This is a genomic window from Nocardia spongicola, assembly GCF_047200775.1.
In the GTDB taxonomy this organism is placed as follows: Bacteria; Actinomycetota; Actinomycetes; order Mycobacteriales; family Mycobacteriaceae; genus Nocardia.
The window spans coordinates 1-57,671 of record NZ_JBJZOO010000001.1 but is presented as its reverse complement, the minus strand read 5'-3'; the positions used below and the strand labels follow the sequence as shown (position 1 = coordinate 57,671).

Here is a 57,671-nt window from a genome sequence, read left to right as displayed (position 1 = left end):
TCACCTCGGCCGATGTGCTGATCACCGGATATCGCCCGGGTGCACTGGCACGTATGGGAGTGCGAACCGATTGCCGTCCTGGTCTCATCCATGGACAGGTGTCCGCCTGGGGCCCGCAGGGGCCATGGGGGGAGCGCCGTGGCTTCGACAGCATCGTGCAAGCCGCCTCGGGTATCGCGATCCTCGAGGGCACCCCCGTGACACCGGGTGCGCTGCCCGCGCAGGCACTCGATCATGCCTCGGGCTACCTGCTCGCCGCGGGGGTGATCGACGCCTTGGCCGCTCGAAGCGAGGACGGTATCGGCCGGAATGTGCGGGTCTCGCTGGCGCGCACCGCGTCCTGGCTGCTCGACGCACCCGACCGCACTCCACGTCACCCCAGGGCCACGGCGCCGAGCCCGGCGGAGACGAACAGGCACGGGCAGGTCGTCACCGCGAAGCCCGCTCTCGCCGAGTATCCGGACTACGCCTGGCCCGCACCCACCTACGGCGCGGAGCAGCCTGCCTGGTTATCGCTTGCGCGCTGACCATCCGGTCCGACACCACGGGCCCGGTGCGCAGTAGCGGCGATACTCTCCGAACTACCCGATATGTCCGTCCTGAGATACCGATCGAGAAGCCGGATACAGCTACTCCACCGTCCGCGCGGTATCGATACCTCGGCGCGGCGACAGTACTGCGACTGACTAGTCTCGTACTATGCGGCAGCAGATCATCGTGGACGTCGATACCGGCATCGATGATTCCCTCGCCTTGCTGTATCTGCTCAGCTCCCGCGAGGCCGAGATCGTGGGGATCGCCGCCACCGCGGGTAATGTGCCCGCGGCCCAGGTGGCGGCGAACAACCTCGCCTGGCTCGAGATCTGCCGCGCACCGGATATCGAGGTCGCGCTCGGCGCCGCCACACCGCTCGCGATCCCGCTGCGCACCACCGAGGACACACACGGACCGCAAGGTATCGGATACGCCGAGCTGCCTCGCTCCGGTCGCGGCCTCTCTCCGCGATCGGCCGCGCAGATGTGGGCCGAGCTGGCCCGCGCCAAGCCGGGCGAGATCATCGGGCTCTGCACCGGTCCATTGACCAACCTCGCTCTCGCCCTGCGGATCGAGCCCGATCTACCGGTCCTGTTGCGCCGCTTGGTGATCATGGGCGGTACGTTCAACCATCCCGGCAACACCACGCCGACCACCGAGTGGAACGTGCACGTCGATCCGGAGGCCGCCAAGGAGGTCTTCGACGCATTCGCCGCCGCACCCGCACAGCGTAGGCCGATCGTATGCGCGCTCGACGTCACCGAGACCATCGAAATGCATCCCGAGCATCTGGTCCGTCTCGCCGAGCGCGCGCAGAGCTTTCCGGTAGAACATGTCTCGGCGGATCAACCGTCAACGGATCGCTCGGTCGCGAGCAATCCGATCATCCGGCACCTCACCGATGCCGTCCGGTTCTACTTCGATTTTCACCACAGCTATGACCAGGGCTATCTCGCCCATATGCACGATCCGTTCGCGGCCGCGGTGGCACTGGATCCGGCACTGGCCCGCCTTCGCCCCGCAACAGTCGATGTGGAATTGACCGGCGCGCTCACCCGCGCCACCACGGTCGCCGACTGGGTGGGCATGTGGGGCAGACCACCCAATGCCGATATCGTGGTGGGCACCGACCCTGAACTGTTCTTCGACCAGCTGATCACCCGGGTCGGCGATTTCGCCCTCACGGTCCACCCGCCGGTCCCACAGGAGGTACCGTGACCGACGATACCGGCTACCTATCCGGTTTCCGCACCAGACTCGGCTTGCCCGGAATCATCGATGTGCACACGCATTTCATGCCCGACCAGGTATTACGCAAAGTGTGGGCGTATTTCGACTCGGCCGGTCCGCTGCTCGGGCGCAGCATACCGGTCACCTACCGAGACGACGAGCAGGTCCGGCTGAAAACCTTGCGCAGCTTCGGCGTCCGCGCATTCACCGCACTGGTATATCCGCACAAGCCGGATATGGCCGCGTGGCTCAACGAATGGACCGCCGATTTCGCCGAACATACCCCGGATTGCCTGCATACCGCGACGTTCTTTCCCGAGCCTGCCGCTGCGGACTACATCGCGACAGCCATCGAGCGCGGAGCCCGCGTCTGCAAAGCACATGTCCAAGTAGGCGGTTACCATCCAGCCGACCCGCTGCTGGATCCGGTATGGGGCCTGCTGGAGGACGCGCAGATCCCGATTGTGATCCACTGCGGCTCCGGTCCCGCGAGCGGGGTGCACACCGGTCCGGAACCGGTAGCCGCTGTGCTACGACGTTTTCCACGATTGCCACTGATCATCGCGCATATGGGAACACCGGAGTACACCGAATTCCTCGACCTGGCAGAGGATTATCCCGAGGTCCGGTTCGACACCACCATGGTGTGGACAGATTTCACCGAGGCGGACGCCCCCTTCCCGAGCCACGAACGGGAAAGACTGCACCGCTTCGCCGATCGCATCCTCTTCGGCAGCGACTTCCCGAATATGCCGCACAGCTACGACCATTCGATCCAAGTACTCGAACGCCTCGCACTCGGTGACCGATGGCTACGCCAGGTCTGCTATCAGAACGCGGCGACCCTCTTCGGCATCGAATAGCCACAGAGACCCCTCGATGGTCCGAATCGGATGGCCGAAGCGATCGGCTACCAGATCTCCGTATGAGCTCCGCCCTCGCCGGCACCGGTGGTGGCCGGTTGGTGTCGCGGGGAGTCCGCCGTCTGTCCCGCTGCTGGTGTTCCCCGGCACTGATTCACCCCACCCGCCCAGCGGATCGCGGCCACTACCATCGCGGACAGCTGGCCACGCACGATCTCCGGTCGACTGCACAGCGCAAAAGACCCGCCCTTCGTCGCCGCCCCGCGCCGTGGCTGAGCACTGGATGCCCACTCGCTGATCCATGGTGTCGGGGATCACATAATACCGGGACCGGTGTCGAACCGGCACTACAGTGGGGGCGAACCACTCCGGGCGACGACTCAGTGGTGCATCCGGGTACAGGAACACAGCAAGGGAGGTGACGGGTGAGCGCAGTCGGCTCCGCGTCCGCACCCGCACTGCTGTGGCGTCCAGGGCCAGCGCGGCGCCAGGCCGGATGGGTGGTGGCGGTGCTGGCCGTGGCCGCGCTGCTGGGACCGCTGCTGCACTGCGGCCTGCTCACCTCCAGCAGCATCCACACTCACGCCGATACTCATGGTCATGCCGATATGACGGTGGTCGAAGCGCTGAGCAGCCATGCCCATGCCAGCGACTCTGCCGATATGTGGTGTGCCCCGCACACCACACAGTGTGTGCCCCAGATGGTGCTGTCGGCGCGGATCGGTGACCCGCTCACGCTCACCTGGTCGGCCGCGCTCGCGGCGACGGCCGTTCTCGCGATGTCTCTGCTGTCGGCAGGTGGCCGCTGGACCCGCGGCCCCCCTGTGCTCGTTACCGTCGCAGCCGGTGGCCGGGAAATCCTGACCCGTTTCTGTATCGCCCGACGCTGATCGGTCAGCGCCAGGCCCGCCTTCATTCGTGCTTGTGGGCCGGTGTCTGCTGCCCGTTCACGTCCCCTTCGGGCCTCTCACCTGTGCGGTGGGCACAGCCCGGATACAGGAAGCAACCTTCGCGAAATGAACAATATGACGCTGCCCGGACTCGTACAGACGTCCGCGAGTTCGGCTGTGGTGCGGGGCCCGCACGCCTTGGTCGGTAATACCCCCGTACTGTGGATCGGTGAGCCGCTGACCCCTCCCGGGCGCGGGTTCTGGGCCAAGCTGGAAGGGTTCAACCCCGGCGGGATGAAGGACCGTCCCGCCCTGCACATGGTCGCGAGCGCCCTCGAACGGGGCGAACTCGCCCCAGGGGCGCGGATCGTGGAATCGACCTCGGGCACCCTCGGCCTGGGGTTGGCGCTGGCCGGTATGGTTCACGGACATCCGGTCACCCTGGTCACCGACCCAGGGCTGGAACCGATCGTGGCCCAGATGTTGTCCGCCTATGGCGCCACCGTCGAGGTCGTGACACAACCGCACCCGGACGGAGGCTGGCAGCAGGCCCGCCGCGATCGTGTGGCCGAGCTACTGTACGCCGAGCCGGGGGCGTGGTGCCCGGATCAGTACTCCAACCCCGACAACGTCGCCGGCTACGAGCCCCTTGCCATCGAGTTACTGGAGCAGCTGGGCGGGATCGATGTGCTGGTGTGCGCGGTCGGTACCGGCGGGCACTCGGCCGGGGTGGCGCGAGTGCTGCGCCGCAGCAACCCCGACCTGATATTGATCGGGGTCGACACCGTCGCCTCCACCATCTTCGGCCAGCCGGTGGGGCCGCGGCTGATGCGCGGACTCGGCTCGTCGATCTATCCGGCCAACGTCGATTACAACGCCTTCGACGAAGTGCACTGGGTCGCCCCCGCCGAAGCGGTATGGGCCGCACGCACCTTGGCCGCCACCCACCACGCCAGCGGCGGCTGGAGCGTGGGCGCGGTCGGGCTTGTGGCCGGCTGGGCCGCCGGCATTCACCCAGACGGGACCCGGATCGCGGCGGTGTTCCCCGATGGGCCGCAACGCTACTTCGACACCGTCTACAACGACACCTACTGCCGAGCCCATGACCTGCTGCTCGATACGCCACCAGCCGGACCTGCCACCGTGAACGATCCCGCCGAGGTGGTGATCGGGTCCTGGACACGCAGCACCCGAGTGCACGACCCGCGCATCCCGGCCACCATCACGACGAGGGGAGATCACACCTGATGGGCCCGATCCGCAGTTTCGGCAGCTTCGATACCCCGGCACGGCTGCTGATGATCAACCAGTTCGGCATCAACCTCGGTTTCTACATGCTCATGCCGTATCTGGCCGGCTACCTCGCAGGCCCGCTCGGGCTGGCAGCGTGGGCGGTCGGGCTGGTACTCGGGGTGCGCAACTTCTCCCAGCAGGGCATGTTCCTGCTCGGCGGCACCTTGGCCGACCGGCTGGGCTACAAACCGCTCATCGTGGCCGGGTGTCTGTTGCGCACCGGTGGGTTCGCGCTGCTGGCCTTCGCCACGAACCTTCCCGCCCTACTGATCGCTTCAGCAGCCACCGGGTTCGCCGGCGCGTTGTTCAACCCCGCGGTGCGCGCCTACCTCGCCGCAGACACCGGGCATCGTCGAGTTGAGGCGTTCGCGCTGTTCAACATCTTCTATCAAGCCGGGATCCTGGCCGGGCCCCTGGCCGGGCTGGCGTTGATGGCGCTGGATTTCCGTGTCACCGCCGCCGTGGCCGCCGCGGTATTCGCCGTGCTCACCGCCGCTCAGCTGGCCGCGCTACCACCCCGGCACGCGGTCACCGACGGGCCAAGGGCCTCGGTGCTCACCGACTGGAGTCTCGTGGTCCGCAACCGCCGGTTCCTGGCCTTCGCCTCTGCGATGATCGGCTCCTACGTCCTGTCTTTCCAGGTGTATCTGGCCTTGCCCCTGCACGCGGGAAACCTCACCACCGCCCACGCCCAAGTGCTTATCTCGGTACTGTTCGTGGTCTCCGGGGTCATCGCGATCGCCGGGCAGCTACGCATCACCGCATGGTTCCGCGCCCGCTGGGGCTCCGGACGCGCCCTTGTGGTCGGCATGGCCATCCTCACCATCGCGTTCGTACCCCTGGTCTCGATCCCGGATACCGAGACGCTGGGCGCACCGATAGCGATCGCCGCGCTGCTGGCCTGCGCCGCGCTGCTGGCGGCGGGCACCGCGGCGGTGTTCCCGTTCGAGATGGACACCATAGTCACCCTCGCTCACGACCGGCTGGTCGCCACCCACTACGGGTTCTACAACACCATCGTCGGGGTCGGAATCCTGGCTGGAAACCTGGCCACCGGTACCCTGCTCGGCGCCGCCCGCCGAGCAGGAGTCGACTGGGCGGTGTGGGCCGGTCTCATTGCTATCGGCGCCGTCTCCACCGCCGCCTTGGCCTGGCTCGACCGCCACCCCCCTCCCGCTGACGACGACCCAGGTAGCGCGCACGCCGATCCCAGTGACCCACTGACCGTCGAGCTGCCCGTGACTACTGCCATACGGTCCGGCTGGGGTCACGGCCACGACGACGATCCGCCCACCGTCGAGCTACCTGTCCCGGGCTTGTCTACCCATGCCCGCTACCGCTCGGATTCGGTCCCGCCGTGGAAGCGGACCGGCCAGTTGCGGTAGGACAGCATGCTGCTCATCCCGCACTGCCCGTGATAAGCATTGTGGCAGCGCCACATCCACTGTCCCGGGTCGGCCGCACCGGAGCCCGCGGCGACGGTGCCACCGGCGGTGGCGATCACGGTGTCCCGGTGTATCGGGCGAACTCCCAGGGTGATCGGGCCGGGATACGACTATAGATCAGACACAACGGATAAGTCACCTCTGCGCTGTAATCACCTGGAGACGCGGGCCTTGGTGCCGCGATGGCCGCTTACACCGCCGCTGAATCCACCGCCACGGCGGCGCCGAGGCCCGCAACCGGGAAATCTCGCCGCGATCGTCCTGCGTCACTCGAACCGAATATGATCGGATCATATCTACCCCCACCCCGTACTTGGATCAGATAGCACATCCCAACAGCAAAAACTTTCTCCAGTTCGAGCATATCTTTACATGTACCCCATAGGGGTATACGATCCGGGCATGTCCAGCGACCACACCACCGTCGGCAGCCACAACCGCTATCACGCCGGTCACCACGACAATTCCCACCCCAGCTCCGGCGACACCCCCGAACCCGACCATCACGGACATGAGGGCCACCAGACACACGCCGGTGATGACCAGGCAGACCACGCCGGGCATGCTGGGCACGACGTGGCCGTGTTCCGGCGCCTGTTCTCAGTGATGCTCGTCCTGGCGATCCCCGTCGTCGCCGCATCGCCGATGTTCGCCGACCTGCTCGGCTACACCGTGCCCGACACCCTGTCATGGGTATCCCCACTCGGCGGCACAATCATGTTCTTCTGGGGTGGGCGCCCATTCCTCACCGGCGCTGTGGCCGAGATCCGTTCCCGTCAACCGGGGATGATGCTGCTGATCGCACTCGCGATCAGCGTCGCTTTCACCGCATCCTGGGGTACGACCCTCGGCATCCTCGCCCACGACCTGGACTTCTGGTGGGAACTGGCACTGCTGATCGTGATCATGTTGCTCGGGCACTGGATCGAGATGCGCTCACTCGGTCAAGCCTCCAATGCCCTGGAATCCCTGGCCGCCCTGCTCCCCGACGAAGCCGAACGTCTCGATAGCACCGGCGCGGTGACCACCGTAGCCACCAGTGAGCTGCAGGCCGGAGACCTGGTCGTGGTCCGGCCCGGCGCCCGTGTGCCTGCCGACGGCACCATCGAGACCGGCACCGCCGATGTCGACGAATCCATGATCACCGGCGAATCCAAACCCGTACGCCGCGCGCCAGGAGACATGGTTGTCGCCGGTACTGTCACCACTGACTCCGCCCTGCGGGTGCGCATTACCGCCGTCGGCGCCGACACCGCCCTGGCCGGCATCCAACGCTTGGTCGCCGAAGCCCAGAACTCCACCTCCCGTGCCCAAGTCCTCGCCGACCGCGCCGCCGCCCTGCTGTTCTGGTTCGCCTCGATCACTGCCGTCATCACCGGTACGGCCTGGCTGATCCTCGGCGAACCCGAGTCCGCGATCACCCGCACCATCACCGTGCTCGTCATCGCCTGCCCCCACGCCCTCGGCCTAGCCATCCCCCTGGTCATCGCCATCGCCACCGAGCGCGCCGCCAAAGCCGGCGTTCTCATCACCGATCGCCGCGCCTTGGAAGCCATGCGCACAATCGACGCAGTCCTGTTCGACAAAACCGGCACCCTCACCCGCGGCGAACCTGCCCTGCTCGACGCCACCGCCACCACCGACATCAGCAACGAGGAAGTGATCGCCCTGGCCGCGGCCGTAGAAGCCGACAGCGAACACCCCCTCGGCCGCGCTATCGTCACCGCCGCCACCGACCGCGCTCTGACCATCCCCGCCGCCACCGGCTTCGCCGCCCGCAACGGCATCGGCGTCACCGCCACCATCGACGGCGCCACCGTCTCGGTCGGCGGCCCCGGACTGCTCGCCGAACACCACCTCGACCCCCTGCCCGGCACCCACACCTGGGCCGAACAAGGCTCCACTGTCCTACACGTACTGCGCGACGGGCAGATCGTCGGCGCGGTCGCTCTCGCCGATGAGATCCGCCCCGAATCCGCCCAAGCCATCCGCGCCCTGCACGCTCAGGGCATCCACGTCGCCATGATCACCGGCGACGCCGAACCCGTCGCCCGCACCGTCGCCGCCCGCCTCGGCATCGACGAAGTCTTCGCCGGCGTCCTACCTCAGGACAAAGGCGTCAAGGTCCAATCGCTCCAAGACGCCGGGCATAAAGTCGCCATGGTCGGTGACGGGGTCAACGACGCACCCGCCCTGGCTCGCGCCGATGTCGGCATCGCCATCGGCGCGGGTACCGACGTCGCCATCGCTTCGGCTGGGGTCATCCTGGCCAGCGATGATCCCCGCTCCGTCCTATCTGTCATCGCCCTGTCCAAGGCCACTTATCGGAAGATGGTCCAGAACCTCACCTGGGCCGCCGGCTACAACATCATCGCTGTCCCCCTCGCCGCCGGAATCCTCACCCGCTGGAACATCACCCTGCCGATGGAAATCGGCGCCCTGCTCATGTCCGCCTCCACTATCGTTGTCGCGGTCAACGCCCAGCTCCTGCGGCGACTCGACCTGCACCCCGACAAAATCCTGCCTGCGGATCCGGCCGGAGATGCGGGGAAAATGCCTCGCACTCAGTGACGAATGGCTACATCGGGTCCGCTGTCAGGACACAGCGCGGCTCTTCGGCATCGAATGACTACGGGGACCACCGCGCCGGTCCGATTCACACGACGCCGCTCCGTCGCCGGTGAGGCCGGATCACCGGCCGTCGAAAGCGCGGAGCAGTTCCTCGGCGGCGAGCGCGGCGGTCAGGGTGCCGTCGCGGACCTGCTTTTCCACCTGCCCTCGAATCGCTTTGACCTCCGGATTGTCAACGAGCCTTCGCAGCAGCTGATCATGAACCATGGTCCAGGTCCAGTCGACCTGCTGGCGGCGGCGCTTCTCCTCGAACTCCCCGGCTTCGGTGAGCACGCGGCGATGCTCCAACACGGTGTCCCAGAACCGATCAAGGCCCTTGCCGGTCAATCCGCTCATGGTCAGCACCGGCGGCTGCCAGAGCGCGTCGTGCGGGTGGATCAGGCGCAGCGCCCCGGCGAGTTCCCGCGCGGCGGCCGCGGCCTCGGTCTCGTGCTTACCGTCGGCCTTGTTCACCGCGACCAAGTCGGCGAGTTCGAGGACCCCCTTCTTGATGCCTTGGAGCTGATCGCCGGTCCTGGCGAGGGTGAGGAAACAGAACACATCGACCATATTCGCGACGGTGACCTCGGACTGCCCCACACCGACGGTCTCCACCAAGATCACGTCGTATCCCGCCGCTTCCAGCAAGACGATGGTTTCGCGGGTCGCCCTGGCGACACCACCGAGCGTGCCCGCAGTGGGGGAAGGCCGGATATAGGCACTGTGTTCCACCGCCAGCCGCGCCATCCTGGTCTTGTCACCGAGGATGGAGCCACCGGTCCTGGTCGAGGACGGATCGACCGCGAGCACAGCGACCCGGTGTCCCTTACCGATCAGATACATGCCGAGCGCGTCGATGAAGGTGGACTTGCCTACGCCGGGCACGCCGGTGATACCGACTCGATGCGAGAGCGGTGCCGCAGTCTTCTCCCCCGGCTCCGGTGTCAGCTTCAGCAGCAGTCGCTGTGCCAGCGCCCTGTGATCGGCTCTGGTCGACTCCACCAGGGTGATCGACCGCGCCAGGGCGGCCCGTTCATTCGCACGGACCGCCGTAGCGAGCTCGTCGACATCGATCGGCCGACGCACCGACACCGGCGCGGTGACCGGCGCCGTCGAATCCGCTTCACTCATTCCGTCACGGCGGGATCCGCGGCGCCGCTGCCGAGCTCGTGTCCCAATACCGCGCCGAGCTCGGTCAGCAGGCCGATCGCCGCCTCCGCGATCACTGTGCCCGGTGGGAAGATCGCCGCTGCGCCTGCCCGGTAGAGCTCGTCGAAATCACCGGGCGGGATCACGCCGCCAACGATGACCATGATGTCGGGCCGCCCGACATCGGCCAACGCCTGCCGCAGGGCGGGCACCAAGGTGAGATGACCCGCCGCCAGCGAGGACACCCCGACGACGTGCACGTCGTTGTCGGCTGCCTGCTGTGCCACCTCTTCCGGAGTCTGGAACAACGGGCCCACATCGACATCGAAGCCGAGGTCGGCGAAGGCCGTGGCGATCACCTTCTGGCCGCGATCATGACCGTCCTGCCCCATCTTCGCGATCAGGATGCGTGGCCTGCGCCCTTCGGCCTCGGCGAACTCTTCGACCAGTTCACTCGCCTCGGTGATGGTGGTGGCCTTTCCTGCCTCATCGCGGTACACACCGGAAAGAGTACGGATCTCGGCCTGGTGGCGGCCATACACTTTCTCCAGTGCATCGGAGATCTCACCGACGGTGGCCTTGGCCCGCGCCGCGTCGATGGCCAGTGCGAGCAGATTGTCGGCCATAGTGCCCCCGGCGGCCGCGGCCGCCCTGGTCAATTCGTTCAGTGCGCGTTCCACCGCGTCCTGGTCTCGGTCGGCCCGGATCTGCCGCAGCTTTTCGATCTGCTCCGCGCGCACCCTGGAGTTGTCGACCTTGAGCACCTCGATCTGCTGGTCCTCGTCGACCTGATACTTATTGACACCGATCACCGGCTGCTGACCGGTGTCGATCCGCGCCTGAGTACGCGCGGCGGCTTCCTCGATACGCAGCTTCGGGATACCGGCACCGATCGCCTGCGCCATACCGCCGTGCGCTTCGACCTCGGCGATATGCGCACGGGCACGGTTGGCCAGCTGATGGGTGAGCCACTCGACGTAGTACGACCCGCCCCAAGGATCGATCGGCCGGGTTGTGCCGGACTCCTGCTGGATCAGCAGCTGGGTATTGCGCGCGATCCGGGCGGAGAAATCCGTCGGCAGCGCCAGCGCCTCGTCGAGCGCGTTGGTGTGCAACGACTGGGTGTGGCCCTGCGTGGCGGCCATCGCCTCCAGGCAGGTGCGGGCGACATTGTTGTAGGCGTCCTGCGCGGTGAGCGACCAGCCCGAGGTCTGCGAATGAGTGCGCAGCGACAGCGATTTCGCGCTCTTCGGGTTGAATGTCGCGACCAGCTCGCTCCACAGCAGACGACCTGCCCGCAGTTTGGCGACCTCCATGAAGAAATTCATGCCGATGCCCCAGAAGAACGACAACCGGGGCGCGAACTCATCGACCGCCATACCCGCGTCGAGACCCGCGCGGATGTACTCGACACCGTCGGCGAGGGTGTAGGCCAGCTCCAGGTCGGCGGTCGCGCCCGCTTCTTGGATGTGATAACCGGAGATGGAGATCGAATTGAACTTCGGCATCTTCGCGCTGGTGTAGGCGAAGATATCGGAGATGATCCGCATCGAGGGTTTCGGCGGATAGATGTAGGTATTACGGACCATGAACTCTTTCAGAATGTCGTTCTGAATGGTTCCGGCCAGCTGCTCGGGTGCGACGCCCTGCTCCTCGGCGGCCACGACATACAGTGCGAGGATCGGCAATACCGCACCGTTCATCGTCATCGAGACGCTGACCTGGTCCAGCGGGATATGGTCGAACAGCTGACGCATGTCCAGGATCGAGTCGATGGCGACACCCGCCATGCCGACGTCCCCCTGTACCCGCGGATGGTCGGAGTCGTAACCGCGGTGTGTCGCCAGGTCGAACGCGACCGAAAGTCCCTTCTGGCCCGCCTGCAGATTGCGCCGGTAGAACGCGTTCGAGTCCGCGGCGGTGGAGAAGCCCGCGTACTGGCGGATGGTCCACGGCTGGTTGACGTACATCGTGGGATACGGCCCGCGGACGAACGGCGCGGTGCCGGGCACGCTGTCGAGCGGATATCCTTCGGCCACAATGGCATCCCGGTCGGCCTTGGTGAACACCGGCGGCACATCGATGCCCTCCGGTGTCGACCACACCAGTTGCTCGGGAGTGTACTGGTTGGCCGCCGCGACCTCCCGCGCATAGGCCGCCGCATCGGCCGCCGCGGGCCGCGGCGTGTGCTCGGCCAGTGGTACCCCGGCGAAACTGCCGATCACGTGTTTGATTTCCCGAGTGGTCATCAGGCTCCCACTTTCTCCAGCAAGCCGGACAGCACAGCAACCGCATCGATATGCGCGTTGAGAATCCCGTCCGGACGCTCCGAGTCGTCCAACTCGGCGACAGACTTCCCCGTGCCGACCAAGAGCACGGTGGTGACCCCTGCCGCGCGTAACCGCTGCATCACCACGCGGGCTTCGTCGACGTAGCGCTTATAGGCCCCGCACAGGACCGCGATCGGTGTGCCTGTTTCGGTCGCCGCTGCGGCGATCCCCTCCGTATCCAACGGGCCGGGATTGACGGCTTCGATCCCCCCGGAGGCCAGCAGGTTCGCGGCATAGCTGACTCGCACGTTGTGTTCGGCGACCGAACCGAGCGGCACCAGCAATGCTTTGGGGCGTTCGCCGTGTTCGGCGAGATAGGCATCGGAGCGGTTGCGCAGATGCTCGAATGCCGCGCCATAGCGACGGGCACCATCCGGCTGCCGCGCTGCCTCGGACAGTGGCCGTTCGGCCAGATTCGGGAATTCGTTCACGCCGGTGACGGCGGTCCTACGATGCGCGATATCGGTATCGCGCGCGGTCTTGGTCGTGGTGATTCGCGCACCGAGCAGGCCGGACTCCAGTGCGGCCGGATAGCCACCGGCCACCTCGATCTCCTGCAGGAACTCCCACGCCTTCGCCGCCAACGCGGCGGTAAGATTCTCGACATACCACGAACCCGCGGCGGGGTCCCGCACATGACCTACATGCGACTCTTCCAGCAGCAACAGCTGGGTGTTACGTGCCATGCGATCGGCGAACGACTGCGAGACGCCGAGCTCACCGGATGGCAAGGCGTCATCGAATGGCAAGACGGTCACGGTGTCGGCGCCACCCACGCCTGCGCCGAACGCGGCGAGGGTGCTGCGCAGCATGTTCACCCAGGGGTCACGCTGGCTCATCATGGGGGCCGAGGTAACCGCGTGCTGCGGCGCACCGCCGAAATCCGACGCTCCGCATACCTGCGCGACCCGCGCCCACAGCTGTCTGGCGGCACGGAACTTCGCGATAGTGGCGAATTGGTCGTCGGTGGCGGCGAACCGGAATTCCACCTGCTCCAGCGCGTCCACGATATCCAGGCCCGCCTCGGTCAGTGAACGGAGATAGGCCAGTCCGGCCGCGACGGCCGCGCCGAGTTCCTGGGCATCCGAGGAACCCGCGTCGTGGAAAACTGTGCCGTCCACGGTGATCGCGCGCACCGTCTCCGGTCTGTCCGCCGCCCGACAGGCAAGGGCAAGGGCCTCGGTGGGACCCACATCGCCGAGAGCGGCGAAACTACTGGTCAACGGTGCCGCACCGAGGGAGACCCTGATGTCCGCACGCGCGGGGACCGAGTAGGCGTCGAGTACGGCGAACACTTGCTCCGCCGCCTCGGTGACGGCGTCGCCCGCGTCCAGGGTGAGCGGAGCCAGTTCGAACAACAGCCCCGCCAGCGCTGCCGGTAACTCCGCCACCGGCACCCCGCGGTCGCCGACACCGAGCCAGAGCGCACTGACCCCGTTCACCAAACCGTCCAGAATCCGGCGGTTGGCCGCCTCGGCATCGCGTTCGCCGATCCGAGCGCCGACGAACCAGCCTCGGTGCACATCTCTGGTGGCGTCGTGCCCGCGGACGAACGGGAACCTTCCCGGAAGCGGCTGCTCGGGCAGCTCGTCATGACGGGTATAGAGTGGCGCGATGGTCAACCCATCGTAGGTGACCTGGTCGAGTAGTCGCTCGGGTTCCGCAGGAGGCGCGGCGGCATCGACGCGATGCGCCTTCGCCAGCACCCCGAGGACGCCCTTACGCCACGCGGCGAACTCGGGCACCGGATCCACTCCGGAATCTGAAGCAATCGGCATAGCTCGCTGTTCCTCTTCCTCGACACGGGCACGCCGCATCTTATGCGCCCGATACCTCACATGCGCCCAGCTCAGCAACTGCTTCGGTTAACGGGCGTTCGTCCCGCTTGCCCCGATGCTAGCGGGCGGCGACCGTCCAGCCGATCCGGACCATCACTACCAACCGGTAACCTATGCGGGTGACCAGGCTGATCCGCAACTGGCGTGTCGTCGCATTCCTCGCCGCCGCGACCGCGGTACTCGGCGCCGCGCTGCTGGTTCCGCTGCCGGACCCGCACCGGATCCAGGAGTGGGCAATCGCGGCGGGCCCGGCCCTTCCCCTACTGTTCCTCCTGGTCTACGCGCTGGTGACGGTCGCACCGATCCCACGCACGGTGTTCACCGTGAGCGCGGGCCTGCTGTTCGGTCCCCTCTTGGGCATCGTACTCGCGGTGATCGCGACAACTATCAGCGCGACGCTGGCGATTCTGCTCGTCCGCGCGCTGGACCGGAACCGGATCGCGGCCCGGCTCACCCATCCCTCGGTGCGCGCTATCGATGAACATCTGGCCCGACGCGGCTGGCTGGCGGTCGGATCGCTGCGGCTCATCGCCGCGGCGCCGTTCTCGGTGGTCAACTATTGCTGCGGGTTGTCGTCGATCCGATTCTGGCCCTATCTGAGCGCCACCATGATCGGCGTACTCCCCGGCACGATCGGCACAGTCATCCTCGGTGACGCGCTCACCGGTACGGCGCATCCGGCGATGCTGGCGGTCTCCGGCTGCTGTTTCGCGATCGGCCTCACCGGGCTGGTCCTCGACACACGATGGAAGATCACCCCAACGGCAACCGCCGAGCCCGCCCCGACAACCAGCTGAGCAGGCTTTTCTCCGACACGGTATCGGAATGGTCGCGGAAGACACACATGCCAGGAATCTTCCGATGCGCCGTGATTCGAACTGCTAGGCTTCGCCTCGATGAAGTTCCGCTGCCGAGAACATGGGTGCCGGGCGATACTGACACAGCCGCGGCGGGCATTGATCGCCACCTCCGGCGCCGTACCCTGCTCAGCACGACCGACCAGCTGAGCACGGGTCGTGAACGGATCGTCGAGCACGCCGAACCGGTTATCGACGATCCGAACTGGATACAGCCGCTAGAACCGGAGTTCGGCGTTCGTGCGGACAGTCGCGGGGTGGGCGAGCAACACTGTCGGCGACCTCGGCGCACGCACCACGGATCCCATCGAGGACAGCCGGACCGATCGTCTTCGGTGCGCAAGCTGAATACGACTACCCAGCGCCTTCGATGAACCTGGTCCGCGGTGCCTGCCGTGGTCGGTGACCACCCTCCACAACACCCGGCGTCACGATCGACACGGCGCACGTCCTTACCCGGTGCCGAGCTCGGGTGCAGACACTCTTCGGTATCCGATCTAGATGCCATGGGTATTCCAAATCGCAGGGAGGATCGAATCGTGAGGAGCCGGATACTCAGCGCGGCAGCAGCTTTAGCCGGAAGTCTTGTGATAGTCGCCGGTGGGGCACTTTCCGCACCGCATGCCTGGACGCAGCCGCCCGCGGAAGACGCGGCCGTCGACGCCGCCTTCTATATACCTCCCGCACCGCTGCCCGCGGGAGCGCCGGGCACCATCCTCCGTGCCGAGCCGGCGCGGCTGGCACTGTCGGCCCCAGGACAACCCGGCGCGATCCCCTCGTCCGCGACGCGCATGATGTACCTCAGCAGTGATACGCACGGCGCGCGGACCGCGGTAGTCGGCATGTACCTGGAGCCGCAGCGCCCCTGGAACGGTCCGGGAGAGCGCCCACTGATCGCTTATGGTGTCGGCACCAAGGGCCAAGGCGACAACTGCGCGCCCTCGAAACTGTTGTCCGAACTCGTCGATTACCGGCCCCCGTTCGACGTGATCGTCGAATACGACGTGCTGGCGATCTATTCTCTACTCGCCCGCGGCATGGCAGTAGCGGTAACCGACTACAACGGTCTCGGCACCCCCATGATCCACGACTATCTCAACCGGAAAGCGCAAGCGTATGCGCTGATGGATGCCGCGAGGGCCGCACTGCAGTTGCCCGGCGCAGGCAATCCCGGCACCCCGGTCATCTTCTACGGATACTCCCAGGGTGGTATGGCCTCCGCCGGCGCGGCCGAACTGCAACCGAGCTATGCACCGGAACTGAATGTGCGCGGTGCCTACATCGGCGGCCCAGTGGTGGACGACGAGTACTTCATCGGCTTCAATGACGGCCGAGCCGATATCGCACCCGCCTTCGCCTGGATTCTCAACGGTATCGCCGCCGACTATCCGGAAACCCGCCCGGCACTCGATGCCGAACTCAACGATATCGGCAAGGCGATCCTGGAAGAATCACGGAACAAATGCGCCGTCCCGGCCGGGTTGGCTCAGCAATATCCGCATACCTCGCAGTGGACTACCAGCGGGCAACCGATCACCGAGGTGATCGATCGGACCCCGGTATTGCGGGACGCGTTCGCAGCGCAGCGGGTCGGCACGATCACCCCGGCGATGCCCGTATTCATCTCTTCCGCCATGAATGACCAGGGAGCACCGTATGTGCCCATCCGGGGCATGGCCGCCAATTGGTGCGGTGGCGGCGCGACCGTACAGCTGGACGCGAACGCGGTGATCCCTCCGCTTTCCGGTCTCACGGGTACTCATGTGCTGGCTTTCTTCCCGGCACTGGCGGCCTCGCAACAGTGGGTGACCGATCGGCTTGCCGACCGGCCTGCCCCGAGCAACTGCACGGCTCTGCCCTGATCGTGGGCGAGTGGCCGATTCCGATACCGGTGGTATCGGAATCGGCCGCATATCGTGGGGCGGAGTAGCAGTGAAGTAATAGCCGTCACGCGGGCGTGATTCCACGTTTTCCTGGCACGATACTCGCGGCGCGGGCCGGTCACGATGGCCCGCGCCGGCCGCTGCGCCTACCGAGCCGATCGCGGAGACCCGGCCCGCCGGAGTGAGCTTCGGCAGCGAACACAGCCGAGATATCCAGCCATTAGCGATGGCTACACCATGGCAACTTCAAATAAACCAAGCTCATAGCCATATTTATAGGTAAATAGGAACCCATGAACGAGATCAGCTATCCTAGAGCTACAACATTCGGTGCAACTGTTTCGGCAGCACTCTCGCTCGATCAGGTGCTTCTACCAGTCGACCAGTGAGACGGACCGCTATGACGATCTTCAAAGATTCGCAAGCGCGCGATCCCAAACGCTATCTGTGGATTCTCAGCTTGATCGCCCCCGCCTGTGCGCTACTACCTTCACAACTGGTCGCGCACACCGGCCTGGAACTGTTCTGGTGGATCGGTCCGATCATTGTGCTCGGGGTGATCCCCCTCCTGGACTGGTTCATCGGAGACGACGGGAGCAATCCACGGGACGAGGACTATGAGGCACTGGCCAACGATCATTATTACCGTTGGTGCACTTACCTTTTCCTGCCGATGCAGTTCATCGGCCTGCTCATCGCCGGCTATCTCTGGGCCGACGACGCCTTGAGCCTGGTCGACAAACTAGGGTTGGCGGTAACACTGGGGTTCGTATCCGGTATCGGTATCAACGCCGCTCACGAACTGGGGCATCGAGCCGAGCATCTGGAACGCTGGCTGGCGAAAATCGCGCTGGCGCAGTCCGCTTACGGGCATTTCTTCGTCGAACACAACCGCGGACACCACGTCCGTGTCGCTACTCCCGAAGACCCGGCAAGCGCCCGGTTCGGTGAATCGCTGTGGGAATTCTTTCCACGCACCATGATCGGCGGGTTCCGCTCGGCCCTGATCCTGGAACGCGAACGCCTGGCCAACAAAGGAAAGCGCTGGTTCTGCCGAGATAATCATCTCCTACAGGCATGGGCGATGAGTGCGGCCTTGTTCGGCACCATGATCCTGGCCTTCGGACCCATGGTGATCCCGTTTCTCGCGCTCCAGGCATTGATCGGCGCCGGGCTGCTGGAAACGGTGAACTACGTCGAACACTACGGACTACTGCGCCCGCGCCGCCCGGACGGCCACTACCTGCGGTGCACACCGCGCGACAGCTGGAACAGCGACCGTCTGGTCACCAATATCTTTCTCTTCCATCTACAACGCCACAGTGACCACCACGCGAACCCCGGTCGCCGATACCAGACCCTCCGTAGCTCGGATAAAGCACCCCAACTGCCCGCAGGCTACGCCACCATGGTGGTGCTGGCAGCCATCCCGCCACTATGGCGCGCGGTCATGGACCACCGGGTGCTGGCCCACTACGGCGGCAACGTCATGCTCCTCAACTTGAAGCCGAGGACCAAACGGCCTCGCGCCTACATCGAAGAACCCACCGGGTACGTTCCTGCCGAATGAGCACGGGTATCGGCCCGTGGCCGATACCAGGCCCGCTCCCAACGCGACGCTAGCGATCTTTCTTCTTGGCGCAGGTCAGCAGGATTACCGCGGCGACAAGCGGAATCACGACGGCGACCAGAAAACGATGCTGCCACGGCAATTCCGGTACCGAAACGACGACCAGTGCGGGCGGCAACAGAACCGCCCCGCAAAGGGTGAGCATCCGGATACTCTGGCGCTGGGTGGTATCCAGCAGGGCCGTCACAGATCGCTGCAGATAGCGGACTTTATCGTGCATAAGGCTCGCATACTGTCCTACCCCATCGATATCGGTGAGCAGGAGGTCGATCGGACCATCCAGCTCCCCCTGCCCGGCCGGCGTCCCTGCCCTCAGGTGACGAGTGGCGCGAGCCAGTTGCCACTGAGTCTTTCGAGTGCGTGAGATGACCTGCTCGACGGCGTTCATCCGCAGGAGCGTGACACCAAGACCCCCTTCGCCCATCTCGTGATCCCGCCGATCGGCAGCGCAGGCCGCCGCATCGATCTCACTGTTCATCGTCTCCAGCGCGTCACCGGCATGCTGGATCACCCGCTCCGATGCCTCGTTCAGCGCCCAGAGCAGCGCGTACATCACACCGTAGGTGGAACCGGCGAGCGCGGGCCTGCGGCACATCATAGTGATCGCCTTATCGAACGGGAGGAAATGCTCGGATGGCTGGAGCGTCACAAGGAACTCGCTGCCGAGGGCGAAGACGATCGTTTCGTGCTCGACGGTCTCGCCGCGCTCGTAACAGGCGACCACCGGCAGATAGCGGAAGTTACCTGCCGCCCCGCCCTCCTCGCGTATGGCGGTGAAGTCGACGCCGAGCCGTTCCCTGAGCACAGCCGCGGTATCGATGTCCTTCCTGGCCAGAGGAATCCAGTGTTGCTGCAGCACTTCGGTGTCGAAACGATCGGCAGCCGCGGTGTCGAGGAACGTTGTCATCAGCTACCTCCGGGAACAACGGAGCGGGCAGCCGGCACGGAAGCGATCAGCTGCGGCACGGGATGCACTGCAGTATAAGGATTTTCAACTTGCTCTAGCACGGTGTCCATAGTGGAGGCTCCAATACTTACTACTCGTTCGGGATGAGGCTTCCCCTCCGGATGGACGAACACACCAGAGGGGAGGCCGCAGACTGCGACCTGACCACTGCCGGTCGCGCCACGGGTAAAGGACCACACAAGGCAGGCCCGGATGCGGCATCTTCCAGCCGAAGAACGGCGGGTACGCAAGCCGTGCGGGCGAGCGGCCGAGCTGATACGGCTAGCGCTCCACTCGCCTGTACGGATCAAAGACGCATCAGCGCAACCGGTTTCGCGAGAGCGGCAGGGCTGTAGAGGTCGATACTGTCAGCCGGCATCTGCCGCTCACCTCGTTTCGCTGGTCGGATGGCGCACGAATTGCGCCATCCACCATTAGTAATCCGCCGATCGGGGTGCGTCAATGAGAAGAGCAAGTATTCGGCGATATGTCACCTGAGAGAAATACAGTCGGGGCATCAGGCCGAAAAATGAGTAACAGCAAGTTCTTTCGCATGTGAAACCGTACTGCACGGACGGTGGTCGCCGACTGCGGCAGCAACCGCGGCATCGGCGGCGGCCACGGTATGCCGAGCAGGCGCGAGGAACCGCTGCGCGGCCTCGGTGAGATGTACCGAGTTGCCGCCGCGCTGGGACAGCATGGCGGCGAGCAGGGATTGCAATCGTGCGATCCGCTTGGACAGCGCCTGCTGGGAAATAGCGAGTGTCGCAGCCGCTTGCCCGAAGTGCAGCTCCTCGGTGACACGAATAAAGGCACGTATCCGCCCCACGTCGAGATCTACGCCTCCGACCATAGGTGACTCGTCGGGATTTCCTGCCTGCTGTCGGCTCACGGGGGTGGTAGGCAGGTTGCATACTGAGCAGCCGTCCTACCGACAGGGAGGAACACGATGAACGCCAGCGAGTTCGCCGCTACCCAATGGACGCGTGCCATCAGCATGGGAGTCGACCCCCACGAGTACCGGCGCGTCACCGACAGCCTCACCGGTATCGCCGACTGGGGTCCGGCCTTCGCGCACACCGCACACGCCTACCTGGAGCGCGCGGAGAACGCGGGATCGTCCCGCTCGGCGGGCGAATATCTGCTGATGGCGGCACGGTGGTTCCGCCTGGCCACGCTGGCGCCATACGCGGAAGCACACCATGCCGCCGCCGAGGCTGACCGTGCCTCCGGCAGAGCGCTCACCGTGCTGGAGCCCGATGCCAGGAAGATCAGCGGTGCGGGATTCACCGGCTGGCTGCGTGGCCCCGCCGACGCACCAGGCACCGTGATCGTCATCCCCGGCCTCGACTCGGCCAAGGAGGAGTTCCTCGACCTGGTATCCGCACTGCTGGCCAGAGGCCTGGCCGTGTTCGCGATGGACGGCCCAGGGCAGGGAGCGCTCGCGGCCACAACCCACCTCGAACCGAACTACGAGCGGGTCGTCGGCCGGATCATCGACGCCATCGGAATCGCACGCGTCGGGCTCGTCGGGCTCAGCCTCGGCGGCTATTTCGCGGCACGGACCGCCGCGCTGGAACCACGGGTGGCGGTGGTCGCGACCGTCAGTGGCCCTTTCCATCTCGACTGGGAGCAGTTGCCCGCGCCGATACGGGACATCATCATCCAGCTCACCGGAGGGGTCGAGGCGGCACGTACATTCACCGCCGCCGTCGACCTCGCCGCCCTCGTACCACGCATCACGGCGCCACTGCTGATCGTGGACGGTGCGCAGGACACCATCTCCGGCGTGACGAACGGCGAGTCCATGGCCCGGCTCGCACCGCACGGCACCTACCTGTCGGTACCCCACGGTGACCACCTTCTCGGCAACGCGCGGCCCGACTGGCTGCCCCACCTCAGCGACTATGTCGCCCGCGCGCTGATCGGAACACCGATATGAACCGCTTCACCAGTCCGGCACAGCCCAATGCCGTGCTCAGTACAGCCACCGGCGGTCACCGGGTCAGGATCTCGTCGTCGACAGTGGCCTGTTCAGAGCGGTACCTGCTGGATCACCGGCTCGGCGCGAGCGCACCGAGCCACGCTGACGACAGCGTGAGCAACACGCGCTCAACCAACCATGGGTAACGCTTCTCGGTAGACATACACGGCCGCGAACGCGAGCAGGCCCCCCCGTATCCCTTTCTCGAACCCACGATAAGCCGGAAACACATCCGGGCCGACCCCGAAGGGCCGGCCCGGAATCGCCATACGGCTCAGCCGAGGTCGAACCGGTCGTTGTCGACCACCTTGACCCACGCCGCGATGAAGTCGTTCACGAACTTCTCCGCCGCGTCGTGCTGTGCGTACACCTCGGCCACCGCACGCAATACCGAGTGCGATCCGAAGATGAGATCGTTGGCGGTGGCCGTCCACTTGGCCTTGCCGGAGGACCGGTCGGAACCTTCGTAGACATTCTCCGCCGACTCGGACGGTTTCCACTCCGTGTTCTGGTCGAGGAGGTTGACGAAGAAGTCGTTCGTCAACACCCCGGGCCGGTCGGTGAACACGCCATGGCTGGTGCCACCGTAGTTGGCTCCCAAAGCGCGCATACCACCGATGAGCACTGTCAGTTCCGGTGCGGTCAGGTCCAGCATGTACGCCCGGTCGAGCAGCAGGCGCTCCAGCGGAGCTTTCTCACCGGTCCGCGCGTAGTTACGGAATCCGTCGGCACGCGGTTCGAGCACCGCGAACGACTCCACATCGGTGTTCTCCTGCGGCGCGTCCGTCCGTCCCGGCGCGAAGGGCACTGTGCGAGCGTACCCCGCGTCCGCGGCTGCCTTCTCGACCGCGGCGGACCCGGCCAGGATGATCAGATCGGCAAGCGAGACCTGCTTACCACCGGAGGCCGAGCTGTTGAAGTCCTGCCGGATCTGCTCGAGCACCGGAAGCACCTTGTCCAGCTCGGCAGGCTCGTTGACCTCCCAGTTCTTCTGCGGCTCCAGCCGGAGGCGAGCGCCGTTGGCGCCACCGCGCTTATCGGTGCTACGGAAGCTCGCCGCCGCTGCCCAGGCGGTCTTGACCAGCTGCGCAATGGAAAGGCCTGACTCGAGGACCTTGCTCTTCAGGGCCGCGGTATCCGATTCGTCGATCAATGCGTGGTCGACGGCGGGAACCGGGTCCTGCCACAGCTGCGGCTCGGGAACCCACGGCCCGAGGTAGCGGCTGATCGGTCCCATATCGCGGTGCAGCAGCTTGTACCACGCCTTGGCGAACTCCTCGGCCAGTTCCTCGGGATGGTCCAGCCAGCGACGGGTGATCTCCCGGTAGGTCGGGTCTTCCCGCAGCGCCAGGTCCGTGGTCAGCATGGTCGGGTTACGCGCGGGACCGTCGAAGGGATCCGGGATGGTGCCCGCGCCCGCACCGTCCTTCGCCTGCCACTGCCATGCTCCGGCAGGGCTCTTTGTCAGTTCCCATTCGTAGCCGTACAGATTCTGCAGAAAGCTGTTACCCCATGCGGTCGGAGTGGTGGACCAGACCACCTCCAGACCGCTGGTGATGGCATCCTTCCCCTTGCCGGTGCCATAGGCGCTCTTCCAGCCGAGGCCCTGCTGTTCGATCGGAGCTGCTTCCGGTTCTGGACCGACCAGCTCGGCATCGCCTGCACCGTGGGTCTTACCGAAGCTGTGACCACCGACGATCAGGGCGGCGGTCTCCACATCGTTCATCGCCATCCTGGCGAACGTCTCACGGATATCCCGTGCCGCGGCCACCGGATCCGGCCTGCCGTTGGGCCCTTCCGGGTTCACATAGATCAAGCCCATCTGGACCGCGCCGAGCGGGTTCGCCAGTTCCCGGTCGCCGCTATAGCGCTCATCACCGAGCCAGGTGTCCTCCGGACCCCAGTAAACCTCTTCCGGCTCCCAGATATCCGGGCGACCGAAGCCGAAACCGAAGGTCTTGAACCCCATCGACTCCAAAGCCACATTGCCTGCGAACACCAGCAGGTCGGCCCAGGAGATCTTGGCGCCGTACTTCTGTTTGACCGGCCACAGCAGCCGGCGAGCCTTGTCCAGGCTGGCATTGTCCGGCCAGCTGTTGAGCGGCGCGAAGCGCTGGGCGCCCTGCCCACCACCACCTCGGCCGTCGGCGATGCGGTACGTACCCGCCGCATGCCAGCTCATCCGGATGAACAGGCCCCCGTAATGACCGTAATCGGCGGGCCACCAGTCCTGCGATGTCGTCATGAGCGCCGTCAGATCGGCCTTCAGGGCATCGACGTCGAGTTTCCGGAATTCCGCGGCGTAATCGAAATCCGCACCAAGCGGATTGGCCGTGGACGAGCGAGCGTGCAGCATCGAGACATCGATCTGCTCCGGCCACCAGTCCTTATTACTGCGGGGGCGACGATCCGTCTTCACGGTCGGAGACGGGATGGCCGGATTCTCGCTCTCGCTCGCGCTCTGCGTGCTGGTGTCGGGGTTGGGTGGGCGGCTATCGGATGACACAGCATTCCTTCCTGAATAAGTGATGCGATGCGATCAGGTATGCGATTGGCGAGCCTGCGATTCCGCACTGCCTTGGCGCAGGCCCAGTAGCTGACCTCGGCCTCGTCGATCGAGAACCCGCGATCAGCGGACACGCTCGACCACAGGGTCTCACCGACAACGCGGTCACCATCGGCAATCACCCCACATACCGGCATACCACGTAGTGGTCATCGCCGACCCGCGACTCGTCACGTGCCGTGGAGCCGGACAGCTGAATGCGCTGGACCGAGCCGACGGCAGTGCGCGCATTCGATGAGCCGTACACAGTGTGGTGGGGCAGCTCGGACAGCCCGGATCGCACGGCACGGATGATCGAACCTGTGCCTGTGGGCGGGTCGTCGCACACTGTGCTCAGCGCCGTGCCCCGAGGACCGGGCACGCGCGACGAAACTCCCCGCAGCGTCTGCTGGAACTCCGAGGCTGTTGCCACGCAAGGAAGTCTCGTCCGTTTCCTGGAATGAGACAAGAGTCTGTTTTACCGATACGCGGCCACGCCGCGGACCGCGACTCCTACGAACGCGCCGTGGCAGAGAGCTCGACCTGGTACGCCACTCCCCTATACGCCAGGCACAGCGTGCGCAACAACTCGCCCGGCCAGTGCTCGTCGAGCAACTCGGCGGGCATGAGCGGATCGGTGAGCAGATGGCGAACGATCGCGGCGGTGACCGTGACACGGTCGATAGGAGTGTCCGCGCTATTCATCTTCTCGATCAGGGCCGTACCGGTCTTCGCCCACTCGTCGAGGCCGAACAGCCGTGCGGCGAGCGTTTTCGGATCCTCGTCGGGAACCGCCGACAGGGTTTCGATGCGTGGCGTCGCCGCGGCAGGCCTGACGAATTCGAGATTATCCGGACGAATCCACACCCCTTCCCGGAGTTCGGCGAAGCGCTGCCCCAGCATCGTCGCCCGGAAATCGGCGCGCGCTCGAGCGCTGTCACCGGAACTGACCACCACCACGGTGCGCCACCGCTGGTTCCACGGTACAGCGGCCGTGGTGCTCAGTATCCGGTCCTGCCGCTGCTGCCGGGTGAACAGCCGATCCGCGAGCCGGTAGGTGCCGTTGGTGCGGTGCAGATCACCAGCGGTCACCATCCGACTCAACGCCACCCGCGCGGCCGCTGGTTGCACACCGAATTTCTCGGCCAGAGCGATGATCTCGGCCACCGGCAGCTCGGGTGGATGCGCACCGAGCATGAGACTGAGAATCACCGACCTGGCCGACAGCCTGCGCAATTCGGGCACACCGGCATCCTCCGTGGACGCGGCGTCGGCTTTCATCCTCCGGTTACCGTCACTGCCCACCACCCGAGCATATCGGCGCTCGACCGGCCCGTACCGCTCAGGACAGTTTCACCGCGGCACGGTCGATGATCGGGTCGAGATCCAATCCGGCGGGCAATGTGCCGTAGGCATTGCCCCAGCGACCATCGAGCCGGGTCGCGCAGAACACCTCCGCGACCGCCGGATGCCCGTGTCGCAGCAGTAACGCCGCTTGCAGCGCTACCGTGATGTGCTCGGCAATAGTGCGGGCCCGGTGCTGAATCGTCTCCGGATCGCCCAGACTCGCCTGCAGCGTGCCGACGTAACTGTCGAACCGGGTATCCATCCCCTTGGCGAGTTCGAGTTCGCCGAACAGCACCGGCACAGTTTCGGGCTTTGTCACCATCGCACGCAAGGTATCCAGGGCCGCGACATTGCCGGATCCCTCCCAGATCCCACCCAGCGGCGCCTCGCGATACAGCCTGGCCATCCCGAAGTCCTCGACGAACCCATTACCGCCAAGGCATTCCATCGCCTCGGCGGCATGCTTCGGCGCACCCTTGCACAGCCAGTACTTGGTCGCCGCGAGCCCGATCCGGCGTAACAAGGCTTCGGTTTCGTCACCGCGTATCGCACGGTCGGTCGCGCCTGCCATCCGCATCGCCACCATGGTCGAGGCTTCGGTTTCCACCGCCAGGTCCGCGACCACATTGCGCATCAGCGGCTGATCGATCAGGTACTCACCGAAGGCCTTGCGATGCGTGATGTGATGCATCGCCGCCGCGACACCCCACCGCATGCCCATCGCGCTGCCGAGCGAGCAGTCGAGCCGGGTCAGATTGACCATCTCGATGATGGTGCGTACCCCACGCCCTTCCTCGCCGACCCGCCACGCCAGCGCACCGTCGTATTCGAGTTCCGATGAGGCATTGGAGCGGTTGCCGAGTTTGTTCTTCAACCGCTGCAGGTGCATCCGATTGCGGGTTCCGTCGGGTAGCACCTTCGGCAACAGGAAACATGTCAGTCCACCCGGCGCCTGGGCCAGCACCAGGAACAAGTCACCCATCGGGGCTGAAGTGAACCATTTGTGCCCGGTGAGCAGATAGCTGCCATCGGCGGTCGGCGTCGCGACTGTCGTATTCGCGCGGACATCGGAGCCGCCCTGCTTCTCCGTCATCGACATCCCCGCCGTCAATCCCTGCTTGGACAACGGTGGCGCGACCGTTGGGTCATAGACCCGGTTGGTCAACAGCGGCTCGTACACCTTCGCCAGCTCAGGCTGGAGGCGCAACGCGGGCACGATCGCATAGGTCCCCGAAATGGGGCACAGATGTCCCGGATCGGTCTGGGACACCACCATCTTCGCCGCCCGCGCCACATGCGCGCCTACCCGGTCGTCCGCCCATGGCGCTCCGTGCAGACCGTGCTCGACCGAAATGCTCATCAACCGGTGGTAGTCCGGGCTGTACTCCACCTCATCGATCCGGTGACCGTATCTGTCGTGCGTATGCAGGATCGGCTCGTAGCGCTCGGCCCGTACCGCGTACTCCTGCACCTCAGATGATCCTGCCAGCGCACCCAGCGCCCTGACCTCCGGTTCCGCCCAACCGCCGCCCTCCCGGTGCAGTGCCTCCAGCAGCACCGGGCTCTCCGCGGGGTTGAAACCCACGAACGGCGGGACTTGATTCGTGACTACATGTGTACTCGGCACGGCGACGGCCTCTCCTACAACTGACTGCGACGGTGCATCTCCTTAAGATATTACATAATCTGAACAGTCGTAGGAAGAATGTAATAATCTTCATTGTGAACCGTGTCCGTGACCGCGGTATGAGCTGAGACATTCGGCCATATGCGCTGCTTCCTGGCCGATCGGTCAGACTGGCCAGCGATCCCGGCTGAACCCTCCTGGGTTTGATGCCCACACCCTTCCCAAGAAGAAAGGTGCGCATCAAACCCGGGAGGGTTCACGCAAAGTCGAGCTCGGCGGCTGCGCCCGCCCTTATGACACCGGCTGCCAACATGAGCACGCCTGCTTCTCTGAACTGAGCCGTTGATCTTGTAATCGGTCGCGGGTCGATTGCAGGGCAAAGGGTTTACTTGCTGATCATTCGACCAGCGCTGACGGAACATGCTGCCCGAGTGGACAACTGACAGGCGAGATGATCTCCTAGCATCCTGGTTGGTTGGTCGGCAGGATGGGTCGCATGCCTGTCATTCCCGAGAGTTCTGCCGGGGCCGCCGATGCGGCCGTGGAAAACGACTACAACACCTTCGCCGAGGCTTATACGGCCGAAACCGAAACCAACCTCATCAACGGCTATTACGCCCGGCCCGCCATTGTGGACCTGGCCGGAGATGTGACTGGCAGGAAGGTCCTCGACGCCGGTTGCGGCTCCGGCCCTATCTTCGCGGCGCTGCGCGACCGAGGTGCCATCGTGACGGGCTTCGACTCCAGTGCGAAGATGGTGGAGTTGGCCCGGCAGCGACTCGGCATCGATGCGGCCCTGCACGTCGCCGATATCGGAAGTCCGCTTCCGTTTCCTGATGGCGCGTTCGACGATGTCGTCGCTTCCCTGGTGCTGCACTACCTGGAGAACTGGACCGAACCACTGGCCGAGTTGCGGCGCGTGCTGACGCCCGGTGGCCGGCTGATCATGTCCGTCAATCACCCGTTCGTCTTCAAGTGGCTCTATCGCGACGCCGACTATTTCGCGACCGTCAAGTACTCCGAGGAATACACCTTCAACGGTCAGGAGGCCGTGCTCACCTACTGGCATCGGCCGCTGCACGCGATGACCGACGCCTTCACTGCGGCCGGTTTTCGCACAGCCGTCATCAGCGAACCGCCCCCGGCGCCGGGCGCCCGCGAACTCTTCCCTGACGCCCTGGCGAAGTCCTCCTCCGGGGCGTTCCTGAGCTTCTTGTTCTTCGTTCTGGAGGCCGTTTAGCTGAGTCTTGCTGGCTTTCCCCGAACGGATTGACCCGGATCGGTCCTTGCGGTTGAAGGGTCCGGGAGTGTTCTCACTTAATTCTCATGGGGCAGAGCTTCTTCCGGAGATGGAGCCGAACGTGGGCATCCCGAGCCCCGTCGCTTCCGCGGTGCGCCGGAGGGTGGAATCGATCTGGGCGAGTTTGTCTTTGACGCCGCTGTAGCTGATTTGGAGTCCTTCGACTTCGCCGAGCCAGCCTTCGCGTTTGGCTTCGACGATGCGGGCTTCGAGGTTGTCGTGGATCTCTTCGAGCCGGGCCCGCTGGGCGGGATCCGGCCTGAGGAGCGAGCACCTCACGCAAGCGTGTTCATGGACGCAGGGCGTCGCGAACACCCGCGCGCAGGTTCCGACCGACACCTTGCGTTTCTCGAAGTTCCTCTGCACCAAGGCAAGAGGACATGCCGGACGATCGGTTCAGATCCTCAAGGAGTTGGCCGTCTCGTCGATGCACCTCGCGACGAAGCCTGCGGGTCGCCACGTCAGAAGGTATCTCCCCCTGGCTAGGGCTGGTGGTGAAGCTTGCGAGCCGGTTCGGCAAGGTTGATCTGGGCCGTGTGTGCACAGAAGGTGTCCTGGAGACAGTCGGCACAGGGCGCACGATACAGTCCTCCGGCCCCTTCTGATTGACGGAGTATCCATGCCTAAATCGCCAGATGACGTCCTGGCTCAGCTCGTTGCCGACTGCCGGAGATCCGGGTGGGCATCCTCGACGATGCCGTTCCCCTACTTCCAGAGTTTCGCACGTGCGAGCGGCTGGGAGCCGGTAGCTACCAGACGCGGCGACCCGGCGATCTCCCGACTCAGACCGACCACTAGGGGCGAAGCCAACTCGCGGTCGATCAGCGCCACAACCGGTTTGGACGAACAGGCGCTCCATGTTGATGGCGCACACCTTCATGCAGTTCCGGACATCGTGGTGATGCACTCGACCACACCGAACTCCACTCCAACGCGGATCTGGAGGCCGCAGTTTGAGGTTGTGCATTCCCATGCCGTGAAACACGGCGTGTTCTTCGTGGGAAGTGGACGGCAGACGTTCTTGGCGACGGCTGTGGATGACTGCGGATTGCGATTTGATCCCCACTGCATGGCTCCAGCGGACAAAAGGGCGCGGGACGCTTGGATGCTGCTCACAACCTATCGCGATGTCCACGAACACCGTTGGGATATCCCGGACACACTGCTCCTCGTCCATAACCGCGCTGTTCTGCATGGCCGAGCGAAAGCAGCCGAGAACGATGATCGTGAGCTCACCAGAATCGCTTACAAGACAGGGTTTCTGAGATGACAATGCCATATGGTTACGAGCAATTTTTTGTCAAGGCAAAGCTGTTCATGAATCGGGCAATGGACCCGTCCGATGATCGGACTGAGGACGAAAAGCAGCTGTGGGCTGCCCTTGCACTCGAATTGCTGGCGAAAGCAGCATTGTGCAAGGTCTCGCCCACCCTTGTGGCTGAGCCGACTGAGGACGGAACACACGTCCTGAAAGCTGCTGGTCTGATCGAGGGCGAAACCCATTTCACAACCGCACGTGCATCAACGATCTTTAAACGGTGCGAGCGCGTCTTCCGGCCTTTCAGCGCAGAGGAAGCGTCCAAGATTTCAAACGGTCGAAACGAGTATCTCCACGGTGCAGCATTGGGTATCACTAAGATTCCAGCACATGCTTGGTGGCCGCAGTTTTGGGCTCAAACCGACATTCTTCTTGCTGCGCAAGGCAGCGATGTTTCCATGCTCGTCGGAGGAGATCGAACCGACGAAGTCGAGGCACACCTCGCACAGAACCGGCAGAATGTTCAGAATCAGGTGATGGCGCGAATCTCTGCTGCCAAGCAGTCTTTGATCCGTTTTCGCGATGGCCGGATGAGCGGACCCGAGCAAGCCAAGTGGGAGACGGCATCGCAATGGACACCCGTGATGACCTACCGAACTATCACTGATTGTCCCGCATGCGGAAATGATGGATGGTTGGAGGGCGAAGAAATCGTCGAGCGGCGTGTTACCGAATACGGTGACGATGAGCGGGATCACTTCGTCGGAACGATTGCAGAAATCGATATAGCTCCTGACTATTTCAGTTGCCCGACGTGCCATCTTGTTCTTGAGAGATCTGATCTCATTGCTGCCACCGACCTGACCGATGACACGTTCACAGTCGAGGTCGATCCGGAAGACTTGGACGATTGGCCGGAGGAGGCAGAGTACGGCAACGACTGATGTTCTCGCCGCATGCCGGTCACCTTGGTGTAATGACCGGCATGCCGAGCCCGACCGGCGCGATGCGCGCCAGCCGTTTGGTCTCGTCCCGTTTCTGCCGAAGGTAGGTGAGGGTGAGGTCGATTCCCTCGACCTCACCGAGCCATGCTTCGCGCTCGGCGCGAGCGCGGCGGGCCAACAGATCCTCCTCGATCTCATCAAGCCGGGGCAGAATTTTCGGATTTATAGCGAGCATGGGACATTTCAGACACGAATGCTCGTGCTGGCAATCGGAACCATATGGTCGCCTGCAACCACCCAGTTCGACCTTTCGCCGGTCGAAGTGTTCCTCAAATTCGGACCACTCGCTGTCGGTGACGGGTTTATACTCTTCCGCCGAGCGTGCCTGTCGTCGGCGGTCGAGGAATTCCTGGTAGTGACGCACGACATCCTCGTTGAATACGGCGACATATCCGCGAGTTGTCTGCAAATTCAAGTGCCCGAGTAGTGCCGCGCCGATATGGATGGGCAGGCCGTTGTTCACCAAATCCGTGGCCAGCAGCCTGCGGAAATCGTGCGGTGTAAAGCTGAGGGCCTGGAAGCCGGGGTGTTGTTCGGCCAGCTCGGCGCAGCGACGGCGGAGCATGACCAGCACCGTCGCAGGCGCGATCACGCGGGGGACTGCGCCGGTGTGACGTTGGAACAGGAATGGCATGGGGTCGCTCATCCGGCACTCGTGATTGTCGTAACGCTGGATCAGTGGGATGGTTCGACCGTGCTGGGTGTGCCGCCGGATGATTGCCGCGATGACCGCGAAGAGTTCTGCCGACATCGAGATGACGCGCTCACGATCGGTCTTGGATGGTGCGATCACCAACAAGGCGATGACCTCGCCGTTGGGGCGCTGGTACTGCCTGATGCTCAGGTGGGTCAGTTCCAGCAATTCCTCGATGCGAATACCCGCGTGACGAAGGACTTCCACTGCGGCGAATTCCCAGAAAGCGAGGTCCTCGGCTGTGGTGACGTTGATGTCTTTTTCCGTGGCCACGTCGCGGACCCGGGTGTTGGCTTGTCCGCCCTGCCGGGCGCGCCGGTCGTCGGCGGGAGTCCAGATACGTTGGTATGTCTGGCCGTTGACCGTGACCGTCTCACCGTTGGTCAGGGGCGAGGCGGCCTGTAGCAGTGCCTGCAGGTGGTGGTAGCGGTCCTCGAGGTGGGCCACGAGTACGGGCAGGAGCGGTTGGCGCTGGCGCACCCGGTCGTCCATCCGCTCCTTGCGACGCCGTTGACGGACGGTGACCCCGCGCAGCCCTCCGTCCGGGACCGGGCACGGGGCCACCCACTGCGCCCATTTCTCGGGTTCCTCGACCGCCCAGCTGTGCAGGTCGGTGTAGAAGGAACGCACTGAGCGCAGGATGTGCTCGAATTCCTCGCGCGGCTTGCGGCCGTCCTGGTGGGTGCCCAGAGCCTCGCGCCACCGATGGTAGAGATCGGTGCCGATCCGCAGGTCCGGCTGTCCGGGGGCGAGAGCTTCGATCTTGGCCCAGAACAGGCCGGCCAGTGAGCGGGACAGGAGTAGTCCATCTCGGGCTCCCGGCGGCGCAGATAGTCCAGCAGCAGTTGCCGCACGCCTTGGTGGCGGATGTTGTAGCGGTCGACCAGTTCCTGGACCGTACGGCGCCCGCTGAGCACGGCCGCCCTCAGCGTCGCCGGGGTACCGGGTGGGAAATGGCCCATGTCGTGCAGCACCTGCCAGGCCAGCTGCCCGGGGAACTGACCGCGGCCCGTCTCCCCGCGGCCCTTGAAGGCCAGGCCGTGGTCGCGGGATTCCCACACGTAGTGCAGGAACGCTTCGGGGGTCAGCTCGACCAGTGCGATGCCCTGCGTCGTCAGCGCCGCCGTGGTGTCGAATAGCGCCGAGCCGTGGTGCAGTGGATGCACCGCGGTGCTCTGGACGCAATTCCAGAACTCCTCCAGCAGCGGGTCGCGCTGGGCGGTGAGGAACCGCTCCCCGTAGCGCAGGAACCTGGTCGAGCGCAACGCCTCCAACGACGGCCGGATTACCCGGAGGCTGAACAGGCAGGCCGTGCCCACGCAGATCTCGTCGCGCTCAGCCTGCTTGCCCCTGACCGCGGTAGCTGGACGTCCTCGCTCGTTCAGACCGCTGGCCTCCCAGCGCTGTTGCCAGTCAGATCCGGGGAAATCTGCCAGGTGTTCCAGCATGAATCGGGCGCCACGGGCGCGCCGCCGGACGGCATCGGGGCCGCCCGGCCAGACGTCCCGAACGACCTGCTGGATCTGCTCGGTGCCAGCGGCGGTTAGGTCGCCGCGCGGCATCGGAGATGCGGTCGGCTGCGCGGGCTCGCCGCGTAGTCCGGCGAAGCGCGTGGGCGGGACCGAGGAGTTCTTGGCCAGTTGGGTCGTGCCAGGCTCAGCCACCGAACACCGCCTCGATGTCGGCCGGGTCATAACCGGCAGGGTAGGACCGCTGCGACCTTGGCTTGGTGTAGTGCTCGTGGAGCTTGTCGTGCATGTCCTCGATCCGGACGGCGAGGTAATGTCCTGTGGTATCCAGGTGGGCATGCCGCATGATGGTCTGGACCTCGGCCAGAGTCAGCCGCTCGTCCCCCGCCATCCTCGTGGCAGCGGTGTGCCTTGCGTCGTGCAATGTGTGGTTGGTGCCCAGCTTGTCATTGGCCCGCTGCAATACCCGCCGCATCGCCCAATAGGTCAGCGGACGGGGATCGCCGCGTCGCGTCCGCCACACAGGTTTCCCTGGGGCCGGCAGACCGTCGGTGGCAAGATAACGGCCCAGATAGCGGAAGGCGTCCGGCGATGCCGGCACCGGCTGGCGCAGCCTGCTGCCCTTGGACACGACGTAGAACAGCTGACCAGCCCAGTCGATGTCCTCCAACGTCACACCCAGCAACTCACTGGCCCGCGCGCCCGAGCTGACGTAGGACTCCAGCAGTGCCCGATCACGGTCGCAGCCCATCGCAGCGAACAACTCGTCCCACAATGTGTCGGGGATCGCCCTCGGGACTGACTGGGGCACTCGCTGCCGTAACCGAGCCCGGCGCACGACCGAGACCGGTTCCAACGGGCTGCGGTGGGCCAGCACCTGTCGGCGTTGTGCGGAGATCGGCACCGGATTGACCACCGGACCCGCTCCGAACCGGTGATGGAACGCGTAAAAGCTATGCGCCACAGTCAAAGCGTGATTGATCGTCGTTGGCGCGTAGCCAGCCCGAAGAGACGGCTTGCCCGTCTTGAGGTTCACCGACCCCGCCGGTGGTGAGTTCGGGCGGTTACGTTGCCGCTGCGGATTGCGGGCTGCCCGCAGCCACGCCACCAGGGTCGCGACGTCCGCTTCGGTCGCCCGGTCCCAGTCAGTCCCCAGGAACCACAACAGCCGGTGCCACCGCAACAGGTCAAACGCATAGCTACGGCACGTCAACGGACTCGCGTCGCCGAGCATGAGATCCCGCAAGTACGCAACGACCGGCTCCAGGTGCCCACCGTCGCCATCCACGACCACGAACGGCAGGTCGGACGTTCCGCCCTTGACCACTGCACCTACCGCCGGGACCTACCGCCGGGACCTACCGCCGGGACCGATCGCCGCCCCTCGGCCAGTTCCCGTCGTATGTCCTCGACCAAGCCACGTCCCTCCATCGGACCAGGCATTCAGCCCGGTCATTGATCTTGACGTGGTGCAGTCAACAGGGTGGGCGAGGAACGCATCCCATTCGGTGTCGGTGGGCGTGCGATATTCCTCGCTGGGCCGGGTGGCTCGGCGGCGGGCGATGAAGGCTCGATGGGCCTCGATCGTCTCGGCCGGGTAAACCGCCTTGTAGCCCATGGTGGTGTCGATGGTCTTGTGGCCGCAGATGATCTGCGCGATATGCGGTGGCAGGCCGTTCATAATCGCGTCGGTGACGAAAATCCTCCGGAAGTCGTGGGCCTGGAACAGCAACGGATCGCCGTTGACGTCGGTGAGCGCGGTGGCGGCGAGCGCGTTGATCAGCAGCTTGCGGATCGCGCAGGCCGTGAACGCGCGTCGCTCGTTGCCGATGCCACGCTGAAACAACACCGGCATCGGCGGGTTCCAGATCTTTTCCCTGATGTCGTAGGAGACGACCAAGGGGATGGATCCGTCCGGGCCGCGGAGTCGCTGAACAATGGCGCTGAGAACGTCGGCCAGCTCGGGACTGACCAGCATCATGCGTTCGGAGTCGGTCTTGGACGGGGCGATCTGCAGCAGCGGCACCAGTTCACCGGTACCGGGCAACCGGTATTCGGTGATGCTGTGGTGAGACAGTTCGAGCAGTTCCTCGCAGCGGATGCCGGTCAAACGCAGAACCTCGATGGTGGCGAACGCCCAGAACGCCGCTTCCTCCTCGTAGGACAGGTTGCGGCGTTTGCCGGTGGCGACGTCTTCGGCCCAGACGATTCGTCCAATCGATTTGGGGACAACAGCTTTGCGCAGTGTGCCGTTGGTGCCGTCGATGACGGCCCCTGGTTCGGCGATATAGGCAGCCTTCAACAGACGAGCGGCGGACAGGCGGCGGTCATTGGCTGTGCGCACAAGGACCGGCAGGACAGGCAGTCGTTCGCGGGTGCGTTGGTCCATGCGGGCCTTGCGGTGCTTGCGCTCTTTGGCCTTCTGCACTTCAGCATCGGTGATCGGGCAGGGCGCGACCCACGGTCCCCAGCGGGCAGGATCTTCGACGGCCCAATGCGCGATATCAAGGTAGAACACGCGGACCCGGAGCAGTTCGTCCTTGAAGTTCAGGCGCGGTGTCGGCACCTTGATCCGTTCGCCGTTCGCGTTGATTCTGGTGCGTTCGACGGTGGCAAGTTCGTGCTTCCAGATTCGCACGACCTCCGATGGGAGCCTTAGTGTGTCGATGCCCGGAGCGAGGGCCTCGATGCGAGCCCAGAACAACCCGGCAAGTGTTCTCGACGCGGCGTCGAGGCTGGTGAAGTCCAGCGAGGGCTGCCGTTCTCGGAGGTAGTCGATCAGCAGATCCCGGACGGGTTCGGACTGGATGCGATATCGGTCGACGAGTTGCTCGATCGTCAGCCGCCCGCCGGCCAAGCCGAAGGCGCGGATGCTGTGCGGAGCGTTCTCCGGGAAGATTCCGAGGGCACGGAGCCGAAGGTAGAAGTCGACTTTCTTCTGGCCGCCGCGGGTATGGACCTGGCGCATGGCTTCCACGAGTTCCACGCAGTCTCCGACCGCGATGTCGGCGATGCCGCCGCCCTTGCAGGCCAGGATGGTCGCGATGCGGGTCGCTGAAACCTTCGCGTCGGCCGCCGAGCTGGCTGGTTCGGCGGTTGCTAACTCGGCAAGCCGAGCGAACCCGTTTTGGTCCCTGTCCTGTGCCATCACGGTCGCCAGATACCGGTGGGTGCGGGTGAGCATCCACGGCAGGCCGGGGCGCAACACGTCGCCGCAGATCAACATCAGCAGCCCAGACTGAAAGTCGATCGAGTCGCAAGACCTGGTTCTGTCGCGATTCTCCGTCAGCCAGGCTACTGGCATATTCACCCACTCCGGTCCCGGATACCTCTCAGCTCCGCTGGCCAGCCAGCGGTCCTGCCAGGTTTCGCCGGGGAATGTCGACAGCCAGCGCAGCATCTTGGCGACCCCGCGCCGTCACCCGGCTCGGGTTCCGTTGACTGCGGACGCGAACGGCGGGGCGGTCAACCGTTGCTGCACCTGCTCGGATGACGCCGCGGTGTGCGGCCACCACGCCTCGGCGGACCGCGGTGGAAATTCGCTGCGCAGCTGACCATTCCGCAAGCGTTGCTCCCCAGCGACCGAGGCGACCTGGGGCAGCGGTTTGCGGGTGCTGTGCTTGACGACCAAGGTCACAACGTCCTCCCGAACAGCACGCTCAATGCCTGCGGGTCGTAGCCGGGTGCCAGTGGTGGAGGTATCGGCTTGTCGCGCTGGTCGGCGGTGCGGGCGTGATGAGCCAAGACTCCGGCGATCACCTCGTCCTTGTCGGGGGTCAGGTAGATCTCCGTGGTGGACAGGTGCGCATGTCCCATGACGAGCTGCACGTCGCTCAGCGTCAGTTGCGGGTCACGGGCCATTCTCGTGGCAGCGCTGTGGCGCAAGTCGTGCAACGTCCAGTCCGCTCCGAGACTAGCGTTAGCGCGCTCGAACATCCGATGCGCCGCATGATAATTCAACGGTCGACGAGGTCGTCGCAGCGTCCACCACACCGGCTGGAGACGACCCGGAGGGATCTGACCGTGCAGTTCCTCCTGATACAACCGCAGCCAGACAAACGCATCCGCCGAGGCCGGAACCTGCTGGATAGCGCGAGTTCCCTTGCGCACCACAGTGATCAGTTGCTGACCGGGGTCGATGTCGCACTGTCGAACTCCCAGCAGCTCCGAGGCGCGCACCCCGGTCGAAATCCAGAATGCCACCAGCGCCCGATCGCGATTCGACCCCAGCGCCGCGAACAACTCGTTGAACCGCTGATCAGGAATCGCGCGGGGAATCCGGTACGGCACCTTCGGCCGATACCGCCCCACCCGCTCACGCGCCCACCCATCCATCGGATTTCGATGCGCGTGGGCTCGCCGTGACCGTCGAGCAGGATCGAGCGGGAACGGATTGAGTATCGGACCAGTCCCAGCATCCCGGTGAAAGTCGTAGAAGCCCCGCAGCACCGTCTCCGAGTGCGCCACGGTCGCAGGCGCATATCCCTTCCCGAGTGCGGGCTTACCCGTGATCGGATTCGGCGGTCCCACAACACCATTCGCCCACCCGGTGCCGCTGGAGCTGGTCAGCGGACTGCGTTTCTTCACCGTCAGCTGAATCCAGCAGCTGAAGTCGCGCACGTCTGCTCGGCTTGCCCGATCCCAACCGACCTCGACCGCCTGCATAAACCGCCACCAGCGCAGCAAGTCCATGCCGTATGAGCGCAGCGTTGCCGGAGATCGTCCCGCTGCCAACAGTTCGCGTAGAAACACCGCTACTGGCTCTACCAACTCGCCAGCGGCATCAAGCAACTGGTAGGGCTCCGTGCCCTCTCCGGTCGACACCAACCGCCCGCCGCGGGGCACCAGCAGAGTGGTGAGGTCGCGGACGTTCTCCTCCGATTCGATCACGCGGGCAAGCTACCGACACCGCGCGAAGCTAAGGTGCCTCGACGTGCCACATCCCCGAGTTAGTTCAGTCAATGGTGCATACGATGCCCGATGCTCAACATCAATCCGAAGATGCTGCCGCGGCTGTCCGAGATCGAAGCCGACCTGGTTGCGCGGCGAGCACGCGCCACCGAGGAATCCTGGCTCGGCGAGATCGAAGGGGTCGACCTGACACTGTCGTTCTTGCGGCAAAAGCGCTCGTAGACAGAGCGATTGGCACGGCTGGCACCAGCCGGACCGGTGCTGATCACGCTGGCTCCACCGCCCAGAGCTGGCTAGAGGACCGCCGTGCGGGACAGGCACAGGTGTGTCCCGCACGGGGTGTCGGGTCATTGCAGCGGCGGAAGCCAGGAGACCGCGTTATCGGCAAAGCTCTGCTTGACCGGCACCATATCGGCGTGATCGTCCAAAGGCGACCAGGCCGGCCTCGTCGCCTTTGGACGCCATGCTCGATCCGCAGACCGGGCAAAACCCTCGGCAGATTTGCGGAAACGTCTCGAACCAGGTCGGTTCCCCACCTGGTCCCGTCCACTCAAATCCTTCTTCGGGGAAGAACACCCATGACATCACCGACGCACCTGAAAGCCGCCGGCAATGCTCGCAAGAGCACAGATGCGGGAAATCGGGGTCACCGGTCGCAGAAAACCGGATATTTCCACAGAGACAGCCGCCGTTCACTTGACTCCTCGGTTGTTGGGCACCATCCGCGAATCAGTAGAGCTTCTCGTCCATCCGATGTCGCCACCGAACAGACACAGGCCCACTCTGCCACGCGGCCGACAACGAGTCCGCCTACATGGCGAAGTCTGCCAGCAGTCGTGCGGCTGCCCGAGATGATCTCGACCCGTTGATGTTCCGTCGCGCCACGCTGGCCGGTTCGGTCAGCGCGGTCAGCGGCATGAGCGTGTGTTCGGACTGGCAGTTCAGAACGGCCGGGTAATCAGCGTGAGCGGATCGCATCCGAGAGGATGGCCAGTTAAGAACTGGAATTGCCTCCCCAGCTCGCCGCGGTCGCGGGCTGATTGGGTTCGGTGAGACGGCGTGGATCGCTGCCGTCAGGATTCATCACCCAAATCTCCGATCCCGTCACCACCTTCGCCGAATTTTGGGTCGAGCGGGTGACGAGCAGGTGGGTGCCGTCAGGGGAGAACGCCGGAAGCGTGGTGGAGTGGTAGGGGTCGGGTGAGGGAAGTGCTGTGCCCTCGCCGGTGAGGGGGCGGATATTGCGGCCGTCGGCATCCATCAGATAGGTCTCGATCCGGTCATGGCCGCCTCGTCCGCTGGCGAAGACGATCCCGGATCCATCCGGGGTGAAGACCGGGGCAATCGCATCCTCGAGCAGTATCCGCAGGTCTGTGCCGTCGGCGTTCATCAGCCAGAGGGTGCTGTTCAGAGTGAATGCGATCCGTGAGCCGTCCGGCGAGAATGTCGGGAATTGGGGGTAGTTCAGGCGCTCGCCCCCCATGCTCTGCGTCAACGTCTTCAGATTGGTTCCGTCGGCATCCACTACGCAGATTCGGCGGTGGCAGGCGAAGACTATGCGGGTGCCGTCGGCGGCGAACTCTGGATACGCTCCGCGGTCGACGAGTTGTACCGGGTTGCTCCCGTCGGGGTTCATGACGAGGAGCCCGGACCAGGACTGGCGGATGACGATCTTCGAGCCATCCGGAGCGAAATCCGGTTCGTATCCGGCGGCGATCCGTTTCACGGCGGTGCCGTCGGAATTCATCACATACACCGACGGCCCCGAGGGCCCTCCATTGTCGGTGAACGCGATCTTCGATGGATACATCGACGATCCGGGATTCGTGACCGGTGCCGGGGCCGGCACTTCCCCGCTCTTCGCTTCACAGCCAGTCAGCAGGCCCACCAGCATCACGATGGTGGTTACGGCCTGCGAGGTCCGTTTTCTTCGATCAAGCATGTCACTCAATGTATTTCACGCTCGAGATTCGCACGTTGCGCATCGACGAGGCGATCAGCGAACCGAAAACCACCGCGCCGAGATCGAGACGATTCGGCGGGACTTCGCCGAGGATATTCTTCGTTCGAAAGGTGTTCTGGCACAGGGGAAGGGGAGGGCGCAGGTACGCGTAGGATCACGACGTTTGCGTTGGTGGCGGTGGGGGTGATCACCACGATAGGGACGGGTGCGGCTGGGGCCGAGGGCACGAATGAGCTAGCGACCGCCGACTGTGTCAGCCAGCGCACCGAACAGCTGATCTCCGGCGCCGAACCGGGCGGCACGACCAGTGGGTCGGACGCGATCTTCGCGTTCGAGTACGCGTACTACGTCCAACGCTCGGGCACCGCGGCGCGGGCCTTGGTCGCGGACGACTCGCCCGATATCGCGTCCAGTGAGATGATTCAACGAGGCATCGACGAACAGCTGCCGGTCGGTAGCCGATACTGCGTGTGGATCACCCCGGATGGCCGACCCGACACATGGGACGTTGAGGTGACCCAGGAGCACCCGAACGGGCAACGGATGCTCTACCGGCAGGATATCGCCACTCGCAGCATCGCCGGAGGCACGCTCATCACCGGATTGACCTCCGAATAACACACAGTCCGAGGAAGAGGTTCGGTGGCTCCCATGCCCCCGGGATAACCCGAGCCGTCCACGTCGGCGGTGAGGTGTGCCCCAGGTCCATGTACCGCGATACGGAGCTCTCGGGTCCTCGACAAGCCCTCACTAGATTCGCTACAGCGGGTGTGTCCGGCGCGGCTGAGCGATCACCGCATCGGCCTGGTTACTCCTCCGCGACTATCCGGCCTACGCACAGCCCGCACCACCGTGGGTTTCACTGTCGGCTAGCCTTTCTCTGTCGAAGATCGTTTTCTATGAACCCCCGGGGGAAGCCGTGCTTGTCCGTGCCCGTATCGCTATTGTCCTCGCCGTACCAGCCGTGCTGGTCGCGTGTAGCTCTGCCGACGATCCGGTGACGACTCCCGGCTCTGCCGTATCCAGTGTGGCGGAAACGGCCGCTGCAGCAGCTACACCCGTCACCGCTGCGGTAACGGCAGCGAAGGAGGAGTCAGCGACTGCCTCGGCTGACACGGAAGAGCTGCCGAAAACACGGCGAGAAATGTGTCTGACAGTGCGCGACAAGGTCTTCCCGCCTCTCCTGGAAATACAAACCATGGTGGCACCCGACGCAGCACCACCGGGACTCGACGAGATCGCCGATGAGTACCTCGCAATGCTCACATCTGACGAGAAGTGGCAGGAGCTGCCGGAAGACCAGCGAGCAGAACTGGAGGCCGGCGTCCGTGACGCCGGCCGCGGCGTATGCCTGTAATTACCTCCATCCGCCCGCCGCAGCCCGCGTGTGATCACGCCGCAAAGGAGTGAACTCCTACGTCGCGGTCGTGGGTAACCACTGTGAACACCATCGCCAAGGGTTCACCTGTGCCGCGGCGGTGGGTGTCTGCCAGTCTGATCCAAGGGCCACTTCGCGCGTCCGAGGCGGATAGTGGTCGCGGCACAGGAAGGAGCGACGGTGACTGTCTTGGACCAGGATCGGATCGAGTCCTTGCTCCACACAAAGGTCGACGACGTGCGCGGGATCGGAGCCCGACACTCGTGGCAGCTATACCGTGTCCGGCTTGCTGACGGCCGGAATGTGTTCGCCAAAACCGCCGACAATGCGGTCGGAGCCCTGACCGCCGAAGCCGCCGGGCTGCGCTGGCTGGCCGAACCGGACGCAGCCCTTCCCATCGCATCGGTCCTGGCGGCCGACCCGACCACCGTGCTACTCCCGTGGCTCGACAACGAGGGGCCGACACCTCACGCCGCCGAACGGTTCGGCCGGGAGCTGGCGATGCTGCATTCTCACCGAGTCGAGCACTACGGCGCCACATGGACCGGGTACATCGCCGACCTGCCGATGGACAATACGACCACCACCGCAGAATGGTCGCAGTGGTACACCGAGCGGAGACTGCTGCCGTATCTGCGACTGGCAACCGCGCTGGAGCCGCAGGACCTCCGATCGGTAGACAAAGCGATCGACCGAATCGATACCTTGGCAGGCCCCTCCGAGCCACCCAGCCGTGTGCACGGCGATCTCTGGGCAGGCAACATCATCTGGAGCAACGGCCGCGGCATCCTGGTCGATCCCGCCGCCCACGGTGGACATCGCGAGACCGACCTGGCCATGCTGTCGTTGTTCGGCGCCCCCTACCTCGACCGAATCCTCGCCTCGTACCAGGAGGTTTCGCCCCTCGCCGACGGTTGGGAACAACGGATACCCCTGCACCAGCTCTATCCACTGCTGGTACATGTCGTACTGTTCGGTGCCGGATACCGCAGGCAGGTCGCCGACACGGCCGCCATGCTGCTTTCCGCCTGAGTGATCGATTCCGTTAGTTCGTTCCGTTGCCGACGAGGTAGCTCGCGAATCTCCACCGATGGGCCGACCCCCGTAACGCAGTCACGTCAGCGGCTGTGCGGTGCCGTCGGGCCAGATCGCCTCTACGTAAGCGAACGAGGCTACCGGGAAGCCTGACGATCAGAACAGGAAATACCGCTGGGCCATCGGCAATTCGGTGGCGGGCTGTTCGCGCCAGACCTCTCCGTCGATGCGGACGGTGAAGGTATCCGGCTCGACCTCGATCCGCGGCATGGCGTCGTTATGCGGCATATCCGCCTTCCCCACCTTCCGGACGTTACGGACCGGCACCAGCTTGCGCGCCACCCGCAGCCGATCGGCAAGCCCGTCCTCGATCGCCTGTTCGGAAACGAAATGCAGTGAGGTGGCCGCGGCGGTCGCCGGGGCAGCGCCGAACATCGGGCGCGGCAGCACCGGTTGCGGAGTCGGGATGGAGGCATTGGCATCGCCCATCGCGGCCCAGGCGATCGCGCCGCCCTTGAGCACGGCGTGCGGGCGGACGCCGAAGAACGCGGGCTCCCACAGCACCAGATCGGCGAGCTTACCCACCTCCACCGAGCCGATCTCGTGGTCGAGGCCGTGCGCGACGGCCGGGCAAATGGTGTATTTCGAGATATAGCGCTGGACACGGGCATTGTCCGCGGCGCCGTCGCCTGCCAGGGCGCCGCGGCGGCGCTTCATCACGTGCGCGGTCTGCCAGGTCCGTAGCACCACCTCGCCGATGCGGCCCATGGCCTGCGAGTCGCTGCCGATCATCGAGATGGCGCCCAGATCGTGCAGCAGATCCTCCGCCGCGATGGTGGACGGGCGGATGCGGCTCTCGGCGAACGCGAGATCTTCCGGGATCGAGGCACTCAGGTGGTGGCACACCATGAGCATGTCCAGATGCTCGTCCAGGGTGTTGACCGTATGCGGGCGGGTCGGATTGGTCGAGCTCGGCAGCACATTGGCATGTGCGGCGACGGTGATGATGTCCGGTGCGTGCCCGCCGCCTGCGCCTTCGGTGTGATAGGCGTGGATGCCTCGGCCCGCGATCGCCGCGAGGGTGTCTTCGACGAAACCGGCTTCGTTCAAGGTATCCGAGTGCAATGCCACCTGCACACCAGTGGCGTCGGCCACGGTGAGGCAGGCATCGATCGCGGCGGGGGTCGAACCCCAGTCCTCGTGCAGCTTGAAACCCGATGCACCGCCGCGCAATTGCTCCCACATCGATTCGGCGCTGACGGTATTGCCCTTGCCGAGCAGCACGATGTTCATCGGCCAACCGTCGGTGGCCTCCAGCATCCGCGCCAGATGCCAGGCGCCCGGTGTCACCGTGGTCGCCTTGCTGCCCTCGGCCGGACCGGTGCCACCACCGATCAATGTGGTGATGCCACTGCCGAGCGCCTCGTCCATCAACTGCGGGCAGATGAAATGCACGTGACAGTCGATCGCGCCCGCGGTGAGAATACGACCGTTGCCCGCGATGATCTCGGTGGACGGACCGACGACCAGATCCGGGTGCACCCCGGTCATCGTGTCCGGATTACCCGCCTTGCCGAGCGCGCAGATCCGGCCGTCGCGAATGCCGACGTCGGCCTTGATGATTCCCCAGTGGTCGACGATCACCACACCGGTGATCACGGTGTCGGGAGCGCCATCGGCGCGTGTCGCGCGGGACTGGCCCATGGACTCGCGAAGCACCTTGCCGCCACCGAATACGGCCTCGTCACCGGCCCGGCCAGGGCCGCCGCTGCGGTCCTCGGTGATCTCGATCAACAGATCGGTATCGGCGAGACGGATGCGGTCCCCCGTGGTCGGCCCGAACAGTTCGGCATAGCGGGCACGGCTCAGTTCGCTCACGCTGTTTCCTTTCCACCATTACGACCCCGCGTGGCTACGCTGCGCTCCCGCCTCCGGGCCTGACCGCTCACGCGGTATCCACTTCCAGCATGAGCGGGGCCCTCCGTGGCTACGCTGCGCTCCCGCCTCCGGGCCTGACCGCTCACGCGGTACCGTCCAGATGCCCGGGAGGTGTACGGCTGATGCCGTACACCTCCCGGGTTCCTCCCAGCGGAATCAGCGGAATCCGCTGGGCGAGACCGGGTTCGAACCGCACCGCAGTACCCGCCGGAATGTCGAGGCGGCGGCCGTGCGCTGCCGCACGGTCGAACCGCAACGCGGCATTGGCCTGCGGGAAATGCACATGGCTGCCGACCTGCACCGGCCGGTCACCGGTGTTCAACACGTCGAGCTCGATTCGATCGGCCCCGGCGTTCAGTTCGATCACACCCTCGGCGCACAGGTATTCGCCCGGAATCACACGGTTCTCCTAACCGATCGGGTGGTGCACGGTGACGAGTTTGGTTCCATCCGGGAAGGTCGCCTCGACCTGGACGTCGTGAATCATCTCCGGTACCCCCTCCAGCACATCGGCACGGGTGAGAACCGTTCGCCCCGAGGACATCAGTTCGGCGACGGTGCGGCCGTCGCGCGCGCCTTCGAGCACGTGATCGGTGATCAGCGCGACCGCCTCAGGGTGGTTCAGCTTCAGTCCGCGCGCCTGCCTGCGCCGGGCCAATTCGGCAGCGTAGCTGAGCAACAGGCGCTCCTGCTCGTGCGGCGACAGTCGCATCCGGGCTCCTCACCGGGTCGCAGTGCATGGGTGGTGAACATTCTGGCACGCCCGTTCCGGCGCTGCCGCATGAGCGCGCTCAGGAACGATGCGGCAAGTTCTGCAATCGCACCTGCCCGCGAGCGACCGCACGCTCCTGCTCATCGGTGATGACCACCTGCCACAGCTGCTGGAGCCTGCCGCGATGCAATGGTGTCGCCACGCCGGACAGCGTGCCGTCACGGACCGCGCGCAGGAAATCGGTGTTGTTGTTGACCCCGACCACCGTGCCTTGGTCACCGAACCAGAGCCCGGCGCCGAGGCTGGCGAGCGTTTCGATGACAGTGCAGTACACCCCACCGTTCTGGATGCCCGCAGGCTGATAGAGATGCGGTTTGACGACCCACTCACCACGCACCCGGTCCGGGGTGAGCTCGGTGTAGCGCAAACCGATCAGATCGGCGAAAGTACCCTCGCTGTAGGCGTTCATCTGTTCGGGCGTGATGCCGATCAGCGAACCGAGGCGTCCAGTTTCCTGCTGTGTCATGCATTCACTGTCGCATAAGACGTGTGGCCCGCCGCCGCAGGCTCGCAGCGGAATACGGAGCGAAGGGCCCCGCCGGACGGCGGGGCCCTTCGCGGCACGGGATCGGGGGTCACCGCAGCCCTCGGGACACTCCTGCGATCCGTACGCCACTCTGACTATAGGCCAGGCTTACCTAAGTTTGCAACCAATACATCCCGACTCGCATTCGGCGAATTCACACGAGCAGTGGACATCTGGTCCCGCATCGCCGGTAATGAAAGATAGGTTAGGCTTACCAGTCTTGCTTGCCCTATCGAGTCAGGAGCCGTCTGTCGTCGTGACCTTTCCCGTCAGCGTGCGGCGTCGCCGTCTTTCCGGACTCCTCGCCGCGACTATCCTGCTCCTGCTCGCCGTAGCAGCCGGTATCGCGATCGGCGCCAGATCCATCGCGCCGGGAACCGTGTACGACACGGTGCACCACGCACTCACCTGTCCCGGCGGACCGTTCACCTGCGCGGCCGAGTCCACCGAAGAACAGATCGTGCGCAGCCTGCGCTTCCCTCGCACCGCGCTCGCGCTGGTCTGCGGGGCGGCGCTCGGCATCGCGGGCGCGCTCATCCAGGGCTACACCCGAAACCCGCTCGCCGACGCCGGACTGCTCGGGCTCAACGCGGGCGCGGCCTTCCTCGCGGCATTGAGCGTGTACTTGTTCTCCTTCACCACACCGGGCCAATACATCTGGTTCGCATTCGCCGGAGCACTGCTCGCCGGGCTGGTGGTATTCGGGATCTCGGCCACTGGTGGCGGCGCGGCGAGCCCGCTCACGCTGGTGCTCGCCGGTGCGGCGGTGACCGCGTTCCTGCAGGCGCTGACCAATACGGTGGTGCTACTCGACGCATCGGCCTTGGACACCTACCGGTTCTGGGTGGTCGGCACGGTCGCAGGTCGGGACGCCGGGGTGTTCTGGCAGGTACTCCCCTTCCTGGCGGCAGGCGCGCTGCTGGCGGTACTGGCGGCGCCCGGGCTGAATCTGCTCACCCTCGGTGACGAGGTCGCGCGCGGCCTCGGCGTAAACATCGGCCGCAGCCGGGCACTCGGGCTGGCGGCCATCGTCCTGCTGGCGGGCGCCGCGACGGCGGCAGTAGGACCGATCGCCTTCCTCGGGCTCACCGTCCCGCATATCGCGCGGGCCGTGACCGGACCGGACTATCGCTGGTTGATCCCCTACTCCGCACTCTTCGGCGCGTTACTGCTGCTGATCGCGGATATCGCGGGCCGCCTTGTGGTCCGCCCCGGCGAACTAGAGGTCGGGGTCATGCTCGCCGCGCTCGGCGCCCCGGTCTTCCTCGCGGTCGTGCGCCGCCGGAAGCTGGTGAGCCTGTGATGCTTTCCTCTTCCACGCCGGCTCCTACACCGACCGGCCCCATACCAGCCGAACAATCCACCCCCAGGACGAACACCAGGCAGGCGCTGCGAACCGGACCACTGTCGGTGGTGCTGCGGCCACGGATGGTGCTGATCGTCGTGGTGCTGACCGCGCTTATGCTGGGATTGCTGTGCCTCGATATCGCGGTCGGCGATTCACACCTGTCGCTCAGCCGAGTCCTGGACGTGCTGACCGGCGGTGGCACCAGAGCACAGCGGTTCATCGTGCTGGAATCCCGGCTGCCCCGCGCACTCACCGCACTGATGGTCGGGCTCGCGCTCGGGCTGGCCGGTGCGCTCACCCAGTCCATCCTGCACAACCCGATGGCCGCGCCGGACATGCTCGGCATCACCTCCGGTGCGAGCCTCGGCGCGGTAATCACAGTGGTCGTCACCGGTGGCGCGAGCAGCGGGATGGCCGCCGCTGTCGCCGCGCCGCTGGCCGCGCTGGCCGGTGGACTGCTCACCGCGGTGGTCATCTACCTGCTCGCCTGGGGCCGTAGCAGCACCGGCGGGCACGGCGCCACCGGACTGCGGTTGGTGCTGATCGGTGTCGGCGTGAACGCTCTGCTGATGGCGGGTATCAGCTGGCTGCTCGCGCGCGCCAGCCTGGAGGACGCCCAGCGGGCACAACAATGGCTGACCGGATCACTCAATACGGCCGATACCGCGCACCTTGTGCCCGTGGCACTCACCATCGCCCTCGTCGCCCTCATCGCCCTCGGCTCCGCGCGCACCCTCGCCGCACTACGTCTCGGCACCGAGACCACACGCGCGCTCGGCGTGCGGATACAGACCCAGCAGGCCGTGCTGATCGGCGCTGCCGTGGTCGCCGCCTCGGTGGCGACCGCCGCCGTAGGACCGATCAGCTTCGTGGCCCTCGCCGCGCCGCAGATCGCCCGCCGCCTGCTGCGCACCCCCGGCGAACCGCTCATCGGCGCGGCCCTGGTCGGAGCCATCGTGGTGATCGGAGCGGATGTCATCGCCCGCACGCTCTTCCCTGTCGATCTACCCCTCGGCACCGTGACCGCGATGTTCGGTGGCCCATTCCTGCTGTATCTGCTCGTACGTATGAACCGGAAGACGACGCTGTGACGACGATCGCGGACACCACCCCCTACTCGGACACCACGACCGGCGCAACCGCCGGTCGGCCGAACCCGCCGGCGCGGCACCGACTCGCCGCCGATGGCGTCACGCTCGGCTATGGCGAACGGATGATCGTCGACGGGCTGAGCCTGGACATCACCCCCGGTGTGATCACTACTGTGATCGGACCGAACGGCTGCGGAAAGTCCACCCTGCTGCGTTCGCTCGGCCGCCTGCTGCGTCCACAGACCGGTCGGGTCCTACTGGACGGCAAAGCCATTTCGACGATGAAGACCAAGGACGTGGCCCGGATCATCGGGATGCTCCCGCAGTCACCGGTCGCTCCGGAAGGACTCACCGTCACCGACCTCGTCGCACGGGGACGCCACCCGCACCAATCCTGGTTCCGGCAGTGGTCAGCGACAGACGAAGCCGAGGTCACCGCCGCGCTGGCGAATACAGGCATCGCCGATCTGGCCGACCGTGCCCTCGATGAGCTGTCCGGCGGTCAGCGCCAACGCGCCTGGATCTCCATGGCGCTGGCGCAAGGCACCGATATCCTGCTGCTCGACGAGCCGACCACCTATCTGGATCTGGCGCATTCGATCGAAGTACTCGATCTGGTCGACCGGTTACACGCGGAACTGGGCCGCACTGTGGTCATGGTGCTACACGATCTGAATCTCGCGATCCGCTACAGCGACAACCTGGTGGTGATGCACGCCGGGCGTGTCGTCGCCACCGGCGCCCCGGCCGAGGTCGTATCGGTCGAACTGCTGCGCGAAGTCTTCGATCTCGACGCCGCGGTACTGGAGGATCCGGTATCGGGTAGGCCGATGATCGTGCCGATCGGCACCAGACATGTGCGCGGGAAGGCGGGCGGGCCGACTCGGGAACTCACAGCCGCGAAAAGTGACACAACCGTAAAAGGTGACACAACGGACACTTGATGGTTACGACACTTTGTAGTACGCCGCGGCACTGTTGCGTAGAATTATGGAATGGCAGGTCTTGGGGAGCTCGAGAAAGCGGTCATGGACCAACTGTGGTCGACTGACGAACCGCAAACGGTGCGGCAAGTGCACGAAGCACTCGCCACACGCCGCGAACTCGCTTACACCACAGTGATGACCGTGCTACAACGCTTGGCGAAGAAGAACCTGGTAGTCCAGCAGCGTGATGACCGCGCACACCGTTACGCGCCGGTGCACACTCGCGACGAACTCGTGGCAGGCCTGATGTTCGACGCGTTACAACAGGCCGACGAAGCAGGCAGCCGCGCCGCCGCGCTGGTGCACTTCGTGGAGCAGGTCGGCAAGGACGAGGCCGCCGCACTACGCGAAGCACTCGCCAAGCTCGAAGCGACCGAGGACTGAAGACTCGGCAACACCACAGTAGACTCGCGGGCATCCTGGCCCCACAACGCAGTGAGCTGAGTCGATGAACGCAACCGCCCCGGTTTTCGCCGGACTCGCATTGCTTCTCGCCGGGCCTGCCCCCACTTTGCTCAGCCGGGCAACCTGGCCTTACCGAACCCCCCGCGCAGCGTTGGTGCTCTGGCAGGCCATCGCGCTCGCCGCTGTGCTCAGCGCCTTCGGCTCCGGACTGGCGATCGCCAGCGAACTGCTGGTTCCCGGCCCGGACGGACGTCCGACCACGGTGCCGACCCATGAGATCGAGGCGCTCGGCCTGCCGCTGTGGTCGGCGTACGTCTTCGTCTTAGGGCTCACCCTGCTGATCGGCGCCCGGCTGCTCTACGCGATCGTCCGGGTCGCCGTGCACACCCGCAGGCGGCGCTCGCGCCATCGCATGCTCGTGGACCTGCTCGACCAGAGTGATCCGCACCAGCGCGCCGCCGACATCCGGGTGCTGTCCGCCACCGAACCGATCGCCTACTGCTTACCCGGCCTGCGCCGCCGCGTCGTGCTCAGCGCAGGCACGCTCAACAACCTCGCCGACGCCGAGGTCGCCGCCATCGTCAGCCATGAGCGTTCGCATCTGCGGGCCAGGCACGATCTGGTCTTGGAGGCGTTCACCGCGGTCCACGAGGCGTTCCCACGAATAGTGCGCAGCAAGGCCGCGCTCGGTTCGGTGAAATTGCTGATCGAGCTACTCGCCGATGATTCGGCTGTCAAGGTCACCGGACCGAAACCGCTGGCCCGCGCCCTCGTGGCGTGCTCGAAGTCCACCGCGCCGCAGGGCGCCCTCGCCGCGGGCGGCCCCACCACGCTCATCCGCATCCAGCGACTCAGCGACCGGATCGGCGATGTGCGCATCACCACAGCCGCCTATCTCGGTTCGATCGCCATCCTGGTGGTGCCGACGCAGGCCGTCGCGATGCCCTGGCTGGTGGAACTGAGCCGGTTGCTGCGCGCCTGATTCCGGAGCACGTATCCTGGATCCTCGGTCCGCCCTCTGGTCGGACACGTCCTCCGGGCGTTCGGCGCGCGTCATCGCACCGCCCCGCAGCGCGGTGCACCGCAGTGTGCCGCTCGATTCCACTGAACAGTACGTTCCGTATCGAACGTGCTGTGCGACGAAAGGCACATTCCTCGTGACCCCCTCGCCCACCGTGGCCACGGCGTCCCCCGCGACCTTCGCGGATCTGGGGCTGCCCGCTGTGCTCGTGCAGGCACTGCGACGCGACGGCATCGAGACGCCGTTCCCGATCCAAGCCGCCACGGCACCGGCCATCCTGGCAGGCAAGGACGTGCTCGGCCGTGGTCCGACAGGTTCAGGAAAGACCCTGGCCTTCGGTCTCCCGATGCTCACCCGCCTGATGGGCGCCCCGGCCGCGCCAAGGCGCCCGCGCGGACTTGTGCTGGTACCAACCCGCGAGCTGGCCGCACAGATCGAGCGGGTGCTCGACGAGCCCGCGCTCGCGCTCGGTCTCCGAGTGGCCGCGGTGGTCGGCGGCGCGCCGATCAAGCGCCAAGCCGCTCGGCTCGCCCGTGGTGTCGACCTGCTGATCGCCACCCCTGGCCGGCTGGCCGACCTGCTCGCCCAGGGAGACGCCGACCTGTCCGATGTGCTGATCACCGCACTGGACGAAGCCGACCACATGGCCGATATGGGTTTTCTGCCACAGGTGACCAAGCTGCTGGACCGCACCCCCCGAGACGGTCAGCGCCTGTTGTTCTCGGCCACCCTGGACGGCGAAGTCGACAAGCTGGTCAAGCGCTACCTGCACGCACCGGTCACGCATTCCACCGCACCGCCATCGGCGTCGGTCACCACGATGTCGCATCACCTGTTGTATGTGCGCGATACGGCGGCCAAACGGGCGGTCACCACCGAGATCGCGGCCAGGGACGGGCTGACCATCATGTTCGTCCGCACCAAACACGGCGCCGACCGGCTCGCGAAACAACTACGCGGCGCGGGCATCGCGGCGGGTGCGCTGCACGGCGGCAAAGCACAGAACAATCGGACCCGCACACTCGCCGCGTTCGCCGACGGCTCGGTACCGGTGCTGGTCACCACCGATGTCGCGGCACGTGGTATCCACATCGACAACATCTCCCTCGTCGTGCACGTCGATCCCCCTGCCGAATCGAAGGCATATCTGCACCGCGCCGGGCGCACCGCCCGTGCGGGCGAGGACGGCGTGGTGGTCACGCTGGTACTCGATGAGCAACGCGCTGAGGTCGATGCGATGGCACGTAAGGCAGGCGTCGACGTCGACCGGGTCGAGGTCGGCCCTGGCAACCGCACGTTGATCGAGATCACCGGAGCACGCCGACCATCCGGCCGCCCGGTGCCTGCGCCGACCGCACCGACCACAACGGCGCAGGCGCCCACAGCGGGCACGGCGAAACCGCCGCGCAGGAAACCGCGCAAGAGCGCGGCCCCGGCCACAGCGAAAGGCCGGGGTGCGGGCCGGACCACCACATCACACGGACGACCAGGGTCGGTGGCGCACCGGGACGAGGCACCTGGTACGGCGACGACCGGTAGCCGGGACGGTGGGAAGCGCACCGGAAGATCGACGGCGGGCAATGCGGCGCCACGCCGGAGCGGGGCCGCCGACGCGGCGCCGGTTCGTGGTTCCGGTACCAAGGCAGGCCGGGCCGGAGGGCGTGCGGCAGGTGGGGCGCACGGAAGAAAGCGGCGACAAGCCCCGCGCGAGCAGCAATCGCCGAGTCGCCTCCACTGACCGAGGACCCACTAGCCACGCCGCCATCGGCGGCGGCGTGATCTCGGCGGATCCCGCGGCACCGCGCGGATCCGCCGGTGTGCGCTCTGGATCGGGGGCCGGTATCGGCAACAGTGCGCACCGCCGCACGCACCCGCGCCACCCGGCCGGAAACAGAGCGCCGCATCGTAGGAGGGTGGGTGGACAGCGCACCCGATCGGCGCCCGGTTATCATCGGTCAAGTGCGCTTTCTCCCCGGCCATCAGCCGCCGTACGACCTGACCTACGACGACATCTTCCTGGTTCCGAATCAGACGGATGTCGCGTCGCGTTTCGACGTCGATCTCTCGACGGCTGACGGGTCCGGCACCACCATCCCGATCGTCGTGGCCAATATGACCGCTGTCGCCGGGCGCAGGATGGCCGAGACCGTGGCCCGCCGCGGCGGCATCGTCGTTCTCCCCCAAGACCTGCCGATCACCGCGGCCGCCGACACCATCGCTTTCGTCAAGAGCCGCTCGCTCACCGTCGACACGCCGGTCACCCTCGGCCCCGACCATTCGGTCTCCGAGGCCCTCGCTCTCATGCACAAACGCGCGCACGGCGCTGTCGTCGTGGTCGACGACGGGCGCCCTGTCGGTGTGGTCACCGAGGCCGCCTGCGCGGATGTCGACCGCTTCGCCCGGCTGCGCGAGGTCGTGGCCGACGATTTCGTCCGGGCTCCGGCGAGCACCACCCCGCGTGATCTGTTCGATCTGTTGCACGCCGAGCACGCCGACTTCGCCGTACTCACCGCCCCTGACGGCGCTTTGACCGGGGTACTCACCCGCACCGGCGCCGTCCGCGCGGGCATCTACCAGCCCGCTGTCGACGCCGCGGGCAAGCTGCGCGTAGCGGCCGCGGTCGGTATCAACGGTGATGTCGCGGCCAAGGCCAAGGCCCTCCGGGACGCGGGCGCCGATCTGCTGGTCATCGATACCGCGCACGGCCATCAGAGCAAGATGCTCGAAACTCTCGCCGCGATTCGCGATCTCGGTCTCGGCCTTCCGCTGGTTGCGGGCAATGTGGTCTCCGCGGCGGGCACCAGAGATCTCGCCGCGGCTGGCGCGGACATCATCAAGGTCGGCGTCGGTCCCGGCGCCATGTGCACCACCAGGATGATGACCGGTGTCGGCCGCCCCCAGTTCTCCGCGGTGGCGGAATGCGCCGCCGCCGCCAAGGAACTCGGCGTGCACATCTGGGCCGACGGCGGCGTACGCCATCCCCGCGATGTGGCGCTCGCACTGGCCGCGGGCGCGTCCAACGTGATGATCGGCTCCTGGTTCGCAGGTACCTACGAGTCCCCCGGCGATCTGCGCGTCGACCGCGACGGCAATGCCTACAAGGAGAGCTTCGGCATGGCCTCCAAGCGCGCTGTCGCCGCACGCACCGCCTCCGACAGCGAATTCGACCGCGCCCGTAAGGCGCTGTTCGAAGAGGGCATCTCCAGCTCCAGGATGCGGCTCGACCCCGAACGCCCTAGCGTCGAGGACCTCATCGACCACATCTGTTCCGGGGTCCGCAGTGCCTGCACCTACGCGGGCGCGCGCAGCCTCGCCGAGTTCCACGACAGGGCCGTGCTCGGCGTGCAATCCGCGGCCGGTTTCGCCGAAGGCCGTCCGCTGCCGAGCGGTTGGTGAGCACCGACACGCTCATTCGATCGGGCGTGGCCCACGCGGTCGGCCGCGTGGGCCGGTAACATAGGGACTGCCTGATACCGGCGACACACCACATTTTGCGAAAGGATCCAGTTGTCACCCGCGTCCGAGGGCGCCACACAGGAGGGCTCCTCTACCGAGCCGGGTGACAAACCCGGCGTGCCCTTCTCCATAGTGGCCCTATTCCGCACCTATCGTTTCCCGGCTGCATCATTCGGGTGGTGTTGACAATGTCTGTCGTACTCACCCTGCTCAGCCTGCTCGGATTCATCGCACTCACAATCGGCACCGCCTTGTTCGTCGCTGCCGAGTTCTCTCTCACCGCACTGGAGCGCAGCACTGTCGAGGCGCACGCTCGCGCCGGCGATGTACGTGCCAGGATGGTTCGCAAAGCGCACCGCACCCTGTCGTTCCAGCTCTCCAGCGCCCAGCTCGGCATCACCATCACCACACTGATCACCGGTTATATCGCCGAACCGGTACTGGCTCGGCTGTTGGACCCGATGTTCACCGGAATCGGGCTCAGCGAGGCCGCCGCGAGCGGTATCGCGCTCGCGTTGGCATTGGTGCTGGCCACCTCGCTGTCGATGATCTACGGCGAGCTGGTGCCCAAGAACCTCGCCATCGCCGAACCGCTGGCCACCGCGCGCCTCACCGCAGGCCCGATGATCGCCTTCTCGATGGTGTTCAAGTGGATGATCCACTTCCTCAACGGCACCGCCAACTGGGTGGTCCGCAGACTGGGCGTAGAACCGACCGAAGAGTTGCGTTCGGCCCGCTCACCGCAGGAACTCGGCTCCCTGGTGCGCACCTCGGCCCAGCGAGGCGCGCTCGACCAGCGCACCGCCCAAGTGATAGACCGCTCACTACAGTTCGGCGAACGCAGCGCCGAGGAACTGATGACACCGCGGGTGAAAATCGAAACCCTGGATATGGACGACACCATCGCCGATCTCATCGCCGCGGCCGGGCACACCGGCTACTCCCGGTTCCCGGTGGTCGACGGCGATCTCGACAACACCCTCGGCTTCGTGCACATCAAGCAGGCATTCACGCATCCGGCGACGGCACGTAGGACCACTCCGGTGGCGATGCTCGCTCTCCCGGTCCCGATCGTGCCCGCCAGCCTGGACGGAGACGAAGTGCTCGAACGCATCCGCGCCGACGGTATGCAGGTCGCCCTCGTAGTGGACGAATACGGCGGCACAGCAGGCATGATCACCATGGAGGACATCATCGAGGAAATCCTCGGCGACGTCCGTGACGAACACGATGAGGAGGAGCGCGACGTACGGCGCGTCTCCGACGGCTGGGACTGTTCGGGCCTGCTACGTATCGACGAGCTCTCCCGGTCGACCGGATACGACGCCCCCGAAGGCGAGTACGAAACCCTCGGTGGGCTCGTCCTGACCAAGCTCGGCCGCATCCCGGACGCCGGTGACGAAGTCACACTGCCGAATCCGCGCGTGCTGTGGTCGGCAGCGGAAGGCGAGGGCGAGGGCGGCTGGATCGCCAGGGTCGAACGGATGGACGGACACCGTATCGACCGCGTACGCCTGATCCCGGTCACCGCGAGCGTCCTCACCCCGGGGGAGCACAGCCATGGGTGATCTCTTCGGCGTGCTGCTCACCGTGGTCCTGCTCGCCGGCAACGCCTTCTTCGTCGCCGCCGAGTTCGCGCTCATCTCCGCTCGAAGGGACCGGCTGGAAGCGCTGGCCGCGCAGGGCAAGCGCAATGCGAACACCGTGATCCGGGCAGGCGAGAACCTGTCGATGATGCTCGCGGCCGCGCAGCTGGGCATCACCATCTGCTCGATCCTGCTCGGCCGGGTGGGCGAACCCGCGGTCGCGCATCTGCTGGAAGGCCCGTTCGAGCTGATCGGCCTGCCCGAGCAACTGCTCCACCCGGTAGCGTTCGCCGTCGCGCTGACCATCGTGGTCATCCTGCACATCCTGCTCGGCGAGATGATCCCGAAGAACATCGCGCTGGCCGGTCCGGAACGCAGCGCTCTGCTGCTGGTTCCGATACACCTGATGTGGCTGCGGCTGGCCCGTCCGCTGATCGCGCTGTACAACATGGCCGCCAATCTGACGCTGCGGCTGCTGCGGATCGAGCCGAAAGACGAGCTGGAGGCCACCGTATCCACCGTCGAACTGGCCGAGATGATCGGCGAGTCACGGTCGGAAGGCCTGCTCGACGCGGAAGAGCATCGACGCCTCACCCAGGCGCTCGGCACCAGCAGCCGGGTGGTCGGCGATGTGATGGTGCGATTGGCCGACGCCCGTTCGGTGCCACTGCGTGGTAACGGAACCACCCTCGGGGATATCGAATCCGCTGTGGCCGAAACCGGGTTCTCCCGGTACCCGGTGCGGGCGAGCGATGGTTCGCTGGTCGGCTATCTACATGTGAAGGACGTCCTCGACAAAGTCGCCGATGAGAGCGCCGGGCCCGCGACGCCGATCCCGCGCACCGATATCCGTCCGCTGCCAACTCTCGGCACCGGCACCCAGCTCTACGAGGCGCTGGCGCGGCTGCGCCGCACCAACAGCCATCTCGGCCGGGTGGTCGACGAGCGCGGCAAAACCATCGGCATCGTCGCCCTGGAAGATCTGGTGGAAGAGTTCGTCGGCACCGTCCGGGACGGGACACACCGCATGATCGATTAACGATCACGGTATCGCGATCGGGGTACCGGCCTTCCTCCGGCCGGTACCCCGATAAGCGGTCCGGACCGGAGTCGAGAACACCGCAGGACCCGGCGTACACCAGAGAAGAACACCGTGTACGCGATCGAGACCGGAGGCGAGAACACAGCGTGATCACCCAGAACCCCGCGCACGCCGGACAGGAACACGGCGTGCGCGTCCGGCTGGTGCCCGGTACCCGCTGGCGAGCCGCCGCCACCACCCACCGGGCCCGGCTCGATGATCTGATCGGCCCTTATCTCGCACAGCGAGCGCGGGGAGCGACACATCCGGTGATCGACTTCCTGTTCACGTACTACGGCCACAAACCCGCCCAGTTACGACGCTGGCACCCCGGTTACGGGGTGGCGCTCGCAGATGCCGCCGAGTACGACGGCGCCCGCGGGTATCGCCGTCTCAGCGATACAGATATCCAGGCGATCTATGCGGACAACCCCCCGGAGTCCCCGCCCGGCAATGTCTACACCGCCGACCCCGCCCATCTGGCCAAACGCTACGACACCCTGGTGTTCATCACGAACCTGTTGCGCGCCACCGCGACCCGGCCCGCACAGTTGTCCTGCTTCGGCCTGCACGAGTGGGCGATGGTGTATCGCGCCGAGGACATCCGTCACCAGCAGGTACCCCTGCGGCTCGGACAAGCAGACACCGACGCCGTTGTCGAATCGATGTCGCTGCGCTGCACACATTTCGACGCCTACCGCTTCTTCACCCCCGAAGCGGTAGGCCGCAACAACGAAGCCCTGACCCGCGCGGGCCAGCCGGACCACGAACAACCCGGCTGCCTTCACACCAACATGGATCTGTACAAATGGGGCTTCAAGCTGGTCCCGCTGATCTCCTCCGAACTCCTGCTGGACTGTTTCGAACTGGCTTGCGCCGCTCGCGAACTCGATATGCGCGCCAGTCCCTACGACCTGTCCGAGTACGGATACCAGCCGATCCGGATCGAAACACCGGCCGGGCGTGCCGAATACGTTCGCGGGCAGTCCGAGATCGCATCCCGTGCGGCGACTGTTCGCGCTGGGATGCTGAACACTTGTCAGGAACTGCTCGCTTACGCCTGAGTTACGAGTTTCGAAGCTTTAGAAGTAGCAGTAGCTGGTCTTTTCGCTCGGCATGGACGCGATGTCGCGGTTTCACCGAAGAAGCAGATAGCGCACGGTGAGCGCACCGGGGTAGCGCGGGGGGTGACCCGGCTCCGATCCGGCGAGTCCCGTCACTCGCACTGCTTACCACCCGTACCTCCGCAACAACCAAGCGAATCAGCCTGACCCGCCCCAGGCACCGGATACCGATCGATCGAACACTTCGGTTCGGCACCAACGAAATTCACCGAAAACCCTCGGAAACATGACGAACGTCACTACCATTCAGCCAAGTGGTGACTGTCCCAGTCACTCCGAGCACGTTCCGAAGACGAAGTGGGGGGACGCGATGATGCGCCCGAC

General features: G+C 65.5%; 52 protein-coding genes (1 of these 52 running past the window's edge). 30 read left to right on the top strand and 22 right to left on the bottom strand.

Features of this window, described 5'->3' with window-relative positions; translation table 11 throughout:
- The 6 genes from ACL02S_RS00260 to ACL02S_RS00235 all read left to right on the top strand — a co-directional run.
- A protein-coding gene (locus ACL02S_RS00260; protein WP_412800176.1) for a CoA transferase crosses the window boundary here: on the top strand, window positions 1–527 show its 3' portion. Its footprint begins 814 nt before the window's first position; 527 of the gene's 1,341 nt are visible here — the last part of the coding sequence; the start codon falls outside the window, past its left edge; it ends in the stop codon at window positions 525–527.
- Window positions 528–699: 172 nt separating this feature from the next.
- On the top strand, window positions 700–1,752 hold the full coding sequence (locus ACL02S_RS00255; RefSeq protein WP_412800175.1) for a nucleoside hydrolase: 1,053 nt from the start codon (window positions 700–702) through the stop codon (window positions 1,750–1,752).
- Window positions 1,749–2,627: an amidohydrolase family protein gene (locus tag ACL02S_RS00250; RefSeq protein WP_412800174.1), complete on the top strand. Its 879-nt coding sequence runs from the start codon at window positions 1,749–1,751 to the stop codon at window positions 2,625–2,627. Before ACL02S_RS00255 ends, ACL02S_RS00250 begins: the two co-directional genes overlap by 4 nt.
- A gap of 425 nt (window positions 2,628–3,052) precedes the next feature.
- Entirely contained in the window at window positions 3,053–3,517 is a 465-nt protein-coding gene (gene lpqS / locus ACL02S_RS00245) for a putative copper homeostasis (lipo)protein LpqS (RefSeq protein ID WP_412800173.1), read from the top strand.
- Window positions 3,518–3,652: 135 nt separating this feature from the next.
- Window positions 3,653–4,765: a PLP-dependent cysteine synthase family protein gene (locus ACL02S_RS00240; RefSeq protein WP_412801062.1), complete on the top strand. Its 1,113-nt coding sequence runs from the start codon at window positions 3,653–3,655 to the stop codon at window positions 4,763–4,765.
- A complete protein-coding gene (locus ACL02S_RS00235) occupies window positions 4,765–6,195 on the top strand; it encodes an MFS transporter (RefSeq protein ID WP_412800172.1) in 1,431 nt (476 codons plus the stop codon). The genes ACL02S_RS00240 and ACL02S_RS00235 overlap by 1 nt, the downstream gene beginning before the upstream one ends.
- Here ACL02S_RS00235 and ACL02S_RS00230 read toward each other — a convergent pair.
- On the bottom strand, window positions 6,144–6,329 hold the full coding sequence (locus ACL02S_RS00230; RefSeq protein WP_503129042.1) for a multicopper oxidase domain-containing protein: 186 nt from the start codon (window positions 6,327–6,329) through the stop codon (window positions 6,144–6,146). The two genes, ACL02S_RS00235 and ACL02S_RS00230, sit on opposite strands and share 52 nt — an antisense overlap.
- 328 nt (window positions 6,330–6,657) lie before the next feature.
- Between ACL02S_RS00230 and ACL02S_RS00225 the strand changes: the two genes are divergently transcribed.
- Window positions 6,658–8,826 carry a copper-translocating P-type ATPase gene (locus tag ACL02S_RS00225; protein ID WP_412800170.1) on the top strand — a complete coding sequence of 723 codons (2,169 nt, stop codon included), beginning with the start codon at window positions 6,658–6,660 and terminating at the stop codon, window positions 8,824–8,826.
- Between the two features lie 120 nt (window positions 8,827–8,946).
- On the opposite strand, the gene meaB is transcribed toward ACL02S_RS00225, so the two are convergent.
- The 3 genes from meaB to ACL02S_RS00210 are packed head-to-tail and all read right to left on the bottom strand — an operon-like array spanning window position 8,947 to window position 14,122.
- The gene (gene meaB, locus ACL02S_RS00220) at window positions 8,947–9,996 is read right to left on the bottom strand and encodes a methylmalonyl Co-A mutase-associated GTPase MeaB (RefSeq protein ID WP_412800169.1); all 1,050 of its coding nucleotides are present in this window, start codon (window positions 9,994–9,996) and stop codon (window positions 8,947–8,949) included.
- Window positions 9,993–12,263 carry a methylmalonyl-CoA mutase gene (scpA, locus tag ACL02S_RS00215; protein ID WP_412800168.1) on the bottom strand — a complete coding sequence of 757 codons (2,271 nt, stop codon included), beginning with the start codon at window positions 12,261–12,263 and terminating at the stop codon, window positions 9,993–9,995. The genes meaB and scpA overlap by 4 nt, the downstream gene beginning before the upstream one ends.
- A complete protein-coding gene (locus tag ACL02S_RS00210; protein ID WP_412800167.1) occupies window positions 12,263–14,122 on the bottom strand; it encodes a methylmalonyl-CoA mutase family protein in 1,860 nt (619 codons plus the stop codon). Before ACL02S_RS00210 ends, scpA begins: the two co-directional genes overlap by 1 nt.
- Window positions 14,123–14,301: 179 nt before the next feature.
- On the opposite strand from ACL02S_RS00210, the gene ACL02S_RS00205 reads away from it, so the two are divergent.
- The 3 genes from ACL02S_RS00205 (at window position 14,302) to ACL02S_RS00195 (ending at window position 18,492) form a co-directional block, all read left to right on the top strand.
- Window positions 14,302–14,979, top strand: a complete 678-nt coding sequence (locus ACL02S_RS00205; RefSeq protein ID WP_412800166.1) for a TVP38/TMEM64 family protein — start codon at window positions 14,302–14,304, stop codon at window positions 14,977–14,979.
- A 599-nt stretch (window positions 14,980–15,578) separates the two neighbouring features.
- Window positions 15,579–16,901: a lipase family protein gene (locus tag ACL02S_RS00200; protein WP_412800165.1), complete on the top strand. Its 1,323-nt coding sequence runs from the start codon at window positions 15,579–15,581 to the stop codon at window positions 16,899–16,901.
- A gap of 421 nt (window positions 16,902–17,322) precedes the next feature.
- Entirely contained in the window at window positions 17,323–18,492 is a 1,170-nt protein-coding gene (locus tag ACL02S_RS00195) for an alkane 1-monooxygenase (protein ID WP_412800164.1), read from the top strand.
- A gap of 49 nt (window positions 18,493–18,541) precedes the next feature.
- Here the strand turns inward: ACL02S_RS00195 and ACL02S_RS00190 are convergent, their stop codons facing one another.
- The gene (locus ACL02S_RS00190) at window positions 18,542–19,459 is read right to left on the bottom strand and encodes a CorA family divalent cation transporter (protein ID WP_412800163.1); all 918 of its coding nucleotides are present in this window, start codon (window positions 19,457–19,459) and stop codon (window positions 18,542–18,544) included.
- A gap of 556 nt (window positions 19,460–20,015) precedes the next feature.
- Window positions 20,016–20,351 carry a LysR family transcriptional regulator gene (locus ACL02S_RS00185; protein WP_412800162.1) on the bottom strand — a complete coding sequence of 112 codons (336 nt, stop codon included), beginning with the start codon at window positions 20,349–20,351 and terminating at the stop codon, window positions 20,016–20,018.
- A gap of 96 nt (window positions 20,352–20,447) precedes the next feature.
- Between ACL02S_RS00185 and ACL02S_RS00180 the strand changes: the two genes are divergently transcribed.
- Complete coding sequence (locus tag ACL02S_RS00180; protein WP_412800161.1) at window positions 20,448–21,440, top strand: alpha/beta hydrolase family protein; 993 nt, start codon at window positions 20,448–20,450, stop codon at window positions 21,438–21,440.
- A gap of 316 nt (window positions 21,441–21,756) precedes the next feature.
- Here the strand turns inward: ACL02S_RS00180 and katG are convergent, their stop codons facing one another.
- From katG to ACL02S_RS00160, 4 genes are all read right to left on the bottom strand, one after another.
- The gene (gene katG, locus ACL02S_RS00175; RefSeq protein WP_412800160.1) at window positions 21,757–23,988 is read right to left on the bottom strand and encodes a catalase/peroxidase HPI; all 2,232 of its coding nucleotides are present in this window, start codon (window positions 23,986–23,988) and stop codon (window positions 21,757–21,759) included.
- Window positions 23,989–24,166: 178 nt separating this feature from the next.
- On the bottom strand, window positions 24,167–24,460 hold the full coding sequence (locus ACL02S_RS00170; protein WP_412800159.1) for a hypothetical protein: 294 nt from the start codon (window positions 24,458–24,460) through the stop codon (window positions 24,167–24,169).
- Between the two features lie 80 nt (window positions 24,461–24,540).
- A complete protein-coding gene (locus ACL02S_RS00165) occupies window positions 24,541–25,332 on the bottom strand; it encodes a PaaX family transcriptional regulator C-terminal domain-containing protein (RefSeq protein ID WP_412800158.1) in 792 nt (263 codons plus the stop codon).
- A gap of 37 nt (window positions 25,333–25,369) precedes the next feature.
- Window positions 25,370–27,001, bottom strand: coding sequence for an acyl-CoA dehydrogenase family protein (locus tag ACL02S_RS00160; RefSeq protein WP_412800157.1), 1,632 nt, complete (start codon window positions 26,999–27,001; stop codon window positions 25,370–25,372).
- A 475-nt stretch (window positions 27,002–27,476) separates the two neighbouring features.
- Between ACL02S_RS00160 and ACL02S_RS00155 the strand changes: the two genes are divergently transcribed.
- Window positions 27,477–28,241: a class I SAM-dependent methyltransferase gene (locus ACL02S_RS00155; RefSeq protein ID WP_412800156.1), complete on the top strand. Its 765-nt coding sequence runs from the start codon at window positions 27,477–27,479 to the stop codon at window positions 28,239–28,241.
- Window positions 28,242–28,325: 84 nt separating this feature from the next.
- Here ACL02S_RS00155 and ACL02S_RS00150 read toward each other — a convergent pair whose 3' ends face one another.
- On the bottom strand, window positions 28,326–28,667 hold the full coding sequence (locus tag ACL02S_RS00150; RefSeq protein WP_412800155.1) for a hypothetical protein: 342 nt from the start codon (window positions 28,665–28,667) through the stop codon (window positions 28,326–28,328).
- A 900-nt stretch (window positions 28,668–29,567) separates the two neighbouring features.
- On the opposite strand from ACL02S_RS00150, the gene ACL02S_RS00145 reads away from it, so the two are divergent.
- The gene (locus tag ACL02S_RS00145; RefSeq protein ID WP_412800154.1) at window positions 29,568–30,503 is read left to right on the top strand and encodes a hypothetical protein; all 936 of its coding nucleotides are present in this window, start codon (window positions 29,568–29,570) and stop codon (window positions 30,501–30,503) included.
- Between the two features lie 19 nt (window positions 30,504–30,522).
- Here the strand turns inward: ACL02S_RS00145 and ACL02S_RS00140 are convergent, their stop codons facing one another.
- On the bottom strand, window positions 30,523–31,887 hold the full coding sequence (locus ACL02S_RS00140; protein WP_412800153.1) for a tyrosine-type recombinase/integrase: 1,365 nt from the start codon (window positions 31,885–31,887) through the stop codon (window positions 30,523–30,525).
- A gap of 12 nt (window positions 31,888–31,899) precedes the next feature.
- Between ACL02S_RS00140 and ACL02S_RS00135 the strand changes: the two genes are divergently transcribed.
- Genes ACL02S_RS00135 through ACL02S_RS00125 form a run of 3 tightly spaced genes read left to right on the top strand, consistent with a single transcriptional unit; the run spans window position 31,900 to window position 32,804 of the window.
- Window positions 31,900–32,046 (top strand): hypothetical protein, encoded by a 147-nt coding sequence (locus ACL02S_RS00135; RefSeq protein WP_412800152.1) that lies wholly within the window; start codon window positions 31,900–31,902, stop codon window positions 32,044–32,046.
- On the top strand, window positions 32,043–32,396 hold the full coding sequence (locus tag ACL02S_RS00130) for a hypothetical protein (RefSeq protein WP_412800151.1): 354 nt from the start codon (window positions 32,043–32,045) through the stop codon (window positions 32,394–32,396). Before ACL02S_RS00135 ends, ACL02S_RS00130 begins: the two co-directional genes overlap by 4 nt.
- Window positions 32,397–32,417: 21 nt before the next feature.
- Window positions 32,418–32,804: a hypothetical protein gene (locus ACL02S_RS00125; protein ID WP_412800150.1), complete on the top strand. Its 387-nt coding sequence runs from the start codon at window positions 32,418–32,420 to the stop codon at window positions 32,802–32,804.
- 109 nt (window positions 32,805–32,913) lie between these two features.
- On the opposite strand, the gene ACL02S_RS00120 is transcribed toward ACL02S_RS00125, so the two are convergent.
- The 4 genes from ACL02S_RS00120 to ACL02S_RS00105 are packed head-to-tail and all read right to left on the bottom strand — an operon-like array spanning window position 32,914 to window position 37,616.
- Complete coding sequence (locus tag ACL02S_RS00120; protein ID WP_412800149.1) at window positions 32,914–34,053, bottom strand: tyrosine-type recombinase/integrase; 1,140 nt, start codon at window positions 34,051–34,053, stop codon at window positions 32,914–32,916.
- A gap of 18 nt (window positions 34,054–34,071) precedes the next feature.
- Window positions 34,072–36,126: a tyrosine-type recombinase/integrase gene (locus ACL02S_RS00115; RefSeq protein ID WP_412800148.1), complete on the bottom strand. Its 2,055-nt coding sequence runs from the start codon at window positions 36,124–36,126 to the stop codon at window positions 34,072–34,074.
- Between the two features lie 18 nt (window positions 36,127–36,144).
- A complete protein-coding gene (locus tag ACL02S_RS00110) occupies window positions 36,145–36,363 on the bottom strand; it encodes a hypothetical protein (protein WP_412800147.1) in 219 nt (72 codons plus the stop codon).
- Window positions 36,360–37,616 (bottom strand): tyrosine-type recombinase/integrase, encoded by a 1,257-nt coding sequence (locus tag ACL02S_RS00105; RefSeq protein ID WP_412800146.1) that lies wholly within the window; start codon window positions 37,614–37,616, stop codon window positions 36,360–36,362. The genes ACL02S_RS00110 and ACL02S_RS00105 overlap by 4 nt, the downstream gene beginning before the upstream one ends.
- Before the next feature lie 90 nt (window positions 37,617–37,706).
- Here ACL02S_RS00105 and ACL02S_RS00100 point away from each other — a divergent pair, with 90 nt between their 5' ends.
- Complete coding sequence (locus tag ACL02S_RS00100; protein WP_412800145.1) at window positions 37,707–37,859, top strand: hypothetical protein; 153 nt, start codon at window positions 37,707–37,709, stop codon at window positions 37,857–37,859.
- A gap of 156 nt (window positions 37,860–38,015) precedes the next feature.
- Here the strand turns inward: ACL02S_RS00100 and ACL02S_RS00095 are convergent, their stop codons facing one another.
- Window positions 38,016–38,333 carry a GFA family protein gene (locus ACL02S_RS00095; protein WP_412800144.1) on the bottom strand — a complete coding sequence of 106 codons (318 nt, stop codon included), beginning with the start codon at window positions 38,331–38,333 and terminating at the stop codon, window positions 38,016–38,018.
- Between the two features lie 298 nt (window positions 38,334–38,631).
- On the bottom strand, window positions 38,632–39,579 hold the full coding sequence (locus ACL02S_RS00090) for a TolB family protein (RefSeq protein ID WP_412800143.1): 948 nt from the start codon (window positions 39,577–39,579) through the stop codon (window positions 38,632–38,634).
- A 192-nt stretch (window positions 39,580–39,771) separates the two neighbouring features.
- Here ACL02S_RS00090 and ACL02S_RS00085 point away from each other — a divergent pair, with 192 nt between their 5' ends.
- From ACL02S_RS00085 to ACL02S_RS00075, 3 genes are all read left to right on the top strand, one after another.
- The gene (locus ACL02S_RS00085; protein WP_412800142.1) at window positions 39,772–40,218 is read left to right on the top strand and encodes a DUF8176 domain-containing protein; all 447 of its coding nucleotides are present in this window, start codon (window positions 39,772–39,774) and stop codon (window positions 40,216–40,218) included.
- 538 nt (window positions 40,219–40,756) lie between these two features.
- A complete protein-coding gene (locus ACL02S_RS00080; protein WP_412800141.1) occupies window positions 40,757–40,957 on the top strand; it encodes a hypothetical protein in 201 nt (66 codons plus the stop codon).
- Window positions 40,958–41,158: 201 nt separating this feature from the next.
- Window positions 41,159–42,010: a fructosamine kinase family protein gene (locus ACL02S_RS00075; RefSeq protein ID WP_412800140.1), complete on the top strand. Its 852-nt coding sequence runs from the start codon at window positions 41,159–41,161 to the stop codon at window positions 42,008–42,010.
- Between the two features lie 159 nt (window positions 42,011–42,169).
- Here the strand turns inward: ACL02S_RS00075 and ACL02S_RS00070 are convergent, their stop codons facing one another.
- From ACL02S_RS00070 to ACL02S_RS00055, 4 genes are all read right to left on the bottom strand, one after another.
- Window positions 42,170–43,891, bottom strand: coding sequence for an urease subunit alpha (locus ACL02S_RS00070; protein ID WP_412800139.1), 1,722 nt, complete (start codon window positions 43,889–43,891; stop codon window positions 42,170–42,172).
- Between the two features lie 142 nt (window positions 43,892–44,033).
- The gene (locus tag ACL02S_RS00065) at window positions 44,034–44,351 is read right to left on the bottom strand and encodes an urease subunit beta (RefSeq protein WP_412800138.1); all 318 of its coding nucleotides are present in this window, start codon (window positions 44,349–44,351) and stop codon (window positions 44,034–44,036) included.
- A 9-nt stretch (window positions 44,352–44,360) separates the two neighbouring features.
- Window positions 44,361–44,663 carry an urease subunit gamma gene (locus tag ACL02S_RS00060; RefSeq protein ID WP_412800137.1) on the bottom strand — a complete coding sequence of 101 codons (303 nt, stop codon included), beginning with the start codon at window positions 44,661–44,663 and terminating at the stop codon, window positions 44,361–44,363.
- Between the two features lie 79 nt (window positions 44,664–44,742).
- A complete protein-coding gene (locus ACL02S_RS00055; RefSeq protein ID WP_412800136.1) occupies window positions 44,743–45,189 on the bottom strand; it encodes a PaaI family thioesterase in 447 nt (148 codons plus the stop codon).
- Between the two features lie 316 nt (window positions 45,190–45,505).
- Between ACL02S_RS00055 and ACL02S_RS00050 the strand changes: the two genes are divergently transcribed.
- The 10 genes from ACL02S_RS00050 to ACL02S_RS00005 all read left to right on the top strand — a co-directional run bounded on the left by ACL02S_RS00050 (window position 45,506) and on the right by ACL02S_RS00005 (window position 57,287).
- Window positions 45,506–46,552 carry a FecCD family ABC transporter permease gene (locus ACL02S_RS00050; protein ID WP_412800135.1) on the top strand — a complete coding sequence of 349 codons (1,047 nt, stop codon included), beginning with the start codon at window positions 45,506–45,508 and terminating at the stop codon, window positions 46,550–46,552.
- On the top strand, window positions 46,552–47,688 hold the full coding sequence (locus ACL02S_RS00045; RefSeq protein WP_412800134.1) for a FecCD family ABC transporter permease: 1,137 nt from the start codon (window positions 46,552–46,554) through the stop codon (window positions 47,686–47,688). Before ACL02S_RS00050 ends, ACL02S_RS00045 begins: the two co-directional genes overlap by 1 nt.
- The gene (locus ACL02S_RS00040) at window positions 47,685–48,632 is read left to right on the top strand and encodes an ABC transporter ATP-binding protein (RefSeq protein ID WP_412800133.1); all 948 of its coding nucleotides are present in this window, start codon (window positions 47,685–47,687) and stop codon (window positions 48,630–48,632) included. The genes ACL02S_RS00045 and ACL02S_RS00040 overlap by 4 nt, the downstream gene beginning before the upstream one ends.
- A gap of 51 nt (window positions 48,633–48,683) precedes the next feature.
- Entirely contained in the window at window positions 48,684–49,058 is a 375-nt protein-coding gene (locus ACL02S_RS00035; RefSeq protein WP_412800132.1) for a BlaI/MecI/CopY family transcriptional regulator, read from the top strand.
- Window positions 49,059–49,122: 64 nt separating this feature from the next.
- Window positions 49,123–50,061 carry a M56 family metallopeptidase gene (locus tag ACL02S_RS00030; protein ID WP_412800131.1) on the top strand — a complete coding sequence of 313 codons (939 nt, stop codon included), beginning with the start codon at window positions 49,123–49,125 and terminating at the stop codon, window positions 50,059–50,061.
- A gap of 175 nt (window positions 50,062–50,236) precedes the next feature.
- Window positions 50,237–51,838, top strand: coding sequence for a DEAD/DEAH box helicase (locus ACL02S_RS00025; RefSeq protein ID WP_412800130.1), 1,602 nt, complete (start codon window positions 50,237–50,239; stop codon window positions 51,836–51,838).
- 221 nt (window positions 51,839–52,059) lie between these two features.
- Complete coding sequence (locus ACL02S_RS00020; RefSeq protein ID WP_412800129.1) at window positions 52,060–53,496, top strand: GuaB1 family IMP dehydrogenase-related protein; 1,437 nt, start codon at window positions 52,060–52,062, stop codon at window positions 53,494–53,496.
- 248 nt (window positions 53,497–53,744) lie between these two features.
- The gene (locus ACL02S_RS00015; RefSeq protein WP_412800128.1) at window positions 53,745–55,124 is read left to right on the top strand and encodes a hemolysin family protein; all 1,380 of its coding nucleotides are present in this window, start codon (window positions 53,745–53,747) and stop codon (window positions 55,122–55,124) included.
- On the top strand, window positions 55,117–56,181 hold the full coding sequence (locus ACL02S_RS00010; protein ID WP_412800127.1) for a hemolysin family protein: 1,065 nt from the start codon (window positions 55,117–55,119) through the stop codon (window positions 56,179–56,181). The genes ACL02S_RS00015 and ACL02S_RS00010 overlap by 8 nt, the downstream gene beginning before the upstream one ends.
- Window positions 56,182–56,372: 191 nt before the next feature.
- The gene (locus ACL02S_RS00005) at window positions 56,373–57,287 is read left to right on the top strand and encodes a 3-methyladenine DNA glycosylase (protein ID WP_412801061.1); all 915 of its coding nucleotides are present in this window, start codon (window positions 56,373–56,375) and stop codon (window positions 57,285–57,287) included.
- Window positions 57,288–57,671: the final 384 nt, after the last annotated feature.

Bases quoted from the DNA above. Each gene is read 5' to 3' on its own strand.
- ACL02S_RS00090 (WP_412800143.1), bottom strand. From the start codon at position 39,579: ATGCTTGATCGAAGAAAACGGACCTCGCAGGCCGTAACCACCATCGTG.
- ACL02S_RS00100 (WP_412800145.1), top strand. From the start codon at position 37,707: ATGCTCAACATCAATCCGAAGATGCTGCCGCGGCTGTCCGAGATCGAA.
- ACL02S_RS00060 (WP_412800137.1), bottom strand. From the start codon at position 44,663: ATGCGACTGTCGCCGCACGAGCAGGAGCGCCTGTTGCTCAGCTACGCT.
- scpA (WP_412800168.1), bottom strand. From the start codon at position 12,263: ATGACCACTCGGGAAATCAAACACGTGATCGGCAGTTTCGCCGGGGTA.
- ACL02S_RS00255 (WP_412800175.1), top strand. From the start codon at position 700: ATGCGGCAGCAGATCATCGTGGACGTCGATACCGGCATCGATGATTCC.
- ACL02S_RS00055 (WP_412800136.1), bottom strand. From the start codon at position 45,189: ATGACACAGCAGGAAACTGGACGCCTCGGTTCGCTGATCGGCATCACG.
- ACL02S_RS00195 (WP_412800164.1), top strand. From the start codon at position 17,323: ATGACGATCTTCAAAGATTCGCAAGCGCGCGATCCCAAACGCTATCTG.
- ACL02S_RS00125 (WP_412800150.1), top strand. From the start codon at position 32,418: ATGCACCGCGGTGCTCTGGACGCAATTCCAGAACTCCTCCAGCAGCGG.
- ACL02S_RS00185 (WP_412800162.1), bottom strand. From the start codon at position 20,351: ATGGTCGGAGGCGTAGATCTCGACGTGGGGCGGATACGTGCCTTTATT.
- ACL02S_RS00235 (WP_412800172.1), top strand. From the start codon at position 4,765: ATGGGCCCGATCCGCAGTTTCGGCAGCTTCGATACCCCGGCACGGCTG.
- meaB (WP_412800169.1), bottom strand. From the start codon at position 9,996: ATGAGTGAAGCGGATTCGACGGCGCCGGTCACCGCGCCGGTGTCGGTG.
- ACL02S_RS00035 (WP_412800132.1), top strand. From the start codon at position 48,684: ATGGCAGGTCTTGGGGAGCTCGAGAAAGCGGTCATGGACCAACTGTGG.
- ACL02S_RS00010 (WP_412800127.1), top strand. From the start codon at position 55,117: ATGGGTGATCTCTTCGGCGTGCTGCTCACCGTGGTCCTGCTCGCCGGC.
- ACL02S_RS00030 (WP_412800131.1), top strand. From the start codon at position 49,123: ATGAACGCAACCGCCCCGGTTTTCGCCGGACTCGCATTGCTTCTCGCC.
- ACL02S_RS00240 (WP_412801062.1), top strand. From the start codon at position 3,653: ATGACGCTGCCCGGACTCGTACAGACGTCCGCGAGTTCGGCTGTGGTG.
- ACL02S_RS00190 (WP_412800163.1), bottom strand. From the start codon at position 19,459: ATGACAACGTTCCTCGACACCGCGGCTGCCGATCGTTTCGACACCGAA.
- ACL02S_RS00145 (WP_412800154.1), top strand. From the start codon at position 29,568: ATGACAATGCCATATGGTTACGAGCAATTTTTTGTCAAGGCAAAGCTG.
- ACL02S_RS00225 (WP_412800170.1), top strand. From the start codon at position 6,658: ATGTCCAGCGACCACACCACCGTCGGCAGCCACAACCGCTATCACGCC.
- ACL02S_RS00210 (WP_412800167.1), bottom strand. From the start codon at position 14,122: ATGCCGATTGCTTCAGATTCCGGAGTGGATCCGGTGCCCGAGTTCGCC.
- ACL02S_RS00015 (WP_412800128.1), top strand. From the start codon at position 53,745: ATGTCTGTCGTACTCACCCTGCTCAGCCTGCTCGGATTCATCGCACTC.
- ACL02S_RS00180 (WP_412800161.1), top strand. From the start codon at position 20,448: ATGAACGCCAGCGAGTTCGCCGCTACCCAATGGACGCGTGCCATCAGC.
- ACL02S_RS00045 (WP_412800134.1), top strand. From the start codon at position 46,552: ATGCTTTCCTCTTCCACGCCGGCTCCTACACCGACCGGCCCCATACCA.
- ACL02S_RS00115 (WP_412800148.1), bottom strand. From the start codon at position 36,126: ATGCTGCGCTGGCTGTCGACATTCCCCGGCGAAACCTGGCAGGACCGC.